This window comes from Eisenbergiella tayi (assembly GCF_001881565.1).
Lineage (GTDB): Bacteria > Bacillota > Clostridia > Lachnospirales > Lachnospiraceae > Eisenbergiella > Eisenbergiella tayi.
Genome location: NZ_MPDJ01000001.1, coordinates 471,994 through 529,664, shown reverse-complemented (window position 1 = coordinate 529,664; position 57,671 = coordinate 471,994). Strand labels below are relative to the sequence as shown.

The 57,671-nt window shown below is 46.9% G+C and carries 45 protein-coding genes (2 of these 45 only partly in view); 33 read left to right on the top strand and 12 right to left on the bottom strand.

The window, feature by feature from the left end; all coding sequences use genetic code 11:
• Positions 1–804: the 5' portion of an AraC family transcriptional regulator gene (locus BLA28_RS02195; protein WP_069155844.1), read on the bottom strand. 225 nt of this gene lie to the left of the window's left edge; the window shows 804 of its 1,029 coding nt (coding positions 1–804); the start codon lies at positions 802–804; its stop codon lies beyond the left edge, outside the window.
• 312 nt (positions 805–1,116) lie between these two features.
• Here BLA28_RS02195 and BLA28_RS02190 point away from each other — a divergent pair, with 312 nt between their 5' ends.
• The 8 genes from BLA28_RS02190 to BLA28_RS02155 all read left to right on the top strand — a co-directional run bounded on the left by BLA28_RS02190 (position 1,117) and on the right by BLA28_RS02155 (position 13,033).
• Positions 1,117–3,210 carry an alpha-L-rhamnosidase-related protein gene (locus BLA28_RS02190; protein ID WP_242880551.1) on the top strand — a complete coding sequence of 698 codons (2,094 nt, stop codon included), beginning with the start codon at positions 1,117–1,119 and terminating at the stop codon, positions 3,208–3,210.
• 7 nt (positions 3,211–3,217) lie between these two features.
• On the top strand, positions 3,218–5,593 hold the full coding sequence (locus tag BLA28_RS02185) for a glycoside hydrolase family 2 protein (RefSeq protein WP_069155843.1): 2,376 nt from the start codon (positions 3,218–3,220) through the stop codon (positions 5,591–5,593).
• A gap of 168 nt (positions 5,594–5,761) precedes the next feature.
• Entirely contained in the window at positions 5,762–7,429 is a 1,668-nt protein-coding gene (locus BLA28_RS02180) for a sensor histidine kinase (protein ID WP_069155842.1), read from the top strand.
• Complete coding sequence (locus tag BLA28_RS02175; RefSeq protein WP_069155841.1) at positions 7,407–8,192, top strand: response regulator transcription factor; 786 nt, start codon at positions 7,407–7,409, stop codon at positions 8,190–8,192. The genes BLA28_RS02180 and BLA28_RS02175 overlap by 23 nt, the downstream gene beginning before the upstream one ends.
• A gap of 209 nt (positions 8,193–8,401) precedes the next feature.
• On the top strand, positions 8,402–10,015 hold the full coding sequence (locus tag BLA28_RS02170; protein WP_069155840.1) for an ABC transporter substrate-binding protein: 1,614 nt from the start codon (positions 8,402–8,404) through the stop codon (positions 10,013–10,015).
• A gap of 86 nt (positions 10,016–10,101) precedes the next feature.
• Positions 10,102–11,058, top strand: a complete 957-nt coding sequence (locus tag BLA28_RS02165) for an ABC transporter permease (protein ID WP_069153376.1) — start codon at positions 10,102–10,104, stop codon at positions 11,056–11,058.
• A gap of 12 nt (positions 11,059–11,070) precedes the next feature.
• A complete protein-coding gene (locus BLA28_RS02160) occupies positions 11,071–11,964 on the top strand; it encodes a carbohydrate ABC transporter permease (protein ID WP_069151988.1) in 894 nt (297 codons plus the stop codon).
• Between the two features lie 10 nt (positions 11,965–11,974).
• Positions 11,975–13,033, top strand: coding sequence for a family 43 glycosylhydrolase (locus BLA28_RS02155; RefSeq protein ID WP_069155839.1), 1,059 nt, complete (start codon positions 11,975–11,977; stop codon positions 13,031–13,033).
• 64 nt (positions 13,034–13,097) lie between these two features.
• Here BLA28_RS02155 and BLA28_RS02150 read toward each other — a convergent pair whose 3' ends face one another.
• Positions 13,098–13,844: an ATP-binding protein gene (locus tag BLA28_RS02150; protein WP_242880550.1), complete on the bottom strand. Its 747-nt coding sequence runs from the start codon at positions 13,842–13,844 to the stop codon at positions 13,098–13,100.
• A 481-nt stretch (positions 13,845–14,325) separates the two neighbouring features.
• Between BLA28_RS02150 and BLA28_RS02145 the strand changes: the two genes are divergently transcribed.
• From BLA28_RS02145 to BLA28_RS02090, 12 genes are all read left to right on the top strand, one after another.
• Entirely contained in the window at positions 14,326–15,825 is a 1,500-nt protein-coding gene (locus BLA28_RS02145) for an ABC transporter substrate-binding protein (protein ID WP_141702855.1), read from the top strand.
• 113 nt (positions 15,826–15,938) lie between these two features.
• Positions 15,939–16,889, top strand: coding sequence for an ABC transporter permease (locus tag BLA28_RS02140; RefSeq protein ID WP_009251082.1), 951 nt, complete (start codon positions 15,939–15,941; stop codon positions 16,887–16,889).
• 16 nt (positions 16,890–16,905) lie between these two features.
• The gene (locus BLA28_RS02135; protein ID WP_069155837.1) at positions 16,906–17,793 is read left to right on the top strand and encodes a carbohydrate ABC transporter permease; all 888 of its coding nucleotides are present in this window, start codon (positions 16,906–16,908) and stop codon (positions 17,791–17,793) included.
• A gap of 155 nt (positions 17,794–17,948) precedes the next feature.
• Positions 17,949–21,446, top strand: coding sequence for an alpha-L-rhamnosidase (locus BLA28_RS02130; protein ID WP_169897194.1), 3,498 nt, complete (start codon positions 17,949–17,951; stop codon positions 21,444–21,446).
• A 176-nt stretch (positions 21,447–21,622) separates the two neighbouring features.
• Positions 21,623–22,930 (top strand): alpha-L-fucosidase, encoded by a 1,308-nt coding sequence (locus tag BLA28_RS02125; protein ID WP_044964261.1) that lies wholly within the window; start codon positions 21,623–21,625, stop codon positions 22,928–22,930.
• Between the two features lie 286 nt (positions 22,931–23,216).
• Entirely contained in the window at positions 23,217–25,475 is a 2,259-nt protein-coding gene (locus tag BLA28_RS02120) for an AraC family transcriptional regulator (RefSeq protein ID WP_069155835.1), read from the top strand.
• A 283-nt stretch (positions 25,476–25,758) separates the two neighbouring features.
• The gene (locus BLA28_RS02115) at positions 25,759–27,429 is read left to right on the top strand and encodes an extracellular solute-binding protein (protein WP_069155834.1); all 1,671 of its coding nucleotides are present in this window, start codon (positions 25,759–25,761) and stop codon (positions 27,427–27,429) included.
• Positions 27,430–27,500: 71 nt separating this feature from the next.
• A complete protein-coding gene (locus tag BLA28_RS02110) occupies positions 27,501–28,433 on the top strand; it encodes an ABC transporter permease (RefSeq protein ID WP_009251075.1) in 933 nt (310 codons plus the stop codon).
• Between the two features lie 12 nt (positions 28,434–28,445).
• Positions 28,446–29,348 carry a carbohydrate ABC transporter permease gene (locus BLA28_RS02105; protein WP_120092164.1) on the top strand — a complete coding sequence of 301 codons (903 nt, stop codon included), beginning with the start codon at positions 28,446–28,448 and terminating at the stop codon, positions 29,346–29,348.
• Between the two features lie 96 nt (positions 29,349–29,444).
• Positions 29,445–32,030 carry a transglutaminase domain-containing protein gene (locus BLA28_RS02100; RefSeq protein WP_069155833.1) on the top strand — a complete coding sequence of 862 codons (2,586 nt, stop codon included), beginning with the start codon at positions 29,445–29,447 and terminating at the stop codon, positions 32,028–32,030.
• A 40-nt stretch (positions 32,031–32,070) separates the two neighbouring features.
• Complete coding sequence (locus tag BLA28_RS02095) at positions 32,071–32,922, top strand: YitT family protein (protein ID WP_069155832.1); 852 nt, start codon at positions 32,071–32,073, stop codon at positions 32,920–32,922.
• Between the two features lie 17 nt (positions 32,923–32,939).
• Positions 32,940–34,364: a leucyl aminopeptidase family protein gene (locus BLA28_RS02090; RefSeq protein ID WP_069155831.1), complete on the top strand. Its 1,425-nt coding sequence runs from the start codon at positions 32,940–32,942 to the stop codon at positions 34,362–34,364.
• Positions 34,365–34,438: 74 nt separating this feature from the next.
• Here BLA28_RS02090 and BLA28_RS02085 read toward each other — a convergent pair whose 3' ends face one another.
• The 7 genes from BLA28_RS02085 to BLA28_RS02055 all read right to left on the bottom strand — a co-directional run bounded on the left by BLA28_RS02085 (position 34,439) and on the right by BLA28_RS02055 (position 39,342).
• A complete protein-coding gene (locus BLA28_RS02085; protein WP_069155830.1) occupies positions 34,439–35,008 on the bottom strand; it encodes a hypothetical protein in 570 nt (189 codons plus the stop codon).
• Between the two features lie 191 nt (positions 35,009–35,199).
• The gene (locus BLA28_RS02080) at positions 35,200–36,339 is read right to left on the bottom strand and encodes a hypothetical protein (protein ID WP_069155829.1); all 1,140 of its coding nucleotides are present in this window, start codon (positions 36,337–36,339) and stop codon (positions 35,200–35,202) included.
• 156 nt (positions 36,340–36,495) lie between these two features.
• A complete protein-coding gene (minE, locus tag BLA28_RS02075) occupies positions 36,496–36,771 on the bottom strand; it encodes a cell division topological specificity factor MinE (protein WP_009251068.1) in 276 nt (91 codons plus the stop codon).
• Positions 36,772–36,785: 14 nt separating this feature from the next.
• Entirely contained in the window at positions 36,786–37,574 is a 789-nt protein-coding gene (gene minD, locus BLA28_RS02070; RefSeq protein WP_009251067.1) for a septum site-determining protein MinD, read from the bottom strand.
• Between the two features lie 38 nt (positions 37,575–37,612).
• Entirely contained in the window at positions 37,613–38,335 is a 723-nt protein-coding gene (gene minC / locus BLA28_RS02065) for a septum site-determining protein MinC (RefSeq protein WP_069151999.1), read from the bottom strand.
• A gap of 279 nt (positions 38,336–38,614) precedes the next feature.
• A complete protein-coding gene (locus BLA28_RS02060) occupies positions 38,615–39,019 on the bottom strand; it encodes a HEPN domain-containing protein (protein ID WP_069155828.1) in 405 nt (134 codons plus the stop codon).
• Positions 39,016–39,342: a nucleotidyltransferase family protein gene (locus BLA28_RS02055; RefSeq protein WP_081329802.1), complete on the bottom strand. Its 327-nt coding sequence runs from the start codon at positions 39,340–39,342 to the stop codon at positions 39,016–39,018. The genes BLA28_RS02060 and BLA28_RS02055 overlap by 4 nt, the downstream gene beginning before the upstream one ends.
• A 280-nt stretch (positions 39,343–39,622) precedes the next feature.
• Between BLA28_RS02055 and BLA28_RS02050 the strand changes: the two genes are divergently transcribed.
• Together BLA28_RS02050 and BLA28_RS02045 are read left to right on the top strand one after the other, a co-directional pair.
• The gene (locus tag BLA28_RS02050; RefSeq protein ID WP_069155827.1) at positions 39,623–40,786 is read left to right on the top strand and encodes a hypothetical protein; all 1,164 of its coding nucleotides are present in this window, start codon (positions 39,623–39,625) and stop codon (positions 40,784–40,786) included.
• 230 nt (positions 40,787–41,016) lie between these two features.
• Positions 41,017–42,858: a family 43 glycosylhydrolase gene (locus BLA28_RS02045; RefSeq protein WP_069155826.1), complete on the top strand. Its 1,842-nt coding sequence runs from the start codon at positions 41,017–41,019 to the stop codon at positions 42,856–42,858.
• A gap of 7 nt (positions 42,859–42,865) precedes the next feature.
• Here the strand turns inward: BLA28_RS02045 and BLA28_RS02040 are convergent, their stop codons facing one another.
• Positions 42,866–43,651 (bottom strand): helix-turn-helix domain-containing protein, encoded by a 786-nt coding sequence (locus tag BLA28_RS02040; protein WP_069152002.1) that lies wholly within the window; start codon positions 43,649–43,651, stop codon positions 42,866–42,868.
• 76 nt (positions 43,652–43,727) lie between these two features.
• Between BLA28_RS02040 and BLA28_RS02035 the strand changes: the two genes are divergently transcribed.
• Positions 43,728–44,255: an AAA family ATPase gene (locus BLA28_RS02035; RefSeq protein ID WP_141702854.1), complete on the top strand. Its 528-nt coding sequence runs from the start codon at positions 43,728–43,730 to the stop codon at positions 44,253–44,255.
• 71 nt (positions 44,256–44,326) lie between these two features.
• Here BLA28_RS02035 and BLA28_RS02030 read toward each other — a convergent pair whose 3' ends face one another.
• Both BLA28_RS02030 and BLA28_RS02025 read right to left on the bottom strand, forming a co-directional pair.
• On the bottom strand, positions 44,327–45,187 hold the full coding sequence (locus tag BLA28_RS02030) for an alpha/beta hydrolase (protein ID WP_069155824.1): 861 nt from the start codon (positions 45,185–45,187) through the stop codon (positions 44,327–44,329).
• Between the two features lie 169 nt (positions 45,188–45,356).
• Positions 45,357–46,985: an InlB B-repeat-containing protein gene (locus tag BLA28_RS02025; protein WP_069155823.1), complete on the bottom strand. Its 1,629-nt coding sequence runs from the start codon at positions 46,983–46,985 to the stop codon at positions 45,357–45,359.
• Between the two features lie 169 nt (positions 46,986–47,154).
• On the opposite strand from BLA28_RS02025, the gene BLA28_RS02020 reads away from it, so the two are divergent.
• From BLA28_RS02020 to BLA28_RS01975, 10 genes are all read left to right on the top strand, one after another.
• The gene (locus BLA28_RS02020; protein WP_071698870.1) at positions 47,155–47,955 is read left to right on the top strand and encodes a response regulator; all 801 of its coding nucleotides are present in this window, start codon (positions 47,155–47,157) and stop codon (positions 47,953–47,955) included.
• A 16-nt stretch (positions 47,956–47,971) separates the two neighbouring features.
• A complete protein-coding gene (locus tag BLA28_RS02015) occupies positions 47,972–48,775 on the top strand; it encodes an AraC family transcriptional regulator (RefSeq protein ID WP_069155821.1) in 804 nt (267 codons plus the stop codon).
• Positions 48,768–50,585, top strand: a complete 1,818-nt coding sequence (locus BLA28_RS02010) for a sensor histidine kinase (RefSeq protein ID WP_069155820.1) — start codon at positions 48,768–48,770, stop codon at positions 50,583–50,585. Before BLA28_RS02015 ends, BLA28_RS02010 begins: the two co-directional genes overlap by 8 nt.
• A 138-nt stretch (positions 50,586–50,723) precedes the next feature.
• Positions 50,724–52,151, top strand: a complete 1,428-nt coding sequence (locus BLA28_RS02005) for an ABC transporter substrate-binding protein (protein ID WP_071698869.1) — start codon at positions 50,724–50,726, stop codon at positions 52,149–52,151.
• A 57-nt stretch (positions 52,152–52,208) separates the two neighbouring features.
• Positions 52,209–53,111: a carbohydrate ABC transporter permease gene (locus BLA28_RS02000; RefSeq protein ID WP_044970698.1), complete on the top strand. Its 903-nt coding sequence runs from the start codon at positions 52,209–52,211 to the stop codon at positions 53,109–53,111.
• Entirely contained in the window at positions 53,108–53,941 is an 834-nt protein-coding gene (locus BLA28_RS01995) for a carbohydrate ABC transporter permease (RefSeq protein WP_044970697.1), read from the top strand. Before BLA28_RS02000 ends, BLA28_RS01995 begins: the two co-directional genes overlap by 4 nt.
• A 30-nt stretch (positions 53,942–53,971) precedes the next feature.
• A complete protein-coding gene (locus BLA28_RS01990) occupies positions 53,972–56,047 on the top strand; it encodes a glycoside hydrolase family 127 protein (protein WP_069155817.1) in 2,076 nt (691 codons plus the stop codon).
• A gap of 263 nt (positions 56,048–56,310) precedes the next feature.
• Positions 56,311–56,775, top strand: coding sequence for a DUF3990 domain-containing protein (locus BLA28_RS01985; RefSeq protein WP_069155816.1), 465 nt, complete (start codon positions 56,311–56,313; stop codon positions 56,773–56,775).
• Complete coding sequence (locus BLA28_RS01980) at positions 56,772–57,227, top strand: hypothetical protein (protein ID WP_044970695.1); 456 nt, start codon at positions 56,772–56,774, stop codon at positions 57,225–57,227. The genes BLA28_RS01985 and BLA28_RS01980 overlap by 4 nt, the downstream gene beginning before the upstream one ends.
• A 136-nt stretch (positions 57,228–57,363) precedes the next feature.
• Positions 57,364–57,671: the start of an AAA family ATPase gene (locus BLA28_RS01975; protein ID WP_071698868.1), read on the top strand. Its footprint extends 1,381 nt past the window's final position; only the first 308 of its 1,689 coding nucleotides appear in the window; it begins with the start codon at positions 57,364–57,366; its stop codon lies beyond the right edge, outside the window.

The window sequence follows — 57,671 nt, the reverse complement described above, 5'->3', positions numbered from 1 at the left end:
ATTATAATGCAAAGCATGGGAAAGCTGGGAACGGGATATCCGTCCGTGGGTTTCTTCCATATAATTGGAAATACGGGCAAAGAGAAAATCTTCATTACTGGAATCCAGCTGCATGAAATTGCAGTGGAATTTATTTTTATCTTCCAGCGTATATATCAGGCGAAGCAGCAGTCCCCGCAGCAAGTAAGAATAGCCTGGCCTGTTGTCAATCAGGCTCTGCTGCATCCGGTCAATAAGGACTTCCGCCGGATTTTCCGAAGGGCTGGAAAGGGTGTGAAGGGTAGAGGAAAATTCCAGATAATTGCGGGCAAAGCGTTCTTCTCCCTGGAGATTGGAAAGCAGGAAATCATGGATAATGCCGTCGGGGGAAGTGAGGCGGGGACTTAAATCAAAGAGGACATCCCTGTCCATCAAATCCAGGATATATTCCGCATGGAAATTAATGAATACCACACTGCAGCGGGGGCCTGGGATATCCATGTGCCTGGTATTTCGGTTCAGCAGGCAGGCATCCCCTTTCTTATAGGTATAGGAAATCCGTTCTATTTTATTGGTCAGCTCCCCTTCCAGGACATACATCAGTTCAAAATGATCATGCTGATGGGAAACCGCATTATTCGGCATATAGGCAGAACTCATGGAGCCGGGGTAAAAAGCCGCATGGAGCAGCTTACCGTTCTTCTCATCCCTTATTTTATAAAACATGGTAAGAGGCGTGATAATGGTCATGCGTTCGGAAGAATCTGTCCAATTATTCCTGACAAGCATCTGTTCCGGCGGTGAAGGCTTCTTTTGATTTTTCATGGGATCTCCTAAAATAAGCAACTGGGTTTTGGGCGTACCAATTTGCGGAAAACAAGATATCGGACGTTTAGATACAGCCTCCCATTATTATATAATACCTATATAAATAAAACAATTGCAGGAAGTATACCCAGGCATGAACAAGGATTATCGGTTGTTACTGTTCACTCAATACTGTGCATTTACTGCACAGTACGTGAGAAAGTGATTCAAGAGTGCATAAATCCTATCGCCGCAGGCGATTTTAAATGGATTTATGCAGGTTACTGGTCACGGAGTGAACAGTAACTATCGGTTATCAGGAAGGAATGGATGAAAATGGCAAATTGGATATGGTATCCGGGGGATTTTGAGATTTATCACGGCATGCGCCAGAATTTTGACAGAGAGGAACGGGGCTTTTTCTGGCCGGCTTACTGGCATATTGCGGACTGCCACCGTCATGTGGTTTTTCATGGAGCCTTTGCGCCTGACAGGGAAACAAGGTTCCGGGTTACGGCGAGAGGCATAGGGCATGTATTGGTGAAATGGCAGGCGGAGGCGCCGGAATGGTTTCCCAAAGGACAGGTCTTTTACCAGGAGAGAAAATATCGGATCGGGGAATGGATTACCTGTCCGGCAAAAGAGATAGCTGTTGACGTGGTGTTGGGGAACCGCACAGGGCTTCCCTGTATTTATGCGGAAGGGGAAATCATTTGTTCCGGAAAAGACTGGACTGTTTCGGACTTCATAAAGCCTGCGGTCCCTGTTGGGTATAACGATATGTATGTGAGGAGCGGGCAGGATCCCCAGGAGTTTGAGTATACCTGCGAAAGCTGCAGCCCGGTTTCGCAAGAAGAAAGAGATGGGGGAATCCTTTATGATTTCGGCAGGGAAATTACGGCGGATACGCTGATTTATATCGATGGGGCGATAAGGCCGGAGAAGGTGACTCTCTGCTATGGGGAATCCCGCGCGGAAGCGCTGGATACGGAGCTCTGTTATCTGAAGCAGGTTCTGGATATCCCGGGGGAAGCAGAGGCGGCGGCCTTAACGTACCGGACAGATTCCCCCTTTGGGAAATGGGATACCGGAAGGTGCTATCATACCAGGCTGCGTGCATTCCGTTACCTGTTCATTCCGGAAAAAGAGGCGGCATCCCTTATCAGGCCGGAAGCACTGTATAAGTATGTGGATTTTCCCAAAAGAAGCGGTTTTTCCGGCAGTGATGAACTGGTGAACCGTATCTGGAATGTGGCGGATACCACCTTCCGCCTGGCAAGCGGCATTTTCTTTCTTGACGGGATCAAGAGAGACCGGTGGATCTGGTCGGGGGATGCGTATCAGAGCTATTTCATCAACCAATACCTTTTCTTCGACAAGGATATCTGTAAGCGGACCATTCTGGCCCTTCGGGGAAATGATCCCGTGACGGAGCATATCAATACCATATTGGATTACTCTCTGTATTGGATTATCAGCCTGGAGAACTATTATAATATGTCAGGGGATTTGGAATTTATCCGCATGATCTATCCGAAAATGGAATCCCTGATGCGTTACTGTATGGAGCAGACGGACGAACAGGGCTTCCTTTACGGAAGGGAAGGGGACTGGGTATACATAGATTGGGCGGAAATGGATAAGGAGGGGACTCTTTGTGCGGAACAGATGCTGCTGGCGAGAAGCTATGAAGCCATGGCGGCGGTACGCAGGCTCCTGGGGCTTGGAGAGGAAGAATTTGTACAGAAAAAAGAGATGCTTCTGTCCCGGATCCGCCGTTTCTTCTGGGACGAGGAAAAGGGAGCCTTTATAGACAGCTACCAGTCGGGAAGAAGAAAGGTAACCCGCCATGCCAATATATTTGCCATAATTTTCGGGTTTGCGGACAGTGCGGAAACGGGGAGTATCCTGGAAAATGTACTGCTGAATGAAGAGATTCCTGCTATTACCACGCCCTATTTCAAGTTCTATGAACTGGAAGCACTGGCGATGCTGGGACGTTTTGATGTGGTGATGGAAAGCATCAGAAGCTATTGGGGAGGAATGCTTGAGCAGGGGGCTTCCACTTTCTGGGAAGAATATAAGCCGGGACAGCCGGAGGAGGAGCAGTATGGCATGTACGGAGACAAGTACGGCAAGAGCCTCTGTCATGCCTGGGGCGCGAGCCCGATATATCTGATCGGCAGATACTGTATGGGAGTCAGACCTACATCAGCAGCCTACGATACCTTTGAGGCGGCTCCGCAGCTGGATCTGTTCGGCCATTTTTCCTGTTTTTTCCCTGTGGGGCAGGGGACGGTATGGATGGACTGGAAGGATGGCGTGCTGGATGTGTATACGGATAAAGAGGGCGGAGTGCTGAAGGCGGACGGAAGGGAATATCCGTTAGTGCCTATGCAGCATGTGATTATAAACAGAAAGTGAGGATCGGATGAAGCAAATATCTTTAAATACGGATTGGGAATTTTATGAAAGCGATGAAAGCATGAGTTTTGTGTTTCAGAGGCCGGAGGCTGTAACAGTCAATCTGCCCCATGATTTTATCATCACCAAGCCCCGATCCCCCCAGGCTGCGGGCGGCCCGGGAAACGGCTACTTCGGACAGGGTGAGGGCGTATACCGGAAGGAGCTGGAAGCAGCGAAGAGCTGGGAAGGGAAAACGGTTCTCCTGGATATAGACGGCGCCTATATGAACAGTGAAATCAGTGTGAATGAGGAACTGCTCGCCCTGCATCCCTATGGTTACACGCCTTTTCAGGTGGATATCAGCAGTGCGCTCCGGTTTGATGGAAGGAAGAATATCCTGAAAATCATTACCCAGAGCAGACAGCCTTCCAGCCGATGGTACAGCGGCGGCGGTCTTTACAGGAGTGTGAGCCTGTGGCTGGGAGAGAGGATCTGTATCAGACCCTGGGATGTTTTTGTAACAACCCCGGAGGTGGCTGAAGACAGCGCCGTTGCGGAGTTTGCTGTTTCCCTCACAAGTTGTGAGGAAGAAGAGAGGGAACTTACCCTTGTGTGTGAGGTACTGGATCCGGAAGGGAAGGCGGCGGGAACAGCCAGCCGTCAGGTGAAAACCAGCCGGTCAGGTGAGGAAGCGCCCTGCCGTATTCCTGTAACAGTGGAGAAGCCCCGCAGATGGGAGCCTGATACGCCGGTGCTGTATACCTACAGGGTACTTGTCAAAGAAGGGGAGAAGATTTGGGACACTGCGGAGGATACCTTTGGAATCCGTACGATTTCGGTGGATCCTGAGAATGGATTCCGCCTGAATGGAAGGACTGTGAAGCTGAAAGGCGGATGTCTGCATCATGATAACGGCCTGCTGGGGGCCTGCGCCTACGCAAAAGCGGAGGAACGTAAAATCCGCCTCCTGCAGTCCGCAGGCTACAATGCCGTACGTATCAGCCATTATCCCCCGTCCCTCGCTATGCTGAAAATATGTGACAGGCTGGGCATGCTGCTGCTGGATGAGTGTTTTGATGTATGGCGCCTGGGCAAGGTCCCTATGGATTATCATCTGTACTTTGAGGACTGGTGGGAACGGGATATGGAATGGATGGTAAAAAGGGACAGAAACCATCCTTGTGTCATTTCCTATTCCATCGGAAATGAGATCGGAGAGAGGGACGGCAGGAATGACGGTGCCGCCTGGTCGGCAAGGCTGAGTGAGAAAATCCGTTCCCTGGATCCTACCCGGTTTGTTCTGTCCGCGATCTGCGGTATTTTTGGTGAGGATACGGAAGTGGGCACAAACTTTGAAGCGAATATCCTGGAAGACAAGGAAGACAGCTGGAAGGAAAAAACCAAAGATTATGCGGCACTGCTTGATATTGTGGGCTATAACTATCTGAACGTTCGTTATGAAAAAGACCATGAGGCTTTCCCGGACAGAGTCATCTGTGCGACGGAAACCCATGCCTGCAGCACCTATGATTATTGGGAGGGTGTAAAAAAATATCCATGGGTCATAGGTGATTTTATTTGGGCAGCCGTGGATTATCTGGGAGAAGTGGGAGTCGGGCAGGTATACTGGAAAAAAGAAAATAAGCCTTTTCAATTCATGGCTGCCTATCCATGGAGAACCTCCTGGCAGTCGGATTTCCTGATGACCGGAGAGAGGAGGCCCCAGTCCTTTTATAGGGAACTCATGTGGGGGCATACGGATAAAACCTGGCTTTTTACCACCCATCCCAGCCATTACGGAGATGAATTCTATGGAAGCGGATGGCACTGGCCGGATGTAAATGACGACTGGTCCTTCGGAAGCGAATGGGAAGGAAGAATGGTTTCTGCGGTAAGCTATGGGCCGGGAGAAGAAGCGGAATTTATCCTGAACGGGACATCTCTCGGACGTGTTCCTTATGAACGGCTGACAGCCAAAATGGATATTTCTTATACACCGGGAATTCTGGAAGCAGTCAGCTATCGGGAAGGAAAGGAAATCAGCAGAGGCAGCCTTGTTACAGCCGGGGAAGCCGTCCGGATTCTGGCAGAGCCTGAACAGGATACTTTGAAGGGAGATGGTCAGGATATCTGCTATATCCGGATTATGATTGCAGATGAAAACGGTGTCCGCCTGCCGGCAGAGGAACGGGAAATACAGGCGGAGCTTACCGGCCCGGCAGTGCCTGCGGCACTGGGAAGCGGGAATCCCTGTACGGAGGATCAGATAGGTCAGATGTCCTGCCATACCTTCCATGGTACGGCCCAGCTGATTATAAAGGTATCGGAGGCCGGGAAAATCGGGATTGCCGTGAGGAGCGGCGGGCTGCAGACCGGATATGCGGCGGTTCATGCTGTATAGGGAAAACAGTCCATTATTATGAACCCGGAATTCTATTATCAGAATTCCGAAAGAAAAATTATACGGCCGCTGCCTGTATTGCAGGCAGCGGCTGCAGCTGTATTCCCATATATTGCATTTCCTTAAGAATCCGATTACACTGAAAAAAGGGAGAAAGGGGGGCGGAAAGTGAAACAAAAAATAAAGAAAGCCGGACATATAGCATTCCATCTGATGCAGTCTATTTCCACCAAAGTAGTCCTGATCATTCTGATTCTGGTGCTTCCGCTGAATATCCTGGCTATTGTCCTCAGCCACGCGGCTATAGAAGCCATGACCGAACAGGCGGCCTTATCGGTAACCAGCGTTATGGAAAATTATAATACCGAGCTGCTGCACCGGATGGAGGATACGGGCTATCTTTTGTGGAATATGAAAAACGAGGATACGGACGGAACCATACTGGCAGGTCAGAAAGGTGATGAGCAGTATCTGGGAGCCAGAATACGGTTTTATCATAAGTTCCTGAATAACATGCGTATGGTGGACGGTGCGGACGGTTATTTTTTTCATATGCCTGAGGTGGAAGACACACTGGTATGGGATATTACCGGAGCAGGCAAAATTAATGGTGAGGATTTTGTACTTTCTGAGATGGAAAAAGGTATCAACTCGGGCTGGAATGTGTATCTGGTGGACGGGAGGCCGCTTTTATGCATGTTCGTGAAACTCAGGGAGATTATCTACGGCGGCTGGATATATCTGGATGATGTCGCTGAACAGCTGTCGGAAGATGTGCAGTACAAGCAGGCCAGCTTTTCTTTTGCTGCCGATGCCGCGGTACCGCCGGACAAAGACGTGATTGCCATATCTCTGCCTTTGAAAAAAGGGAAGGCGTTCCTGAACGGAAGCCTGAGCAGAAGTGAAATCCTGGGTGGGATCTCTGTTTTTTACATGGTATTGCGTGCGGGAACCTTTATTGCGCTTCTGTTGATTCCTGTTTTATATCTGGTAATATCCAATCTCCTTTTGAATCCGCTCCGTCTGGTAAATCAGGCACATAAGCGGCTGCAGGAGGGCGATTTGGATTATCGGATTCAGGAAAAAGCCAATTCTATTGAATACAGTTACTCTTTTTTATCCTTTAACCAGATGGCGGATCAGATTAAGACGCTGAAAATAGAAAATTATGAGAAAGAGCTGGATCGCCAGAAAATGGAATTGAAAAATCTGCAGCTTCAGATCCATCCCCATTTTCTGCTGAATACTTTTAACCTGGTTTATACGCTGGCCCAGCGTAAGGAAACAGGCGCTATTCAGGATATTGTTATTTATCTGTCCGAGTACTTCCGCTATATTTTCCGCAGCGGCAAAAGCCTGGAACTGTTTCCGAAAGAACAGAAGCTGATAGAAGGCTATATCCGTATGGCGGAGGTACGCTATCCGGACAGCATAGAAGTGAGGTATGAGTATGACCCTGAGATTTCCTTCGTGCGCGTACCGCCTCTTCTGCTCCATAATTTTGTGGAGAACATAGTGAAATATGCAGTGAAGCAGGGACAGATAACCCATATATCCCTGCTGGGACAGTATATTGACGGAATTGTTACATTCATGATTATGGATGACGGAGCAGGAATGTCAGAGGAAGAAGTGAAAAACCTGGACAAACGGATGCGCAACGGAAATATAGACGGCGAACATATCGGATTTGTGAATTCCTTAAAAAGGCTCAGGTATTTTTATGGGGAAACGGCGGATATTTTAATCAGTGCGGATGTTGGGATGGGAACCTGTGTGACGATACAGTTTCCTTATGATTTGGAGGTGCAGGATGCGGCTTTTGATGGTGAATGATGAAGTGCTGACAGCAGAAACCATGAAGGAGGAGATTCCCTGGGAAAAGTACGGAATTGAACAGGTATATACAGCTTATGATGTGGAAGCCGGGAAAGAATGTATCAGAAACAATCCGGTGGATATCATGCTCTGCGATATTGAAATGCCGGGTGAAAACGGCCTGGCACTGCTGCGCTGGGTGAGGGAAAACAAGAAGGATATCGAATGTGTTTTCCTCACCTGCCATGCCAGCTTTGCATATGCAAGGGAGGCTATCTGCCTGGGCTGCCAGGATTATATCCTGATTCCTGCCAAATATGAAGAAATCGGTGAAGTGATTCAGCGTGTGGTACAGCGTCTCACCAAAACGCGGGAAGCGGCGAGATATCAGGAATATGGAAAATATATGCTGCAGGAACAGGTACTGCAGGAAAATGAAAAACAGGGAAAGAAAAAATGTCCGAAGGAAATGGTGGAGGAAATCAGTGCGTATATCATTAAAAACCTTGGGGATTGCGAGCTGGGAGTGAACGGGTTAGCAGAACGGTTTTATTTTCATCCGGTCTATCTCAACCGTCTGTTCAAAAAAGAAAAGGGTGTTTCCGTCAGCCAGTTTATCATTAATGAACGGATGAAGATGGCGGCGTCACTTTTGGAACTGGGGGATTATAATGCCAATGAGGTGGCTGAAAAAGTTGGGTATTCCCATTATACTAATTTTCATAATATGTTTAAAAAGTATTATGGATGCCCGCCTACCAGGTATCAGGAGAAGGAGTAGGGCGGAACCCTGCATCAATCACAGGCTCCATCCATTCTCTGTATAATAAAAAGTTTCCATGCGATGTCAATGCAAAGTATGGAAACTTTTATTTTTGCCTAAAAGGTTTGAAAAAGTAATACCCAGGTTTGATGTGATTATGGTAAAAACATACATATAAAAGTACAATGAGACCATCAAAACAGACAAAATATATAAGGAGGTAAAGTATGAAAAAGAAAGCGTTGGCGGTTATGTTAAGTATGGCGGTAGTCCTTACCGGCCTTACCGGCTGTCAGGGAAATTCTGCGGCTCAGGGAAGCTCTTCTGCTCAGGGGAATGCGGAACCAGCAGGAGATGAGGCTGCTGCGGGAACGGAGCAGGCAGGCGGGGAAAGTTCGGAGGCGGTCAAGGAAGCCTATGATGGTGAACTGACGGAAATTATCTGGCAGTGGCCTTCTATGGGAAGTACAAATTCCGGTTTCCAGGCAGTGGAAGATGCATTGAATGCCATGATGGAACCGGATATCGGTGTTCATGTAACACTGGAGCCCGTATCCTTCAGCAATATGGCAAATGAAACCGTTCTGACGGTTTCTTCCGGAGAACAGTTGGATCTCTGCCTTTCAGTAGGAACTGGCGTGGGCAACCTGGTGAGTAACGGACTGATTGAAACACTGGATGATGTGATTGACGAGCATGGCGCGGCTATTTTGAAAAAGTGCGGTTCCGCAATGTCCGGGGGCTATTATAACGGTGAGCTTTATGGAATGCCGAATGCTTATATTCAGGGTGAATCCTATGGTTATGTGGCACGCCAGGATCTTCTGGATAAGTATGGAGTCACAGTGGATGAAAATAAATTCTATACACTGGATGAAATAGAAAAGATTTTCTCTGATGTGAAAGCAGGAGAAGGCGATAACTTCTTCTGTCTGATTCCGGAAGCTACTTCAGAAGAACCTCTTTCCAGAAATGCATTTGAATATGATAAGCTGGGAGCTACCTCGGCATCGGGATTCCTTATGCTTAATAAGGATTTCAAGAATATGACCATATCTAATGTATATGAAACACAGGATTACGAAGATTATGCGAACCGGATGTATGACTGGGCACAGAAGGGATATATATCCAAGGATGCGGCTACGAATACGGAGGACAGGGATATCCTTGTTGCAGGCGGCAATTATCTGGGATATTTTGCATGGAGTACACCAGGCGGTATCTGGGATACGGAAGCTAAGGTTGGGATGGATTTAACGACGTTGAAGATTATTGACGGTTATACTGCAGGTGATCGTTTCCAGAATATTCTCTGGAGTGTTCCTATTACGACTGTGGATAAAGTAAAGGCTGTGGAGGCTTTGAATTACATTTATGAACATGATGAAGCAGCATGGCTTCTGCAGTATGGAATCGAAGGGCAGGATTATGAGGTGCTGGAAGAAAATGAGGAAGGCACACTGATTAAATACCTCGCGGATGATCCGACCACGCTTCCTTATTATCAGCCTTATGGAGTATACGGGGACAGGCTGGCATGGCCGCTGATGAGCCCTTCTCCTATAAACAAAAATGCCATTATCCGTGAATTCAGCGACAGTATTCCGGATTCCAGAAAATCTCCTGCATTGGGCTACTGCTTTAATATTGAAGAGGTATCCACTGAATATTCTGCAGTAACGGCAGTGATTCAGCAGTATATTCCCAGTGTGAACTGCGGTACTTTGAATCCGGAAACCAATCTCGCAGAGTTCCGGGAAGCATTAAAGGCTGCAGGGATTGATACGGTAATTGAAGAAAACCAGAAACAGCTGGATGAATGGGCTGCAAATAAATAGGAAGCCTGTTGGATTCAGAGGGAGCCGGGAGGATATCCTGCCGGCTCCGAAAATGGAAGGAAAGGGAAAGGAGTGGAGAGAAGAGAATGAGTCAAAGGAAAGCATCGGCAACAGGTGCTGCAAAACCACCCCGGAAAAAAATCCGCTGGAAAAGAATACTGCCATTTTATCTGATGGCACTGCCAGGCTTCATCTATATGATTATAAACAATTACCTCCCAATGTTCGGGATTGTAATTGCGTTTAAGAAATTGAATTTTAAGAAAGGAATATGGGGGAGCCCATGGTGTGGCTTTGACAATTTCAAGTTTCTTTTTGCATCCGCAGATGCATGGATTATTACCAGAAATACCATATTCTATAATATAGCTTTTTTCCTGGTAGGAAACGTGACAGCCATCGCTGTGGCAATCCTGATTAATGAAATCCGTAAAAAAACAGCAAAAAAACTTTATCAGAGTCTGATTCTGCTTCCTTATCTGATGAGCTGGGTTATAGTCAGTTATCTCGCCTTTACCTTTTTGTCGGCAGAAACGGGCATGTTCAATAAAGGTATTCTGGAACCTCTGGGGCATGCGGGAATCAACTGGTATCAGGAGAAAAAATACTGGCCCTTTATTCTGGTATTCGTCAATGTCTGGAAGGGTATTGGCTACAGTATGATCATATATCTGTCCAGCATAGTGGGGATCAGTGTAGATTATTTTGAGGCGGCCAGGATTGACGGGGCCACAAAATGGCAGCAAATCAAATGCATTACTCTTCCTCTTCTCAAACCTACGGTTATCACTCTGTTTATACTCAGCGTGGGGCAGATCTTCCGTTCGGATTTCGGATTGTTTTACCAGATGCCGAGAAACAGCGGATCCCTGTATTCCGTAACCAGAACCCTGGATGTGTATATTTATCAGGCGCTGATGAAGAATAACGACTACAGTATGTCCAGTGCAGCCAGTGTTTATCAGTCCATCGTAGGCTTCGTACTGATTATCGGCGCTAATAAGCTGGTAAAGAAATACGAATCCGGCAGCGCGTTGTTTTAGGAGGTGTCCTTTGTGAAATCAAAAGAAAATCTAGTGACCCAGCTGATAGCCCATCTGGTATGCGGCCTGTTCGCGCTGATGGCCCTTTTACCTTTTGTTCTGCTGATTGTTGCATCTTTTACGGATAATACCTGGGCAACGGCCAACGGCTTTTCCTTTTTCCCGAAGAAATGGAGTCTGGATGCCTATCATTACATAGCGGTGCAGTGGAATACTATCGGACGCGCCTATGTTATGACGATTATGGTAACGGCTGTGGGAACGGCTGCAAGTATTCTGGTGACGACACTGTTTGCTTATGCGATATGCCAGACAGAAGTTCCGGGTATGAAAATCCTCAGTTTTATGCTTATTTTTACCATGCTTTTTAATGGTGGGCTTGTGGCTACTTACTATACCTATGTGAATTATTTTCATATAAGGAATACCGTCTGGGCCTTAATTCTGCCCGGATTGATGATGAATGCCTTCAATGTTATCCTGGTAAGGAATTATTTTCTGAACAGCATCCCCATAAGCCTGATAGAAGCAGCCAGGCTGGACGGGGCTGGCGAGTTCGGTATTTTCTGTAAAATCGTGATGCCTCTCAGCCTGCCGATTGTGGCAACCATCGGATTGATGACCGGCCTGATGTACTGGAATGACTGGCAGAATGGTATGTATTATCTGACGGAAAGAGGCGGCGGTCATCTGTACACTATTCAGATCATCCTGAATAATATTAATGAAAATATACAGGCGCTGCTTCAGAATTCCTCAGCGGTAGGAGGCATGAATATCAAGATGCCCAGCACAACGGTACGGATGGCCATCGCCACGGTGGGGATCCTGCCCATCTTGATTATTTATCCCTTCTTCCAGAAATATTTCGTCAAAGGTATTACGCTGGGAGGCGTAAAAGAATAAGGAGAAGACTATGAAATATAACAGTATTCGTCCCGGCCAGGTATGGCTGGACACAAACGGAAACCGGATCCAGGCTCATGGGGGTTCCATCATGTATCTTGACGGCACCTATTACTGGTATGGGGAAAATAAGGAAAAAACAACAGGAGAGAATGACATATGGCATTGGGGAGTCAGATGCTATACTTCTCAGGATTTGTATAACTGGGAGGACTGCGGGGTGATAATTCCGCCGGAACCGGATGACCCGGAATCCTCTCTGCATCCCTCTTCCCAGATGGACAGGCCGCATATCATTTATAATAAAGAAACTAAAAAATATGTAGCATGGCTGAAAATCATGCATCGTGACGGAACGCAGACAGAAACCGTTATGACAGCGGATGATATCCTGGGGCCGTATACCAAAGTACGGGAAGGACTGAAGCCCCTGAATATGAGCGCAGGAGATTTTGATCTGGCGGTTGCGCCGGACGGGAAGGCTTATTATTATTTTGAACGGGTACACAGCGAGACAATTTGTGCGGATCTGACTGCGGATTATACGGATGTAACAGGCTATTACAGCACACATTTTCCGCATACCCAGCCGCCTTTTGTAAGGGAAGCGACAGCTCATTGCCTGCGGAAAGGGAAGCATTATCTTATTACCTCCGGGACTACGGGGTACCTGCCTAATCCTTCCGAGGTGGCTGTTGCAGATACCTGGCACGGACCCTATACAGTGCTGGGTAATCCGCATCCGGATGATGAAAGCAGCACATCTTTTCATTCCCAGATTTCTTCTATATTTAAGGTCCCGGGAAAAAAGGATCTCTATATCGCCTGTGCGGATCGCTGGCTTCCCGAACATATGGATAGAAAATATGAAGAGTATGCAGCAGTATTTGAAAAAATCTTCGGTGGGGATGTGAAGCCGGAAGAAATGGACAACAGGGATGACAGTCTGGATGATGCGGATATGAGGAATACCTCTATTGCCGATTATGTATGGCTGCCGCTGAGGTTTGAGGGAGATATGGTTTATATTGACTGGAAGGATGAGTGGCGGATTGAGGATTATGAGTAAATGAGATATGTTTTGTTCTGCGATAGCAGGTATGCTATCGCAGGACAAAATATGAAAAATAACTTTAAATACAAAAAGCAGCATAGAGCAGAACGGTCTTTTTACCATCCTCAAAACCGAAGTTTTTTGAAGAAAGCTTGATTGCATAGGCCGGTTTATAGGTATCCATATAGACTCTTAAGCTTTTGGCTCTGGTATTGTCGGCCGACTTGACTTCAATGGGAATAAGATGACCGTCGCGCTGAATGATAAAATCGATCTCAGCTCCGCGCTCTGATTCCCAATAGTAAGTTTTATAGCCGTTAATATTAAGCTGGACATTGACATAATTTTCGGTCATTCCGCCTTTGAAATCATTTAACTCATCAGTCATGTAAAGGATGTCATTTGCGGCCAGATCCTTCTTCGCACAGAGCAAACCCAAATCGGATACATAAATTTTAAATGCATCAATATCACGATAGTTTTCAAGAGGTTTTTTGATTTGTTTTACCTTATATACTTGTGATACAATACCCGACAGGCAAAGCCATTCGATTGCATTTTCAAACTCGGAGGCTCTGCCTCCTTTTTTAATTAGCTTGTATTGGAAGCGGGTATTTTTTCTGGAAAGCTGAACGGTGATGTTATCATAGGCAAGCCGTGTTTTCTTAATTTCATTAATATTATTATATTTACTCATATCATTGAGATAGCTGGCCAAAATAGTGCCCTGTGTGTGCCGCACAAGAATATAATCTTTTGTTTCCGCAAACTGCATCACACATTCTGGCATACCCCCGACAATCAAATACTGACGGTAAAGCTGCATGGCTGCATCGTGCAGGGCAGAGGGCATGTGTGTACAAATATAAAAACCCTGGCGTTAACCGAAGCTTAGAAGAATCATTATCTCTGGGTGTTTGAATATCACTGGGCCTTCTTACCTAAAGGTCTGATACCAAGTCCTTTATTAAGAGGAGACTCCTCCCATTTCATTTACAAGTGTCTGATCGTCAAATGGCCTGTTATAACAATAATTATCCAAATAAATCTTTATCAAGGCCTTCACCGCCTTTTTATGTAGTATATAATAAATGTCATAAAAGCACAAACCGGTGTCACAAAAGCAACAATAATTATATAAAAGTATAAAACCCATTACAATATGTGTCACAAAAGTGCCAGGGGATATCATAAAAATTATAGAGAGTCTCCCGTAAAATGACTACAATATAATTATCAAAAGAAAATTCATGTTGCGGACAGCATGCGGTTCGGACGGAAAACGGATTATGAAAAGCGGAGGAATTATGATGAAAAGATTTTTAAAAAAAGCGGCAGCAGTCATGACGGCAGCAGTAATGGGGGTATCTCTGGCAGCCTGCGGGTCCGGCACGGCAAGTGCGGGCGGAGAAGGTTCTGCGGCAGCAGGCGGTGAAAGCGCAGCAGCGGGCGGAACCGTTACAGAAGTAAATGTATGTATCCCTACCGCATATGATATGCCCGATGCGGGGGAAGTGGAAACAGCCATCAATGAAATCGCGGAATCCAAATACGGAGTACATCTGAATCTCACCTTTGTATCCATGGGAAACTGGCTGCAGCAGTCCAACCTTCTGCTCACAGGCGATGAAGTGGACGTTATCGCGGCATTTATGACGCCCCTTACCACCTATGTAAAAAATGGACAGCTGGCTCCGCTGGATGATTATTATGCATCGGCAGCGGATGATTTCAAAGCCATATGGTCTGAAGAAGAAATAAAAGGAACTACAGTGGACGGACAGATTTATGCCATTCCCAATCTGAGAAACTTCGGCAACCGTTTCGGCCTCAATATTGATAAGGCGATTGCAGAGGAATTCGGAATCGAACCCTATCATAAGTGGTCATTGGAAGAAATCGATGCCTTTCTCCATGAAGTTCACGAAAAATACCCGGACAGATATGCACTGGTACCGCAGTCCGGCGACACCATGGTGAATGGCTGGACCTGGGACGGTCTGGGAGACGGAAAATTTATCGGTGTGATTCCTGACTGCGGACAGGGAACCGAAGTTCAGAATCTGTTTGATACGGATGATTTCCAGGAGTTCATAGGCTGGACAAGAAAATGGTATCAGGACGGCCTGATCATGGCGGATGCCCTGAGCAATACAGAGGCAGGTTCCCAGCTCATTGCCAATCAGAAAGCAGTTTCCTGCTTTGATAACTATGCAAATAATGAACTGGCAGGCGCAGTACGTACCGTTGTAATTGAACCCTGGTCGGTAGCCAATTCATATTCGGAACTGTGCTACGGCATTAACGCCAATTCTAAAAATAAAGATGCCGCCTGGACGGCCCTGCAGATGCTTTATACGGATAAGGATGTCTGTGTCCTGCTTAACAACGGCATTGAAGGCAAGCACTATACCAAAAATGATGACGGAACTATTTCCTTCCCCGAAGGAAAGACCGCTGCGGACTGCGGTTACGGCATGGCAGACCTTTATTGGATAGCTCCCTACTCAGGATGGTCTAACCCCATTGACTACAACGGCCCCACCTTCTTTGAAGACTTAATCCAGTTTAATAAGGATACCATGAAGAGCAAAGCGTATGGCTTCTTCTTTGACACCAGCAGCGTTGTGGACCAGTATTCCGCATGCAGCAATGTTATGGATAAGTATTACAAAGCCCTGCTGGCAGGAACGGTAGATCCGGAATCCACCATCGCACAGGCAAATGGGGAACTGGAAGCAGCAGGCCTTCAGGATATTTTGACAGAAAAACAGAAACAGCTGGATGATTTCTTTGCACAGAAATAAGCAGAAAACCTGTTCTTAGAAATACGGAAAAAGATATAAGAGCCATTTTCAAAGGATCCCCCTTCCTGAAAATGGCTCTTCCAGGGAAAATGCGTTAAGAAAGGAAGAGTAAAATGGCTGGAACGGCTACGTTGGCAAAGAAACAGACGAAGAGTAAAAAAAAGGGCCGGAACAAAATGACGCTGGCGCTGCTTTCCATGATGCTGCCGGGTTTTATTTATCTGCTGATCAATAATTATATTCCTATGGCGGGTCTGGTAATTGCATTTAAGCGTTTTAATTACAGTAAAGGAATCTGGGGCAGCGATTGGTGCGGCTTCAGTAACTTCACCTATCTGTTCCGGACAAATGATGCCCTGAATATTGTCCGGAATACCCTTGGCTATAATCTGACCTTCATTCTTCTTGGAAATCTGCTGGCGGTAACGGTTGCGGTCATGCTGAATTTCCTAAGAGGAAATATGAATAAAAAGGTATATCAGACATTGATCCTGATCCCCTATCTGATTTCCATGGTGGTGGTATCCTATATCGTATATGGCTTTTTGAGCCAGGACAACGGATTCCTGAACAGCCTGTTTGTGAAAATGGGAGGGGAAAAGATAAGCTGGTATACGGAAACAAAATACTGGCCTTTCATTCTGGTTATTGTAAACCTCTGGAAGGGCTTTGGGTACAGCAGCATTCTTTATTACGCTACAGTCATCGGGATTGATTCCTCTCTCTATGAGGCAGCTACGGTGGACGGAGCCAACCGGTGGAAACAGGTATGGCATGTGACGCTTCCCGGACTGAAGGGAACGATTATCACCATGGTACTTCTTGCCATCGGGCGTATGTTTTATTCGGATTTCGGCCTGTTCTATCAGGTACCGATGCGTTCCGGCCTTCTTTCATCGGTAACGGATACCATCGATGTATTTGTTTATAAGGGACTGACACAGCTTAATGATGTGGGACGTGCGTCGGCGGCAGGCTTCCTGCAGTCTGTACTGGGCTTCGTCCTGGTGCTGACAGCCAACTTCATCGTCCGCAAGGTAGATGAAGACAGCGCTTTATTCTAAGAAAGGAGAAAAGATTATGGTTGGTAAAAACAAAACGGGCCAGATCGTTTTAAATATTATTTTTATCCTGCTCTGTACAGCGGCGGTTGCACCTTTTCTCCTTCTGCTGTCCTCCTCTTTGACGGACGAAGCGACACTGATGAGGGAAGGGTACAATTTTATCCCGAAGGTTTTCAGTATGAATGCCTATGTTTATCTGTTCAGCAGCAGTATGAAGATTATAAAGGGCTATGGAATTACCATTTTGGTAACCGTGTTGGGAACAACATTGAGTGTGCTTATGACGACACTGTTTGCTTATCCTCTGTCCAGAAAAGAGCTTCCGTGGCGCGGTTTCTTTGCTTTCTTCGTATTTTTTACCATGCTGTTTAACGGCGGCCTGGTACCTACCTATATGATGTGGACGCAGTCCTTTCATATTAAAAATACCCTGTGGGCGCTGATTATTCCCGGGCTTCTCATGAACGGCTTCTATATTATCATGATGCGTTCCTTCTTCCAGGCCAATATTCCGGATGCCCTGATAGAAGCGGCACGCATCGACGGCGGCGGTGAATACCGGATTCTTTTCCAGGTGGTGACGCCCCTGTCAAAGCCGATTATGGCGACCATGGCTCTAATGATAGGGCTTGGTTACTGGAACGACTGGATGAACAGCCTGTATTACATAACTGATGATAAGCTGTTCAGCATCCAGGCCATATTGAACACGATTATTACAAACATTCAGTTCCTGACCAGCGGGCAGTCTTCCGCGGCATCCAGCGTGAATGTGGCTAATCTGCCGAGTATCGGCATTAGAATGGCGATTGCGGTAATCGGTATCCTGCCTGTACTGTGCATTTATCCTTTCTTCCAGAAATATTTTGTGAAAGGTATTGTTGTTGGAGGAGTAAAAGGATAGGTCAGCCGAATGATTAGTGGAGAAAGCATGATGTGCTTTCTCCATCAGTCGTTACCGGAAAAACTGGCAGTCTTTTTTTTTATAATTATAATAGAAGCATAAGGAAAATTTTCCCGTTAACAGGCAACATGGAAACGAACAGGAGAGATATTATTATGAGTTTTGCAATCAAAGAAATTTATGTGGAATACCAGAAGGCCCCCATTGGCCTGGATGAGAAACGTCCTCGTTTTTCATGGTTCTTTTCTTCCGAAGAAAAGAACATGAGGCAGAGCGCCTGCAGGATTCTTGTAAAAAAGGTGACACCTGCAGCGCAGGAAAAGATAGTCTGGGATTCCGGGAAATTGGAAACAGGAGAATCCAGAGGGGTGGAGTATGACGGAGAAGAACTGGAAGCCTGTACGGTATATTCTGTGTCGGTGCAGGCGTGGGATGCCGGAGGAAACAGCGCCTGTGAGGATACCTGCTTTGAGACAGGCATGCTTAACTTTTCGGCAGAAGAGGAGGATATAAACCATGCCTGGGAAGGCGCACAGTGGATTGCCGCACCTCGTTTTCATGTATGCGCACAGGCCAGAGGGGTATTTATCCTAGAGACGGAGCTGCGTCTGGAACCGGGCTCGCGGAGAGCAGGTGTGGTGTTCGGCGCCAATGATTTCCGGCTGCTAGATAAAAACCAGAACGAATATGGACTGGAAGGAGAGAACTATATCCGCTATGAAATCAACCTGCAGGCACTGGCGGGGAAACCGGCGCAGGGGCAAGCGGCAGGAAATGCAATGCCCACTTTGGACATCTACAGGGCAGGCTATGCACCCGGAGACAGGGAAGACATTCCCTTTGCCAGCGTTCCGCTCGTTCCTTTTGAAAGGGAGGATTCATCTCAGGAGAGCACAGCGGCACAGGGAACTGGAGAAGCAGAGGCAGGCGATTCTTCTCTTATCACCGAAGAAAATGCCTATGATTTCCATTGCCTTCGGATAGAAGTGGACGGCAATAATGCCTTTACCTATCTGGACGGAGTGCTTGTGGATGCAGTGGCAAAGCAGGAGTTCTTCGGCAGGACGGTAAAGGGAAGAACGCTGAATCCCAGAGGAAATAATGACGTGCTGACCTATCCCAGGCTGAACGAGATCGGCTTTTTTGCAGGGGAGGGGGACAGCGCCTGTTTCAAATATCTGTCAGTCCGGAATATGCGCGCGCCTTCCGCGGAATTCATACGGGAAACGCCGGAGGGCGGCCTGTACGGCAGGGAAGGAATCTTTTGTAAAAAAGAAGGGATCCGTCTTACCCAAACGGAATCGGGAGAAAGCTGTTTTTCTCTCAGCTCAGCCCAGGTTACGGCAGATCCTTCCCATTCATCCATCCCCATGTTTCGTACGCTCATCCGTACACGGGAGGACAGAAAACCAGTACAGGCCAGGCTGTATATCACTTCCCGGGGAATTTATGAATGCCGCGTGAACGGACAGGATATAACAGACCGTCTGCTTGCGCCGGGAAATACCCAGTATGACAGGCGGCTGAACTACCAGACCTATGACATCAGTGACAAAATAGGGGAAGGGGACAATTGTGTGGGAGTGACCCTGGCGTCCGGCTGGTGGTCGGATGCCCAGACCTTTACCGTGAAGAATTATAATTTCTGGGGAGATAAGGAAGCCTTTTTTGCCAAAATCGTAATTACCTATGATGACGGCAGCAGACAGGTGCGGGTTTCCAATACGCGGGACTGGAGCTATTACGGGGAAGGGCCTTACCGGTATTCCGGATTTTTCCTGGGGGAACAGACAGACGGAAGAAGGCTGGGGCTGTATGAAGACTATTCCAAAGCGGATTTTGCGGAAACGGGCTGGGAACAGCCGATGACTTATGAACCGGTTCCCATCGATGAATACCGGGCCATGCCTCCGGGATTCGGCCGGGCCTGGCCGGGGGTTAATGAGACAAAGCCCCTGCTTCTGGGCGGTTATGATGCCCCGGTATATGTGGTGGACAGCCGGAAAGCCTGCAGCCGTACCTTTATGGATGCGCATACTGTTATCTATGATCTGGGCCAGGAAATGGCCGGTGTGCCGCGTATCCGTTTTCAGGAAAAGGAAGGAACCCGCCTTGTTATCCGGTATGGAGAAATGCTCTACCCGGATCTGCCGGAATATGCGGCAGGGGAAGGCGGCGTAAATCTGGTGGGAAGGCTTATGGTGGAAAACTACAGGGATGCCACCAGCACCGATGTGTATATTTGTGCCGGGAGAAAAGGCGGTGAGATCTGGCAGCCACGGTTTACCTTCCATGGCTATCGTTATATAGAAATAAGCGGCGCCGATAATCCGCCGGAGGCGGAAGAAGTGGAAAGTCTCCAGTATTCCTCTGTAACGGATTTTGAGGGAAGCTTCCATTCCTCCCATGAATTGCTGGATCGTTTTGTGGAAAATGTGAAATGGTCACAGCGCTGTAATTTTATCAATATTCCTACCGACTGTCCTCAGAGAAATGAGAGGATGGGCTGGGCGGGAGATACCCATGTGTTCTGCCATACGGCTCTGCACAATGGTTTCCTGAAGCAGTTTTATGAGCGCAATTTACAGGCGATGGCGGATTTGCAGGAGCCTGACGGACAATTTCCGGAAATTGCGCCCGTGGGCGGAGGCTTCGGGGGGATAACCTATGAGTGCGCTTCCATTTTCATGACAGCGGAGCTGTACAGACAATACGGGGATAAACGTACCATTACCGCTTTTTACCCGGGTCTGAAAAAATATATGGATTACATGAAGGATAAAGGACTTCCCGGAAGAGGGGATATATCTGTGGTCGGCCCGCTGGGCGACTGGCTTGCCCCTCAGGAAACGGATCTGCAGCTGATGTGGAATGCTTTTTATTACAGGGAAGCCGCTCTGATGGCGGAACTGGCGGCAATTATCGGTGAGACGGAGGATGCGGCGGACTTTGGAAAGCTGGCGGAGGAAGTAAAGGATTACTGGAACCGTACATTTATCAGCCCGGGGGATCAGAGAACAAGGAACATGGACGGGGAACTCTGCGACACCCAGTGCTCTTATGTGCTTGCCCTGGAATATGGCGTGGCCGATAACCGGGAGGCGGCCGCTTCCCATCTCATGCGGAAAACAAGGGAGCTGGGACATAAGGTGGGAACCGGATTCTTTGGAACCGGCCTGCTGAATATGGCCCTGAGCAAGGCAGGCTATCCGGAGGACGCCTATAAGCTGATGCTTCAGACAGCCTTCCCATCCTGGCTGTATCCTGTGACACAGGGAGCCACCAGCATATGGGAACACTGGGATTCCTACACGGTGGAAAAGGGTTTCGGCGGCTACAATGCCATGAACTCTTTTAACCATTATTCCCTGGGAAGCGTACTCTCCTGGATGTATGAATGGATTCTGGGCATACGCAGGGAGGAAGAAAATCCCGGCTACAGTCATTTCCGCCTGGAGCCCTGCATCGGAGAGCTTACATATGCCGGAGGAAGTGTATCCAGCCCGTACGGAACAATCCGCAGCAGCTGGGAAAAGAAAGAAGGGGTTCTGATCTATTCCTGTGAAATACCGCCCAACACAGGTGCCACCCTTATTCTTCCTGACGGACAGATAAAGGAACTGGGGAGCGGAAGCTATTGTTTTGCCTGTTAAGACAAATATGCTGAAAATGTATGGCAAAAAAATAATTGTATGTAGCAATCGTCTGCTGAATCAGATAAAATATAACCAGAAGATAAAAATATCACATAACTGCGATGTTTTCCGGTCTGTCTGCTGCATTCGGACGGACAGGCCGGGGTAAGGGGGCACGCAGGGAAGGAGAGGTTATGTATCAGTTTAACAGAGAAGAGTATGACAAACGGATGGAATGGTACCGGGATGCCAGATTCGGTATGTTTATCCATTGGGGCCTGTATTCCATTCCCGCCCGCGGCGAATGGATCCGCAGCACGGAGGAAATGACCAAAGAAGAGTATCAGAAATATTTTGAGGAGTTCGACGCCAGAGACTTCAATCCGAAAGAATGGGCGCGCATGGCAAAGGAAGCCGGAATGAAATATATGGTTCTGACAGCCAAGCACCACGACGGATTCTGTCTGTTTGACAGCAAATATACGGAGTATAAGGCAACCAACACAAAGGCCGGGCGGGATCTGGTGCGGGAATATGTGGATGCAGTCCGTGCGGAAGGGCTGAAGGTAGGCCTTTATTTCACTCTGCTTGACTGGTATCATGAAGATTATCCTCATTATCAGGACAGGAATCATCCCATGCGCAATCATCCGGAATGCGGAAATGAGAACCGGGATTTCAGCCGTTATGTGGATTACATGCATAAACAGGTGGAAGAAATCTGTACCAATTACGGACAGCTGGATCTCCTCTGGTTTGATTTTTCCTACGATGATATGAGGGGAGAAAAATGGGGAGCCACCAAGCTGATAAATATGGTGCGTTCCCTGCAGCCGCAGGTGATCATAGACAATCGTCTTGAAGTGAGCGGGGAAGGAAGAGGTTCGCTGGCAGAATGCAATCCCACTCCTTATCATGGCGACTTCGTGAGTCCCGAGCAGATTATCCCTCCGGAAGGCCTTGCGGACATAGAAGGAAATCCTCTGGCCTGGGAAGCCTGTGTGACAATGAACAATCATTGGGGCTACTGCGGAACGGATCAATACTACAAACCCGCTCCCATGCTCATCAAGAAGCTGGTGGAATGTGTTTCCAAAGGCGGCAACATGCTCCTGAATGTGGGCCCTGATGCCTATGGGAACTTCCCTCCGCAGTCGGTGGAGATTCTGGCGGAAATCGGGCGTTGGATGAAAAAGAACAAGGAGAGTATTTACGGCTGTGGGATCGCGGATGTTCCCAAGCCCGATTATGGACGGGTTACAAGAAAAGGGAATACCTACTACTTCCATATGTATGAAAATACAATCGGCCCGGTTCCTCTTATAGGCCTCGACAAAACAAAGGTAAAGGGGATCCGTGCTCTGGCGGACGGATATGAGCTTCCGGTTTCCACAAGCTGGGTACACAGTGATTATCCGGATATTGTGTTCGCAGATCTGGGCCCGAACCCTGTTCTCCCTGACAGCACCGATTATGTGCTGAAAGTGGAAATGGAAGATTAAAGAAAAAAAGGATTATATATCTACCAATTCCTGTATAGTTATTGTATAATGTACAAGGTATCAGTATTTTGCAGGGGGTTGTTTTAGGAAAAATACAGAGCAGAGCTGGAATTATATGGGATTGGAACATATGATGAGGAAATAGAGGCAGTAATGTGGCAGCCTGGATACGGAAAAAGCAAGATACTTTTATGCTTTTTCCGTGTACGGACGGCCTTTTTATTTTCAGGTTCTGCGAGTACCGGATCCGTAAAATAAAATTTACACAGGAAGAAGTGGGCGTGTCATGAAACAATATCTGAAAATACCCAAAATGCGGACAGCTTCCATGCGGCTGCTTTTTTCGTATCTGGCGATCATTCTGGCGCCGACAGTTGCTATTATTGTGATTTATATTACAATGCAGGATGCCCTGTTGAATATCCAGAAGGAAAAGGCTCAGAATCTGTCAAAAGAGGCAGCGGTGACCTTTAACAAGGAATTGGATCAGCTGACGAATATCGGAAAATATATCAGCAGTGACAGTAAGCTTAAAAAATATATGGATGACAGAAGTGAATTTCTGGGAACAGGTCATTACTATAAAGTATATGAGCTGGCGAAGTCCTATCCTGATTATGCCCTGTTGAACCGGTTTGTGAAAACGATCTGCATTTTTCCGGCAGGGGATACTTATATGATCCAGATTCCCCAGGTGATTCCCAATAATGAAAGAGGGATGTCAACGGTAGCCATAGTGAGAAACAGCGAAACCTATGAGACTCTGATGGATAAGCTGTATAAGCTGGGGCCGAATAATCTGGTATATGATAAGAGCGACGAAGGCCAGGGGAGCTTTCTCATCCTTCAGAACTTTAATTATGAGGGCTTTGGAAAAGAGGACGGTATTGTTGTCATTGAGATAGACAAGGCACAGATCAAGACATTGCTGCACAGCACCCTGGGAAATGATGAAGGGGTAGCTTTCCTGACCGACAGCGACGGTGATGTTTTGTATGCCTATGCCCAGCATGACAGGGGAGAGGAGCCGGTTCCTGAAAATGGGTATTGGAAGGATTATGTGGAGGAAATTGGCTGGAGCTCCGGCTCCGTTACTATAAATAAGGTGCCCACCGATTATAATCAGTGGTCTTTAATTACCGTGATTCCCAGAAAAGAGCTGCTTTCCAAAATCGGTCCCGGAAAATATGTGATTCTACTGCTTTGCATCCTGTCTGTTTTGATTGGGGTCGCCATATGCCTCTGGTATTGGAACAGCCGCAGGCCGGTGATAGAGCGGTATGTTAAGTTCACTGAAAAATATCCGGAAAAAGTAACATATCAGGAAAAGCCCACCGACATATGGAAGAATTTCGGCGGGGTCCTGGAGCATGTGGAGGATTTGCAGACCACTGTGGATAAGCAGTATCAGTGGGCAAGAGACGGAATTATCAGAAAAATTTTTTACGGAAGCTATGATTCTGAGGAAGAGATAAAGAATGAAATGGAAACCATGGGAATTACCTTTTCGGTAAATCTTCCGTGCTTTCTGGTTAAGCTTGTGATGAGAGATTCCGAAAAGCATGAAATGCTGAAGTCCCCGGAGATTCTTGAGGAGGCGCTGAAAGAGGAACTGACCCGGTGTCTGCCGTGCTGTTACTGGATGATCAATATGGAACCGTTTTCGTACATACTCGTGGTTCCCTGCGGGGAGGACGGGCTGGAAAACCGTGATCTCAAACGGCTGTTTGAAAAGGTGAATTACGCCTTATACAGCCAGTTTCCCATTAATATATATACGGGAATCAGCGATCCGGCGGATTCGCCCTTTGCGGTTTCCGAGGAATATGAGCATGTATGCAGGATTTGCGAATATGCCCAGTATTATAAGATGAGAATGCCTCTTATCCTGGAGGATATTCCCCGGCATCAGCATGTGGTATTTCCCGTGGAGCTGGAAATGCAGCTGGAAAATACCATAAAGGGCGGTACCGAGGAGCAGCTGTGCAAACTGATGGAGCAGGTGATGGATAATTACCTGAAGATACCCGGAAGCGGGCCTATGGGACAGAACCTGGAACTGCTGCGCTGCATTGTCCTGCGCTGTCTGGACGACAAGTGCGGCGGGGAGCAGTCTGTCAGGATCATGAATCAGGTGCAGCATGTCAAAACCGCCTCCGATATGGAACGATGTATTTTTGACACGTGGCGTTATTTTGCCGACAAAAAAGAGCAGACAGATGATCAGGATGAAGAACTGAAAAAGAAAATAGAAGAAAAAATAGAACGTGATTTTTCCCGGGACGATTTCAGCCTGGTAATCGTGGCCGATTGGCTTGGCATACCGGATAAAAAATTGTACCGTGATTTTAAAAAAATGTTCGGTGTCAGCTTTTCCTCCTATCTGGAGATACGAAGGATACGCTGTGCACAGGAATATTTAAAAGAAGGAAGGGCAGTACAGGATGTTGCGGCGGCTGTGGGATACAGCAGTGACTATTCTTTCAGGAGGGCTTTTAAGCGTGTTGTGGGCGTTGCGCCCAGCGATTATCAGAAAAGATTTTGAAGTTTTGGGCACTTTGAAAAAATGTCTGGTGAAATCAAAGATTGTATGTTGCGCATTAGTGAGCAAGTTGGATAAAATAACATATGAAAAGAAAAGAATGATGTGCTAATTGACAGGTTAATGGGGCGCTCCAAATTAATAATCCGTCATTTTGGACATCATCTTTAATTTCGGGAGATTTTCAAAGCGTTATTCAACAATTTCATGCGGCATGAACCAAAACTTAAGGAGAGGAAAGTATCTATGTATTTGTTTTCAGATACATAATACGGGGTGGTAAAATATGATAAAAAGTTTGAAAAAGATGATTGTTTTCGGAACAGCGATCGCAATGTCTGCCGGTCTGCTGGCGGGCTGCGGTTCTTCCAAAGGAGGAGACTCCGCCTCCGTTGAATTAAATGATGCGGGCACCTATCCTATTGTAAAGGACGGTACCATTGATATGACCATGTTCACCATGAGCATGCCGAACGTGGAAGATTTTGCGACCAACGATTTCACAAAGTATATGGAAGAAAAGACGGGAATCCATATGAGCTTCGTGACCGGCGGACGTGATGACTGGGAAGAAAAACTGAATATGATCCTGCAGTCCGACGACTATCCGGATATTATTTTCGGCGTAAGCCCCAATATTGCCAAGTATGGTGTTAAGGAAGGCATTTTCATTCCCCTGGATGATTATCTGACGGAAGAAAATGTTCCTAATTATCTGAAGGTTATGGGAGATTATGATCTGGGCGTGACCCGTGAAACCGACGGGAAAATTTATTCCATGGCCAATATCAATGACTGTTATCATTGTAAGTATGCAAGGAAAATGTGGGTAAATACGTACCTGCTGGATCAGATAGGATGTGAAATCCCGACTACCACTGAGGAATTCATGGATGTATGCACCAAGTTCCTGGAATATAAGCCGGACGGCATTGCAGTGGCCGGCGCGCAGGAAGGCTGGTTTTCACGTATGCAGGACTGGCTGATGGGAGCCTATACCTTTGTGCCCATCAAGTCGGAAACCTTTAATGTGAGAGATTACATAGCCCTGGATTCGGATACGAATAAAGTGGTAAGCGTTGCTACAAGCGATGCATATAAGGAAGGCCTGAAATTTATCAACGAACTTTATAAGAAGGGCGCTATCTATGACGGCGACTTCACCCAGACCGGTGAGCAGATGAAGACTCTGGTTAATCAGGCGGATGAACCGGTACTGTTCTTTACATCCGGAACGATTTCAGATGCGATTGACTCGGCATCCAATAATGAACTGTACAGACATTATTCCTGCATGGCCCCTATTGAAGGCCCGGACGGAACAAAAATTGCATGGACCATGCCGAACTATGGCGTAAGCTCCGGTGCGGTATGTATTACCGACAATTGTAAAAATGTGGAAGCCGCTCTCCGCTGGGTGGATACCTTCTACAGCGAAACAGGGGATCTTTGTTCCCAGTACGGCGCGGATGAAGGAACCGACTGGGTTCTGAATCCGGAAGGCAAGGTTGGCCTGAACGGGGAACCCGCTTTATATGAAGTGCTGAATGTTTATTCCGCAGAAGCCCAGAACCATGACTGGCAGGATGTAGGTATCCGTGTGGCTCCCGAAGCTTACCGTCTGGGACAGGCCGTTGATGCTGATGTGGATCCGTATGCACCGGAAGGACTGGAAAGACTCTTGTTCGATGCCACGGAAGAATTATATGAGCCTTATGGGGCAAGCAGCAATATCATTAACCTGAATGAATTAAAGGTAACGGATGAAGAGAGCACCGAGGTTTCTACCATAGCGGTTGAAATCGAAAAGATCATCGAAGAAAACTCCGTAGCTTTTATGACCGGGGCAAAGGATATTGACGCTGAGTGGGACAGCTATTTGAATACAATGGATAAGGCAGGTTTGTCCACCCTTCTGGATGTTTACCAGACTGCTTATGACAGGGCAAATAAGTAAATTAAACAGGAGAAGGCAGATTACGGCTGTCCGCTGATTGGCGGGCAGCCGTATCAAAAGGAGGGACTTGTATGTCAAGGAAAACAGGGGCCGTGCCCGCCAGGAAAAAAAGTAAAATGAGAACATCCAACTGGCAGTTCTGGGCAATTATAGCGCTGCCGGTAATTTATGCGATTGTTTTTGCCTATATTCCCATGGGGGGAATCGTAATCGCTTTTAAGGATTACAGTATCCGTAAAGGAATTTTCGGAAGCGATTGGGTCGGATTAAAATATTTTAAACAGTTTCTCACATCGACCAGCAGTGTCACGGTTATAAAGAATACGGTAATTCTGGGAATTTATACATTAGTGGTCAATTTCCCTATCCCCATCCTGCTGGCTATCGGTATCAACGAAATCAGAAATAAGACCTATAAAAAAACAATTCAGATGATTACCTATGCCCCTTATTTCATTTCTGTGGTAGTATTAGTAGGTATGATGATGCAGATGATGGATCTGCGGAGCGGCGTTATCAATATGATTCTACAGAAGCTGGGGATGAACCCCATCAACTTCTTCGGAGATGCGGGGCTATTCCGTTCGCTCTATGTATGGAGCGGCGTATGGCAGACGGCAGGCTATTCTTCCATTATTTACATAGCAGCCCTTTCCGGCGTGAGCCCGGAACTGCAGGAGGCGGCCATTGTGGACGGAGCCACCAGAATCCAGAGAATTATCCATGTGGATATTCCCTGTATCCTTCCCACCATTGTTATCATGCTGATATTCAGCTGTTCCAATATTGTAAATATCGGTATGGATAAAATATATCTGATGCAGAATTCACTGAACACCTCCGTGTCAGAGGTTATTTCCACCTTCGTGTATAAGGTGGGTGTAGTGAATTCCAACTTTGGTTTTTCCACGGCCGCAGGTCTGTTCCAGTCTGTGGTATCCTTCGTCCTTTTGGTAGCCGTCAATCAAATCTGTAAAAAGCTTACAGAAACCGGTTTGTGGTAAAGGGGGAAGAGAATGATGAAGAAATCAAAGTTCCGTCAGATGAGTACAGGGGACAGGGTTTTTACCATTGTCAATTATTCCCTGCTGATGCTTGTTTTGATCATAGAATTGTATCCGCTTGTCTATGTTGTTGCCGCATCTTTTTCCGATCCACAGGCCGTTGTCAGCGGAAAAGTTTTTCTGTTCCCTGTCAATCCTACATTAAAGGGTTATGCGGCGGTATTTAAAAACAAGAAGATCCTTACCGGTTTTTCAAACTCCATATTTTACCTGATTGTAGGTACGGTGCTGAATCTGGTCATGACCATGCTGTGCGCTTATCCGCTTTCCAGAAAGGAATTCCGCGCCAGAGGCTTTTTGTCCATGTTTTTTGTTTTTACCATGTATTTCAGCGGCGGTATGGTGCCCGCTTATATCCTGGTGAATAAACTCGGCATGATAAATACCAGATGGTCCATGATCATTCCTATGGCGATGTCTACCTACAACATGATTATCTGCAGGACCTATATTGTGAATTCCATACCGGATGAGCTGTATGAAGCGTCCCAGATGGACGGGTGCACGCCGTTCCGCTATATGCTGAGCGTCGTGGTGCCCTTAAGCAAGCCCATTCTTGCGGTGCTCACGCTGTACTATGGCGTCGTCAGATGGAATGACTATTTCAATGCCATGCTGTATCTGTATAAGGATAATCTGCAGCCCCTTACCATAGTGATGAAGGAAATCCTCATTATGAGCCAGGTGGACATGACCCAGGTGACGGACGCTTCCGCGGTTTCCAAGCTGCAGGGAATGTCGGAGCTGCTGAAATACTCCACCATTGTCGTGGCGTCGCTTCCCGTAATGCTTTTGTATCCGTTAATCCAGAAGCATCTTGTAAAGGGCGTTATGATCGGGGCGGTCAAGGGATGATCGCAGGCATAAGAGCAAAGGACAGATATATGGCAGCAGTTCAGGAAGTCCCGGACTGCTGCCATACATGGCGGTAAAAAGGAAGGGAAAGGAAAGATGCTGTCAAATCACTTAAAGGATTATGCGGAAAAAAAGTACGGGGAAAGGCTGCCGTATCTGAAAGCGGCGGGCTGCATTCCGGAGGAAGAATTATGGAGCTGTACGCCGGATGAAGCCGTGCTGATGAAATTCTTTTACGGCACCATGCCTCTGCGGGATGCGGGGGAATATGAGTTCGGAACCTTTTTAAGCTTTGTGAAGCATGCCCTTTGGCTCAGGGAGAACAAGGACTGGTGTGCGGCCCTGCCGGAGGATATTTTTGTAAACCATGTTCTTTATTATCGGATCAATTCCGAGGATATCAGTGAAAACAGAAGCTTTTTTTATGAACAGATTAAGAACCTGCTTCCGGAAACGGGATGCGGCGGCGATCGCCTCAGGGAGACTGTGCTCGCCATAAATTACTGGTGTGCGGAAAATGCCGCTTATCAGGCGTCGGATATGAGAACCGCTTCTCCCATGACCGTTTACCGGAGCGGAAAGGGACGGTGCGGGGAGGAGTCCACCTTTGCGGTAACCGCGTTCCGCAGTGCCGGCATACCTGCCAGACAGGTTTATACCCCCAGATGGGCCCACTGTGATGATAATCATGCATGGGTGGAGGTATGGCTGAACGGAAAATGGTATTTCCTGGGAGCGTGCGAGCCGGAGGAAATCCTGAATAAGGGATGGTTTTCCCATGCATCCAGCAGGGCCTTGCTTGTGCACAGCCGTAACTTCTCCGACTTTACAGGGGAAATGGCTGAGGAATGCATCGGGAAAGAAGGCGTGACTTATTTCTACAATAATACATCCACTTATGCCAGAACGTTAAAGCTGACGGTGACGGTCAGGGATCGGGAAGGAAAGCCCGCCAAAGGCGCGGAGGTTTCCTTTGAGATTCTGAATATGGCTGAATACTGCAGTGTAGCGACTCTGCGGACGGATGAAAAAGGGGAAGTAAGCCTCACCATGGGACTCGGAGACATCCATATCAGGGCCATGCTTGACGGCTGGTTTGGAGAAGCCCTCGTTTCTGCGGCGAATCAGGATCGGGCTGAAATCCTGCTGGATACGGATATCGCGGGGACGGACTGGCTGACGGATATCTGGACGCCGGAAGAGGTAAAAGCGCCGGAGGATTATCCGGTCAATCCCGGAACTGTGACATCGGAACAGAAACAGAAAAAAAGAGAAAAGCTGGCGGCTGCAAACCGTCTCAGAGAAGAGCGGATTCAGGCCTTTTATAACGAAGAGAAGGCAGAAAAATATCCGGAAGAAAAGGAACTGCTGCAGCTTGCCGCAGGGAACTTTGAAGAGCTTTACCGCTTTCTGGAAAAGGATGCCAATCCGGACAGAAAAGCGCTGCTGCACAGCCTGAACCAGAAGGATTATAAGGACGCAAAAGCCGAAGTGCTTGAAGATGCCCTGATTTATGCAGGCGAAGTGAGAGGAACCTGGGAGGAAGAAACCTATCGGAAATACCTTCTTTGTCCGAGAATATATTATGAAGAGCTGACACCTTACCGAGCCTTTATCCGCGGATATTTTACAGATGGGCAGAAAGAAGGATTTATAAAAGATCCGGAAAGTGTATGGAGATACATAGAGCAGAATATCGGCTATGAACCGGAATTTGACTATGAGACTATATGTGCGTCTCCTGTGGGCTGCCTGAAGCTGAGGCAGGGGAATCCTTTAAGCAGGAAAATCCTGTTTGCGGCGATCTGCCGGACTTTGGGTATCCCGGCCCGGCTGAACCGGGTGACACAGGAAGCGGAATACTTGGGAAGTGACGGATTCCGCGTACCCGGAAAGCAGCAGGAGGCAGAGAGCGAAAAGGCAGCAGGCCGGAAGGCAGGGCTGACTCTTCAGGCGGAGGACGGCGGAAAATGGATCTATTTCCAGACATGGACCATCGGAAAGCTGGAGGGAATGCGTTTTGCCACGCTGGATTATGAGGGACTCCGCTTTGACGGAAAGGAATGCAGGCTGGAGCTTGAGGCCGGTATTTACCGCCTGATTACCACCGCCCGCATGCCTAATGGCAATCAGCATGCATCCCAGCGGATTTTTGCTGTGAAGGAAGGGGAAGAAAAGGAGATTTTTGTGAGCCTGCGGGAAGGCAGCATAGAGGATATGCTGGTCAGAAATGAAATCCCGGAATTTGAGGTGACAAACGGCGCAGGGGAGCGGCAGAAAACCGGCGATATCCTGAAGGGGGCCGACGGTGTGATCTGTTTCCTGGAGGAAGGCGCAGAGCCTACCGAGCATGTGCTGAATGAGCTGATGGAACGGGCCGGAGACTGGAATGCCATGACGGACAGCGGGGTAAGGCTTGTGTTTATTGTAAGGGATAAAGAAGCGCTTTCCAATAAAACCGTAAGCAGGACTCTGGAGAAAATACCGGCAGTCACCGTTGTGTATGATCCGGAGGGAGAATCGGCGGAGCCTGTGGCCAGGAGAATGTATGTGGATCCGGAAAAGCTTCCGCTGCTGGCGGTCACAAGGGCTGGTATGACGGGAATTTATGCAAGCAGCGGCTATAATGTGGGCAGTGTGGACTTGATGCTTAAAATTCTGTCCCTTCAGGAAAACAGATGATCCACAGGGGCATCGTTTAAGCGGAGGTTCATAAAAAGAAGTGAGAGAAAAAGATGTCAGGGCAGTGATACTGCTGAATATAACCGGAATATTTTTATATACCGTAGGAATGCGCAGCTTCGCGGCGCCGGCACAGATAGCTCCCGGCGGCGCGAGCGGTATTGCCATCCTGGTAAATTATATGACAGGGTTCCCTATGGGTGTATTTTGCTCCCTGTTTAATTTCCCCATACTTGCCATTGTTTTATGGAAACGTATTTTTCCGGGAAATTTTGTTGCCAAGGCGGCGGCAAGCATAATACTGCTGTCGCTGATGACGGATCTTCTGGCTCCCGTGCTGCCTCATTATCAGGGGAACGCCCTGCTGGCGGCTCTTTTTGCGGGAGCTTTTATGGGAAGCGGGCTTGCCATGGTGTATCTGGGAACCTCGGATACCGGCGGGATTACCATGATCGGCCTTATTCTGCAGAAAATTTTCCCGCATCTGAAGGTGGGGACGCTGGTATCGGCCATCAATATGGTGATCGTCCTGGCCTCCGGGCTGGTATACCGGAATATAGACAGTATCCTTTACGCGGTCATTACCGTATATGTTTCCGGGCTTTTTATGGACAAGCTGGTGAACCAGGCCAATTCCAGGGATCTGATCATTGTGATGAGTGAATGTACGGATAAGGTGCGCTGTGTTTTCCTTGATGAAAAGAAGGGCATTACGATTCTGAAGGGAGAAGGCGGTTATACCAGTGAAACGCAGAGAGTGATTCTGGGAGCGGCAGGAAAGGCCGACTGCATGAAAATCCGGGATAAAATCCGTCAGGTGGATCCGTCGGCCCTGATTATTGTTGCGGAGGCAAGTGACGTGATAGGCAAGAGCTTTGGGCGAATGCTGTAAATGGGGAGGAAAAAGACTTGGTTAGTATAACAGAAGGAAAGCATGAACATTTTTTTATTGATTTTGCATGGGAAAAGGATGCCCATATCAGGAGCTACCGGCTGGGGCTGGAAGAGGTATTCGAAGGAAAATATCTGGATACATTATTTGTGCCCCTTCAGGGACAGGCCTTTCTTCTGGTGGGCTGCGGTAAGGAAAAGGAGCTGGGGCTTCTGGAGGTCAGGGAAATCCTGGCTGCCGCGGCTTCGAAGTGCAGGGAAATGAAAATAAGGGAATGTTCCGTGGATATATCCCGGTTTGCGGAAGTGTTGGGTAAGGACGCGGTGATCCAGAGCGTCATGGGATTGGAGCTGGGCAGCTATACCTATTCCTTTACAGGAAAAGAAGAGGATGACGCCTGCAGCTTTCAGCTGGAACGAATCAGCGATATGGAAGATATGGAGGAGCTGATTGCGGAAGCGGAGGAGCTGGTGAAGGGGATCCGGTTTGCCAGAGATACGGTGAATACGCCCGGAAACCATCTGCGTCCCATGGACTTTGACCGCTGTATTACCGGCTTTGTGAAGGATGTGGAAATAGAGGCCCAGACGTTTGTTTATGGTCAGCTGAGGGCAATGGGGATGGAAGCCCTGTATGGAATAGGCGGCAGCAGTGAATATCCGCCCTGCCTGCTTATCCTGCGCTACCGGGGAAATCCGGAAAGTGATGAAATTTACGGACTCATCGGGAAAGGGGTTACCTGCGATACGGGCGGATACTGCTTAAAGGGCAGCAAGTCCATGGCCGGCATCAAAGGGGATATGGCCGGGGCGGCGGCAGTGGCCGGAGCCATGCATGCCATCGCGGCCGGTAAGCTGAAGGTGAATGTTACCGCCTGCCTGCCTCTCTGTGAGAACCGGATTTCCCAGTCCGCGTTTCTGCCCGGCGATGTAATTACCGGCTATGGCGGAAAGACCATAGAAATCCTGAACACGGATGCGGAAGGGAGGCTGGTGCTGTCCGATGCCGTGAGCTACGGGATAAAGGATGAGAAAATAACAAAAATCCTGGATATCGCTACCTTAACCGGTGCGGTATGGAGCGCTCTGGGCTATACGATTGCCGGCTCTATGTCCGATGACGACCATTTTTATGGACTGTTCGAAAAAGGGCTTGTCCATTCCGCTGAAAAATATCTTCGTTTCCCATTTGGACGGGAACACCGGAAGATGATAAAAAGTGATGTGGCAGATGTGAAAAATGTGGGCGCCGACTGCTGCGGTTCCATTACGGCGGGACTGTTTATCCGGGAATTCTGCGAAGGAAAACCATGGATACACCTGGATATCGCAGGCACGGCCTGGTGTGATACGCCGTCCTTTGCCTTTGAGTCCAAAGGCGCTACCGGCGCAGGGGTAACCTCTCTGTATTATATGATGAAGGAAGCTCAGAATGAAGGATAAAGATAAGATTTCATAGAAAAGCCCCCTGCAGTCCGCTGCCGGGGGTTTTGTACATAAAAGAATATGCGGAATCATTATTTCCATACAACGGCAATCACTTTTTCCGCCTGCCATACACCGTTCTGCTGACTGCCGAATATAAGCAGATTATCGTCCTTTGACAGGTCGGATTGGGAAATGTTTTTCAGGGAATTCCGGGTTTCCGTAGAATGATCCATTTCCAGGCGCTGATATAAGGTGTTCTGCTGACAGACAACAGAGGCCTCCTCCTCTCCGGAGGAAACTTCGATCAGTCCGCTGTCCTGGTCGTAGGTTTTGGTAACGACAGACACACGGAAACCATCATCAGTAAATTCTGTAATAAATCCTTCCAGATCGGCATCGGAAAATAGGGAATCCGTATCCTTGGTATCCTGGGAAGCAGTTTCCGGCTGTGAATCGTCTGCCTCTGCTTCCGGAGATTTTTCGGAAGATATGGTTTCATCGCCGGTGGCGGAAGCAGAAACCGGGGCTTCCGGTGTTTCCACCGTTATGGATTCGGCTGTCTCCGGCGATGAAGCAGCCGCAGGGGCATTCCGGCTTCCGCAGCCGGACGCAAAGGCGAACAATAGAAGCATACAAAGTAACAATAGTTCTCTTTTCATTTTTCTCTCCTTTTAGTAAAATCAATCCTGTATTCTTACTTTGACTATTGTACCTTTTTATTCTCTAAAGTTTTTCTAATACAGCCGGATAAAATGTGTATAAGAATACTGATTTTCATTTTTTATGTGCATAAAGACAGAGAAAAACATTCCTGATTTTATTTCTGCGGGCAATGAGACGAGCGGGCGCGTCAGCACGGGGAATTTGACTGGGCGGCACCACAGAGATATAAAAACTGTACTGCCCAAAAGGTTAAATCGCATGCAAGGGCATATTTACGTTTATAGTCCGGTTCCAGCCTGACATCGACATAAGGCGTGGGATATTCTATTCTCTTCGGTGAATAACGCTTATTGTGCGGCCGGTCAAAGTTCATTTTCAATATACCGTCGCTGCCTATGGCATTTTCCACATTTACGATGGATGTTTTTATGACTTCAACCCTTTCACCAGTTCCAAGCATGGCTATTTCCGTCAGAAGACGGCGGTAAGTTATGCTGTCGATTACGTCAGGATGGAACGGCCTGATCGGGCTGTTCTGTATATTCAGCGGAAACGGAACATAATATTTCGTGCCGATTTTGACATGGATAGGATTGGGGCCGCTCAGAATTGCATTATAATGATTGAGCGCGTCGGCCATCAACTGTATATTTTCCGGCGTACGCCACGTCTGTGTATAGGCCAGCGCCGTCAGATGATATTGACAGGGAAAGCTTGTATTTTCTTCTATATAGGGATAGGCGTACCTTGTCCCATTACGGCGTTCCTTAGTAATTTCACTGAGCGAAGAGAGCGGCAGTATGCTCTTAAACGCCTCCAGTGAAATGTCCAGAAAAGGCTTTACATAATCGTCATCGCCATAACCGAGCATGGCCTGCATGGTATATATTAAAATCATCAGGCAGAAACCGCTTCGGATTCCGTGGAAACGATTTTCATAGCGCACTGCCTCCGGCGGGATGTAGGAAAATTCTTTTCGCAGTGTATCCTCATCACGCATGGCCGCTACAAAACCGGCGGCAAGTGGGTGTGTTTTCGGAATGGCATAATAAGAAAGCAGCCTTGCGGCAGTCTCCCCGTCCTGCAGAGGCGTCTCATGGAGTACCGTGCCCCGCCAGTTATCCCAGCTGTGCGCTCCGTTTCCGATATATCCGTCCGCTTTGACATAGGTCTGCAGCAGCTTAAAATGCGGAGTCTGATAAATCTGCTCCAGCAGGTTTTCTTCTTCTGTTTTATCTAAGTCATGAAGGATTTCTTTGCGCAGCCTGTATTTGATCACCGGGCCTGCGTTTTCCAGGAGGAAGTCGATTGATTTTGTCAAATTCATAAATTTTTTACCGCCGTTCATAGTAGCCAGAGATTACATTAATCCATGAAAGGGAACCGGATTAATTATACCATAGGAGCATAAGCTTTTGCGATGAAAAAAACACGGATACAGCCTGTAATCACTGCATCCGTGTCATATTCCATACATATTTCCTTATTTGGTGCGGTGCCTCAGATCCTTGATAGGAATATTGGCAAACAGCGCCGGAACCACCCCGTTGCCGGATTCGGATTCCGTCTCGGTAATCTGGATATCCAGGCCCTGGGGATCAATATCCATGTATTTGGATATAACTTCGATAATATCATTCTTTATTTGTTCCATGATTTCGGGGGAGCAGCTGGCTCTGTCAGATACCAGCAGCAGTTTTAAACGATCTTTCGCTATATCCCCGGAAGACTTCTTACGGAAAAGATCCATTAATCCCATAATAAAATTTCCCCCTAATTTTTCTTAAACATATTTTTAAATTTAGATAACATCCCTTTTTTGTCTAAATCCAGAAACGGCACATCTTCACCTAAAATACGTTTGCATATATTCAGATATGCCTGTCCTGCAGGGCTTGCGCCTCCAACCAGAGGCTCACCCTGATTCGTGGATACCACGATCTGTTCGTCATCGGGAACCACGCCGATAAGAGGAAGAGAAAGGATATCATTCACATCCTCCACCTTTAACATATCTCCGCGTTTTACCATATCCATACGGATACGGTTGATAATCAGATCGATACGGCTCATTTCATTGGCCTCCAGAAGTCCTACAATCCTGTCGGCATCACGGATAGCGGATACCTCAGGAGTGGTGACTACAAAAGCCCTGTCCGCACCTGCGATGGCATTCTTAAAGCCCTGCTCAATACCTGCGGGACAATCAAGGAGTATGTATTCAAACTGTTCCCTCATCTGATTGATCAGTTCCTTCATCTGTTCAGGGGAAACGGAATCTTTATCTCTCGTCTGCGCGGAAGGAAGAAGGCACAGATTGGAATATTTTTTATGCTTAATCAAAGCCTGATTCAGGCGGCAGTTACCTTCTACCACATCAACCAGATTGTATACGATACGGTTCTCAAGTCCCATGACTACATCCAGATTCCGAAGACCTATATCGGTGTCAATCATGATTACTTTTTTGTCCAGCATGGCAAGGCCGGTTCCTACATTTGCAGTTGTGGTGGTCTTGCCTACACCGCCCTTTCCTGATGTGATAACAATAACTTCGCTCATTTCCTGTTTCCTCCTAAAATATAAATTCATCCTGTGGTTTAAAACAAATTGTTCAAACGGCCCCTGGTAACGGGCTCGATGCAGATTGTCTCTTCTTTGGCGGTGGCAATTTGGGGAGAATAGGCATTGGCAGCGGTACTTTCCCGTTTACGCAGACCTCTTCCTCCCTTTTCCTTATCCGGGCTTTTGGCTATATATTCTCCGATCTGCAGTTGGATAGGCTTCATTTCCAACGCAAAAATAAAACAGCCGCTGTCTCCCGTGGCGCCTGCATGTGCATTACCCTTCAGGGAACCAAGGATAACGATGTTTCCCTGAGAAATGATTTTGGCTCCCGGATTAACGTCTCCGATCAGAGTGATGCTGGAATAGCTTTCCAGAACCTGTCCGGAACGAAGATTTCCTTTATAAAAATCCGCTCCCGCATTTTCCGCCTCCATATAAGGATAGCTGTTGGCGGCCTCCGCTTCCCGGGCCTCGATACGCGCTTTCATCTTTTCTTCCAAAGCGGTGCCGTTTTCCATGACACAGACGATCTGAATGGAAGAATTTGCTGTAATAACATCTAAAATACGCTGTTCTTCCTCGGGAGTCAGTTCTCTTCCTTCGAAAGATACTGCCATTTTTGCATCCTTAAAAAAAGTGCCGGTTTCTTTGAATTTTTCGGTAATTGCCTCAAGAAGTTTTGGGAAAGGGGTATCCTTGTCCAAAATGAGGTTGATTCCGTATTTGTTGCGTTTTAATACCAATTCTTTTGTCATATCAACTCCAACTTATCCAAAAGGACTCTTTCTCTTGCAATTATACCGGTTATTGAGGAATATGCAAACTGTTTTCGCAATTTTTCTTGTAAAATGTCGAAAAATGTGGGGAGAGGGTGCAGATAAAAATCCTGTGAAAAGGAAACATAACTTGATTTGCTTTTAGGAAATGATATGGTTTGAATTACAGTAGTAAAAAATGGACTGGTGAAGACGGTATAATCTCAGGTTATTGATCGTATGTCCAGGGATTTGAATGCCGCGTGTAGTATGCGTGGTTCAATCAATAACACCCTTTCCACTTAAATACATTTCTACCTGACTAAGTACGTATTCTGCAGTGTTTATTTGCTCATGGGCTTCATCTAATGTAGCCACATAGAAATCGTCGTAATCGCTGACTTCTCTTTTTCTTTTTAATCTGCCAACTTTCTTTCCCAGTTCTTTTGGGAAGATTTCAGTGGCAACATAATGTTGGTTAAAATAGCCTACTGCAACTTTATGTCTTTTAAAATCTACGGAATCCAATGCCAGTATTGATTTAATCGCATAGAATACCACATAATATGAGCGGTTAATGGAATCCTTATATAACTTATTGTCAAAACATAACCTGGAACTTACTAATGTTTCTTTAGCCTCCATGAACCGGTAAACAGCAAGGCTTTTCTCTTTTTCCGTCATGCAACAACTACCCCCTCCTTCTGGATATTACGATAAAAGGGTAGTGTATCAACCCAATACTCATAATGCCTTTCGTTTTTAATAATTGGAGAAATATCCACTCCATATTTCATCTCTAGTTCAAAAGCACAATCAAAAACTTGATTTTCAACTTTTTTAATTTCTTCATCTGAAAGTGTTACTAGTACCATAAGGTCAACATCCGAGGATGCGTCATAATCCATTCTGGCATATGAGCCATACAGAATAATCTTTGATAGGTTTTGCCCTAAAATCGTCTTCAAATCCGTGGCAAATTCTAAAACAATATCTGAAATAGTCATTGTGGCAATCCTCCTTTGACTTATTAGATAACTAATTATATTATAACCTAATCAAGAAATTTTGTACACTTTTACAAATCGAAAAAACTGTCCGAAACTGTCCGAATAACAAAAGATTGATGGTTGAATGGAAAGCCAGTGCTTTTGGAGCGGATTTTTTGGGAAAGGAGGGAGAAGATTGGTGAATATAGGAAAGAAAAGTAATACTAATAAAGGTATTAAAAGGTCTATAAACGTGTCCTACTATAATAAATTATAACAGAAAGGGTGATGAAAGTGGATGAAAGATATGCAGAAGTGTTTAAAACCCGGAACTTATCCTGATTTGACATATGTTACCAGGCAGTCAGGAGAGACAAAATATACATATGAAGAAAGATTACAGCAAAGTCTTAGAATAGACGGATATTTAACTTATATTGCGGGGCCTTCAAAAACCGAAAAAATTGTATTGTGTGAGAATGTAATAGGGCAGGAAAATATTGTTTCCATGTCTGGTAATGATTTTGCCAGAGCAGCTGATTTCTGGGGGGCAATCGGGAAAAAAACCGGACTTTCCATGAATGCTCAAATAAGCGAAGAAAATATGGATTTATCAGAAAATGAACAAAGGGCAACAATTGTTAAAAAGAACTTTTTCGGTAATAAAGATAAAGTAATAAAATATTTTAAAGAAAATCACAAAGTATTTGTATTGGATGATTTTCATTATGCATCTCCGGAAATACAGTATGATATAGCTTGTCAGTTAAAAGAAGTTATACGAATGGGATTTAAAGCGGTGATTATTTCTCTGCCCTATCGTTCCGATGATGCAATTCGTCTGAATCCCGATTTGACAGGGAGAATATCTGTAATTGAAATCGAACCATGGAAGTCACAGGAATTACAGGAAATAGCAAGAAAAGGGTTTCAGGCATTAAAAATTTCCGTAGATGAGGAATTGATTGAAAAGATGGCGCTGGAAAGTAATCATTCACCACAGCTTATGCAGTCGATCTGTTTAAATATTGGTTTGCTGCCGGGAGATAATCCTGAAATCTCTGTGGATGTAATTGAAGACAGCTGCAGGTTCACTTGTACAAATCTGCCTTATGGAGATGTTGTAAGAGTTTTAAAAGCCGGACCGCCGACAAGAGGGCAAAAGCGTCTGCGCTATAATCTGACTGATAAATCACAAAGGGATGTATATAGCCTGATATTAAAGGTTTTGGCGGATAATCCTCCGCTCGTTGAAATTGACATGGAAGAATTGCTGCAAAGAATACTGAAGAATCTGGACAGCATTAAAATCGCGATGCAGAAAGTCAAGGACGCGTTAAAAAACTGGCAGAAAATGTTGGCCGACTACGGACCTATGTATCAGGTTTTTGAATGGAAAGATGATGTTATTCATATCCAGGATAATTTATTTCTTTTTTATCTCCGGTGGTCTTCGATTTAAATGAGGGAAATTTTGGTATCAGAAAAATTTCCGGAAGCAAGAACGGGAGGCAGTGCCTGAGAAAAAATCAGAAAGAGAAGAGTATTCACAAATATAAGAATAAATCAATTTTTACTGAGGATAAATCATTGTTTTACACCCTGCCATGTGGAAAAATAAGTTCATGGACACCCTGAGATTTAATCTGTTTTAAAATAAAATATAGATATTTGCAGAAGGAGAAGGTACACATGAAAACAACACAGGAAAATGCAGGGAAGAAATACGAATTGTTATGCTACACCAGAAAACCTGAAGAGGACAGCATTTATTCCGAAAAGCTGGCCTGCAGCATGCATCTTGCACTGCGTGAGGACGGAGGAAGCTTTGTCCCGCTGAATCATAATTCAGGCATTCTTTATGCGAAGGCGGTCCAGCGGGAAGATGGTACCCTTCATGCAAAGAGCCTGAAAAATCCCTGCCTTTTTGAAATGGCGGATGGTACGTTCGGTGTGATCGCTGAAAGGATCGAAACCGACGGCAGTGACGATGAATCGGCAAAGGGAAAACTGCTGCTTTTTACCTCTGCGGATTTGGTGAGATACCAGGAGAAGGGGCTTCTGGATTTGGGAATGGGGAAAACCATTGAAGATGCGGTATGCTCCTATGATAAAGTTAACTGCGTTTATCTGCTGAAGTGGAAGGATAAAGAGGGCGGCTGTTTTTCATGCAGGGTTTCCGGTCTGACCGATGAGGAACTGAGAAAAGCAGAGAGCTGCTGTCTGCCGGCAGGTGAAACAGATATCCGTGACAGCTTTTTTTCCGATAGGGAGGACTGTCCGGAAGGAGGTCTGCCGGGGAATCTTCTTTCTGTGGAGGAAGCTGTGGCGGAAAGGCTGAAATGCCGGTTCCTGGTTCCCGAGAATATTGCCAATGAGGTGCCGGAAAGAGTGAGTGCATCGTCTCCGGAAGATTTGAAAGAGATAAAAGCCACTGCAAAATATAGTGACGGAACCAGTGTGGAGAAGAGAGTGGACTGGTATACGAAAGAGGTGGATTTTAACCGTCCCGGGACATACCGGATAACGGGCCGTGTGCATCAGGATCATTATGAATTCCCTGTGGCATGGCACCGTGCCGATCCCTGTATCGGAAAATGGGAAGGAAAGTATTATTTTATTGCAACCAATGATTTTGACAACAATCATTCCCTTTACATCCGTGAGGCGGATACCATTCCCGGTCTGATTACGGCCCAGGAAATCAAAATACTGGATACCTCCATGTACCCCCATCTGGGCAATCTTCTCTGGGCGCCGGAATTCCATATCATCCGTGACCGGCTGTATATCTTCCATGCGGGAACGCCCGGGGAATTTGAAAAGGAGCAGTGTCATGTCATGGCTCTTAAGAAAAATGGAAATCCCATGAAGGCAGGCGATTGGGAAATGCCTTTAAGGGTGGTGAAAAAGGACGGAAGTTATCTGTACGGGGAAGAAGGGATTACCCTGGATATGACGGAATTCGAGGTGGCAGGACGGTACTATGCGGTATGGTCCCAGCGTCAGTTCAAGCCGGTGGATCAGGGGGCATGGCTGTATATGGCGGAGCTGAATCCGGAGGAGCCATGGAAGCTGATAAGCGATCCCATTCTGCTTTCCATGCCGGAGTATGGCTGGGCGAATAATCATACCTTTGTGGACGAAGGCCCTTTTGCCCTGATAACGGAGAAAAAGATATTCCTGACCTTCTCCAGCGCGGCGGTGGACAGTACCTATGTGGTAGGGCTTCTGAGCGCGGATCCGGAAGCGGATTTGTTGGATCCAAAAAGCTGGATAAAAGAAAATTATCCGCTGATGTCCTCCAGGAGCAAGGAGGGTGAGTATGGGACAGGGCATAACTCCTACATAATGGATGAGGACGGACTGGTATGGAACGCTTATCACGGAAAGCCGGGAGTGGACGGGCCAAGAAGCTCAGGCCTACGCAGGGTACATTTCGGAGCGGACGGTTATCCGGTTTTGGATCTGACGGAAGAGAAGGATCTGGCTCCCGGACTGACAGAGGTTTCCATGGATGTCGTGGTAAAGTAAGCAGAAGTCATGAAGGCCTGGATTTCCCTTTCTCACGGAATGCGCGGGGGCTTTTTCCGGTACTGCGTTTAAACTGCCGGCAGAAATGCTCCACGTTATGGTAGCCGCAGAATTCCGAAATGGAGGCTATGGTTTTGGTCGTATACTGCAGCTGATCCTCGGCCAGCCTTATGCGGGCCTTGATGCAGTCTTCCATACAGGAAATGCCGAAAGTGTTTTTATAAATCACCTGAAGATAGCCTTCACTCAGATGAAGCTGCTGCGCCATTCCGGATACATTCCAGGGCAGCTGGGGACTGTTGTAAACAGCCTTGCGCAGGTTCATCAGATCATGATAATGCGGTGATTGGGAAAAGGAGTCGGCGCTGCTTTGGGAAGCTTCCTGCAGTTCGGAAAAAAGAAGCTGGAGAAGCTGTTCCACAACCCGTTCATTATTTCTGCCGGGAAAGGAATTTTTCCAGGTGAGCAATTGAATGAGATTATGGCAGTATTCTGCGTCCGGCAGAGGAAAAGGAACTCCCTGTACCGGCAGGGAGGACACGAAATCCTCGTCCGAATCAAAACGCATCCAGTCGTTTTCATACCGGCTCCCGCTGGCACAGTAATAAATAGGGGAGCGGGGAGTAAAGAGTACGGCGGATTTGGCCGGGTATTCCCGAAGAGATCCGTCTACACGGAAAAATGCAGGAGTATGTGTGATGAGCAGCAGCCAGCAGTCATGCCCGTCCGGGACATCAAATACGAAGCTGCCGTCATGCCGGGCATTATATTCTACATAGCGGATATGATTCATAAGAGCCTCCCTGAAAGAAGTAGTGTACTATGTGGCAGGCAGCATCGATTCCCATATAGGGGAAGAAAGGATAGAAATGGAACCAAATAAAAAACTGCCTTTGTTTATCGTTTCCGGCGCCAGCGGAGTGGGGAAAACCACCATGTGTGAAATCCTTTTCCGCAGGGAAACGAAGTATATCGTTATGGAAAGTGATATTCTCTGGAAGGAGGAATTTAATACCCCGGAGGATAATTACCGAAGGTTCAGAGAATTATGGATGACTATGTGCGCCAATATATCCCAATCAGGACTTCCTGTGGTATTGTGCGGCTGCGGCATTCCGGAGCAGTTTGAAGTTTGTGAAGCCAGGAAGTATTTTACCGATCTGCATTATCTGGCGCTGGTCTGTGATACAGAAGCCCTGGAAACGCGGATGCGGAAGGGAAGGGGAATAGCGGATGAGGGCTGGATCCAAAGTTCTGTCAGCTTTAATGAATGGCTGCAGAAAAACGCGCAGAATACCAGTCCTGCCATAACCCTGATAAATACCACAAATCTTACCCCGGAGGAAACAGCCGGGAAAGCGGAGGAGTGGATCACAGGTATTTTGACAAATGAATAAACCATAGGAAAGGCAGAGCGACAGTAAGGCGCCCTGCCTTTTCCTGCGTTTATATGGTTAACCTGGGCGGGTTATTTCAGTCCGGCCTGCTTATCCAGAAATCCTTTAAAGATGGCAAGAAGCTCCTGACTCCAGAAATTTCCTTCATGTACTGCGCCTTCCACACAGATAAAGCTTACATCGGCGCCGCATTCCTCCAGGCGCTTTACCAATTCTGCGCTCTGGGAAAAATCGACGGCGGTATCGGCGTCGCCATGGGCTATAAGGAAAGGAACAAAGGATTTTCCTTCCTGCACATAATAGATCGGGCTCATTTTCCGCAGAAGCTCTTTATCAAGAGTTCCGCCGCAGAAGAGGGTGAACAGTGCTTCTGTTTCCGCCCATGCTTCCGAAGTTTCGGGAGGATCCGGAAAGGCACATAAATCTGCAGGGCCGAAGCAGTCAATAACCGCATTTACGCTGTCGGAAACATCCGGATATTCTCCGGTCCTGAATTCCGGCATGTCTCCCGTAAGGCCGAGCAGAAGAGAGGTATTTCCGCCTGAAGATGTGCCGAACGCATATACTCTGTCAGGATCAATGTGATATTGAGCGGCGTTTGTGCGCAGGAAGCGGATGGCTGTTTTCACATCCTGAAGGAAAGCAGGAGCTGGACATCCTTCCTCAATGTTGCGGTGGGTAACGCTTGCAACTACATAGCCGGCCCCGGCAAAAGCAGCCAGCTGAGGAATTTCATAATTGGTATCGGGAAAGTGCCAGGCGCTTCCCTGAATAAAAACAATGAGCGGAAACGCCCGGGCAGGGCCTTCCTCCGGTATCTGGGGCATGAGCAAATCCAGGGTGATGTCCTTACCGGTCTGTGTGGAATAAACGATCCCCGGGCAGAAGACAGACAGGCCCTTGAGGCTGGGGTTACAGGCAATTCGCAGCATTTTTAATATCCTCCTTTACTGAATTAAAATCTGATTCTGATGGGGTTATTATAACATAGGGGCGGGAGGATAATCAAAATAACCGTAGAAAATTATTTATTATGTTATTGACTGTATACAAAAAATACCGGACACCCATAAGGGCGCCCGGTATTTTCCGATCATGGAATCAATATATAATTGCCATCTTAACTTTTGCAATCACTGCAAAGCTTGCAGTACCGTCTGCGGATACGGTAACAGGAAGATAAAGAGTCTGCTGTCCCGCTGCATTTACCAGATAGACATAAGCCTGCTGTCCGGGAACTGCTCCGGGAAGCTTCACATGCATGGAAATATTGGTGTTTATGGGGCCTTTTTCAACAAAATCAAGGATCTGCTGACGGACACCATTAACATTTCCTGTCTTGGCCGTATAAGAAAGATTGCTTCCGGCAAAAGCGGAGTTATCAAGATCACTGTAAAAGCTGTAGGAAACGTCGCTTCCGGTATTGATACGAAGTTCCACACCCTTCCTCGCATTCAGATGCGCAACCACATTCTGTGGGATATAGCAGGAAGCCGCAGGAGAGGTCACATTTAGGATGGCGGATGACGTTTTATTCAGGTTCTTGACCGTCAGAGTATCCAGTTTTGCCGCAATGGCATCCCAGCTTGTGAGCTGTGTCCCTTTCAGGTTGGTGGTCGTTACCTGCATGACGGGAGTTATGCTTCCGGAAGGTGCCCAGCTGGCGGTAATATTCAGCGCATAGGCAGGCATGGTGAGGGTAGTCACTGCGTTGGCAAAGCTTCTTCCGTCGGAGGTGATCCAACCGGTAAAGATATAACCGGGAACTGTCCCTGCATTTATGGTTACATTGGTTCCCGCGGCATAATTTCCGGTTCCGGCAGCGGGAGCGAAGCTGCCTGCCACGGTCAGCGGATAGGTTTTGGCAGCAGAAACCTTAAAATATGCGGTAATGGAGTGACCTGCCGTCACATTCCGGAAGGTATAGGAATTGATGGCTCCCTGGTTCGCGCCGTCAACTACAACCCTGTCTATCTGATAGCCGGAAGCGGGGGTGATGGTAAAGACTTTATCGGAGCCTTTTGCTATGTTCTGGCTGCCTGCGGGGGAAATACTGCCGCCGGTGCCTGCGCCTGCCTGAATAGTATAGGTATTAGTTGTCCTGGATTTTACAGATATTCCCTGTGTGGCTGTTTTGGTAATGCCGCCTTCCGAGTAGCTTATCGTTACGTAGGAATTGCCTGTGCCAAGAGCGCCGGAAGGATTGACGGAATAATTGCTTATGCCGGAGGAGGAATTGTCGCTGTAGACGGCAGCCACATTCATTCCCTGACGGTTAAAGGATTCCCCTTCCGTATAAGAGGTCTTATAGGGCGGGCTGGATATGGAGATACCGGTAAGGGTTTTCTGTACCACAGGTGCAATACCGGTCAGTTCAACACTGAAGGTGTCCCAGTCATAATTACAGCTCGTAACACGGTATTTACTGTAAGTTATTCCGGTAGACGGATCCGAATAGCCTGTTACTTCTAACCCGTTTTCATCCGATGCCGAGCCGAGATAAGATCCGTTGGAAGAATTGTAAGTAACGTATACCATATTGGTATCATCATCATCTTCATCGAAGGGGGGATACATGATAAGGTCTCCCGGGCTCATCTGGGTGGAGACATGGGTATTCTCCGGAGTCCATGTCACTCCTGCTTTTACTTTTATAGAAGCCATGGGAATAAGAGAAATAATCATGGCCAGGGAAAGTATCAATGCCTGACTTTTTTTTAATCTTTTCATAGCAGTACTCCTTTCTTTTCTGGAATAGGTTTTAATTTGTTATATTGGTATTATATTTGTGCGAGTACACCAAATTAGCAACAAGAACCGGCATTGGAGGCATATTATGGCATTCCTGTAATAACTGTGCTACACTGAAAAAAATGTATGAAAAAGCAGAGGGCGGATTATGTGGAGAGTTATGGTTATTGATGATGAGGTGCGTCAGTGTAAGGGGCTGAAGAATATTCTGCTGAGGGAATTTCAGGGGGATATGGAGGTGTGGGATTTTACCATGGCGGCAGAAGCGCTTGCGTTCCTTCATAGTAATGAGGTGGATATCATTATCACGGATATCTGTATGCCTGAAATGGACGGGCTGCAGTTTATGGAAGAGGCAGCAAAGGAAAATCCGGGAATTAAGGTAATATTGCTGACCGGTTACGCTGAATTTGAATATGCAAGGAAGGCGCTGACTCTGGGAGCGCTGGATTATCTGCTGAAGCCGCTGAATCCGGATCGGATGCGCGCGGTATTGGAAAAGGCTTTTCAGGAAATCAGTGAAGAGAGGCTTCTTGCCAGCCAGAAGGAGGAGATGCGCAAGCAGCTTGATATAACGCTTCCCATATATATGGAGCAGCAGTTGAACCAGTGGGTTTACGGAAGGTTATCTGCGGCGGACAGGAAGGAAATCGAGAAAATCATACCCTGCGGCAAACCGGGAAATGTGGTTATTACCCGGCTGAAGGGCTTTCAGGAATGGAGCAATACAGTGGAAAAGGAAGAAATGGAGGAAACAAAGTACCGGATAAAATGGTGGGTTAAGGAACTGCTGCAGTTAAATTATCATTCCTTATCCTTTTTCAGCCATGTGCTGCCGGATACTATGGTTACGGTAGTCACGTTAAAAAGGGCGGGAAGTGACGCGGCGGCTTTGCTGGAGAGGGGAAATCCTGCGGATTCCTTCCCTGTTTTTTCGGGGGGGGTATAAACAGAAGCAGATTTTAATGTGTCTGGGCAAGACGGCAGACAACCTCTTCCTGCAGATCGAGGAATGTTACCGAAGCGCTGTAAATGTGATGGATTACCATTTTTACTTTCCTGAGGCAGCAGTGCTCTCGGCAAAAACTATTTTGTCCAACTCTCCGGCAGAGTTTGGTATCGGGCTGGCGGAGGAGGAAGCATTAAAGGATGCGGTAAAGAATACGGACTATGGGGAAGCGTGCTGTCTGACAGACAGAATCATCCAAAGATGTCTTGACGGCGGATACCCGGAACCGGATAAATTCAGAAGCGGGCTGCAGAGTCTTTTCAGGCATATTTCCCTGTTTTTCCAAATGGAAGATGCTTTTGAGCAATTTTGGCAGCAGGAGGACGGAGAAGAAAATATAGGCGCTTTCAAAAATAAGCTTTATGCCCTGCTGGAGCTTCTGGTTAAGAAAACAGAAGAAAAAAAACAGGACAGAAACAGCGGCTTTGCAGAGCGTTTCAGGAGTTATTTAGAGCAGCATTACAGCGAGGATATCCCGCTGGAAGATATTGCGGCGGCGTTTGCGCTGACGCCTACTTATTTCAGCAATCTGGTGAAGGAAATTACGGGAGACAGTTTTTCCAGGAACCTGATTGAGGTGCGGATGAAAAAGGCCAGGGCCATGCTTCAGGAAACGGACTTCAGAATATACGAAATCGCCCGCAAAACAGGTTATGAGGATGTGAAATATTTTAACAGAGTATTCAAGAAGGAAAACGGGATTACCCCTATGCAGTTCCGGGAAGAGATCATAAAAATCAGGAGGGGAACCCATGAATAAGCTGAAAGAGTATTTTAACAGCCTGAATCTGCAGAACAAGCTGAGGCTGTGTTTTATTTTTCTGATCCTGCTCCCTTCCCTGACAATTGGCATCGCTTATTACGGGGTATCCTACCACAGCATTATAGATATTGCCAAGAAAAACATTCTGGATGTGGTGGTGAAGAATACGCAGCTGATTGACAGACAGATGAGCTATATACAGGAAAGCGCCGTGAATTTTAATGTGGATGCGGACATGTACAGCCTGCTGAGTGATGTGGATACGGTACCGGATTCCGAACTGCTTATCAAGGATAAAAAAATCCAGGCGGTGCTGCAGAAATATTTTGTGGACGATGATATTGTCACGACCACTGTCATGACGGAAAAATTCATATTCGGGGACAATTCCCAACTGAAGGTGCCGGTTAATAATTTCTTTTCTTCCGCGCTGTGGGAAGGTCTCAGAGAGCACCGGGGTGAGGCGCAGTGGGTACCAACCTATGTGGTAAAGGATACCTTCGGGCTGGACTATGCTGTGGAAAATCCTACGGTTTATTCCATGATACAGCCGTTGAATCCCACTTATATCGATCCGGAAAAGCCTTCGGATACCAAAGCTCTTTCGGAGGATTTTAATGCGGTGCTGGTTATAAGCTTCAGGGATAACCTGATAAGGGAAATGTTTGAATCCAGCAACTCGGTTGAAAATTCCCAGTTCTGTATTTCATCTATGGGAGGGGAAATTGTATCTCATTCGGATTCCTCCAAAGCAGGAACCACTCAGGAGCTGCCCTGGCTGGAACACATTACGGACAAAACCGGAAATATGGTGCTGCGCTATCAGGGAGAGAAGATGCTGGTCTGCTATGAGGTATCCCAGGTGACAGGCTGGGTTTTTGCGTCGATAACGCCTGTAAGGGGGCTGGTGCATAATGTGATCAGCCTGCAGATGCTCACTGTCTTTTTAGGTATTCTTATTTTTATTCTGGCGATGCTTGTCTCCAAAATCTTTGCCCGCAAAATAACGCTTCCCATCGAAAAGCTGGTAGGAGCCATGAAGCAGGTGGGAAAAGGGGATTTCAGTGTCAGGCTTGCCACCAACGGGAGGGATGAGCTTCAGTATCTGACGGAAAAATATAATGATATGAGTGAGCGGATACAGATTCTGATCGAAGAAAATTATGAGAGTGAGATCCGGAACAGGGAATCGGAGATCATGGCTTTAAATCTGCAGATGAACCCTCATTTTCTTTATAATACGCTGAATATTATCAATATGATGGCCCTGGAGGAAGGAAATGAGGAAATAAGCAGAATGCTTCTCTGTCTTTCAGACATGCTGCAGTATACCTTCCGAAACAAACAGGAGCTGGCAGCATTCAGTGAAGAATATTTGTGGCTGCAGAATTATCTGCATATCATGGAGATGCGTTTTGAGGGGAAATTCAAGGTCGTTTATGAGGTGGAAAGGGAGCTGGGCCAGTATAAGGTACCGAAGCTTCTGCTGCAGCCGCTCGTTGAGAATGCCGTAGTCCATGGCTTCAGGGATATGAAAAGCGGCGGATGTCTGTATATACGCGGTGCGGCGGAAACGGATGCTGTTATTCTGGAGGTGGAGGATAATGGCTGCGGAATGAGCGGGGAAGAGATAGAGAAGGCGATGCACGGGGATTACCATCGCATAGGACTTGAAAATACACAGCGGCGTATCCAGCTTTTGTATGGTGAGAGAGGAAGCATGCAAATTATGTCCGAACCCGGAAAAGGTACCCGTATACGAATCCGGATTCCGCTGCAGGAAAAAGAGAAAAGGGAAGGATCCTAAAATTGTCCACCAGCCTAAGATATTAGAATATCCGTACTCCTGTGATAACGTTATAATAAGTCCATAACAAGGATTAAAAGCGGCCGCTTGAATCCGGGGTTACTTTTTACAGGTTATGAGAAAATCGGGAGGTATGTAATGAAGAAACGAATAATATCCTGTCTGTTGGTATCCGTGCTGGTACTCAGTATGCTGGGATGCGGGGGAAGTAAAGCCACATCGGGAAATACGGATACGAAGGCGCCGGAAGCATCGGTAAATGAAGCGCAGGGAGAAGAGAAACAGGAAGCCGCTGATAACGGGGAAAAAATTGTCCTTCGCTATACCGGATGGGGCGGACCGCAGGAGAAAAAGACAACGCAGAATGTTATAGATGAGTTTGAAAAGACACATCCGAATGTGGAAGTGGAATATATTCATATTCCTACAGATTATAATACCAAGCTTACCACTATGATCGCTGCCAATCAGGGGCCGGACGTGGCATTGCTGAATGGAGATACGGCGCTGCAGTGGGCTTCTGAAGGGAAGCTGAAAAACATGATGGATTTTGCGGCAGATGATCCGGAAGTCAACATTGACGATATTTTATCTCAGGTAGTTTATTGGTGGGATGACGGGAAGGCATGCGGCGTCAATGGTTCCCTGGAAATATTCGGACTTTTTTATAACAGGGATGTGTTTGAAGAAGCAGGGATTACGGTACCCACAACAGAGGAAGAAGCCTGGACCTGGGAAGAATTTCTGGATGTCTGCCAGACGCTTACCATTGACAATCAGGGAAGAAATGCGAAGGATCCTGACTTCGATCCAAAGAATATCAAACAGTTCGGGCTTTTTGCTCCCAGCGGCGCCAATATGGTGAGCTATGCCATGACATACTGCGGGCAGGATTTCCTGAATGAGGATGGGACGGCAGTCAATCTTCTGGGCACCAAAGGTGCGGAGGCCATGCAGAATTTTGCAGACCTGATTACCAAATATCATGTGGCGCCTTCACCGGTTCAGTCCAAGAATCTGCCGGGAGGAGCTACAGCTCTGGCATCCAAAAAGGTGGCGATGGTATGGGACGGACAATGGGCGCTTCAGGAAATATCAGCGAATAAAGTGAACTTCGGTGTGGGAATACCGCCTAAAATGTATGATAAGCCCATGACAATCGCAATGGGTGAACCCGTGGTGGTTTTTGAAACAACACAGCATCCTGAGGAAGCATGGGAGCTGCAGAAGGCCTTCATGAATACCGAATATACCATGGAACTTATTGAGACAGGACTGTGGATGCCCGTACTCAGGGAATGGTATGAGGACGAAGCGCTGATTGACAGATGGGCAAGAAATAATCCGGCGCATCCGGACGGTTACGTGGATGCTATCATGAATAACGGTTTCAAGAACGGTGAACCCGCGCTTACCTATTCCATAAAGAATTTCCCTAAAATTATGGACGTCCTGAATCCCAAGCTGGATAAGGTTTGGCTGGGTGAAATGACGGTGGAAGAAGCCATCACTTCTGTGGAGGATCAGATGAACGCGCAGGTACAGGGAAAATACCCCAGACCTTAAGAGGGAATAAAACAGCCGGGTTTTCCCGGCTGTTTTTACAAGAAAGGAGTCGGTCTTATGACAAAGAGAAGAAAAAAGGAAGCTTTCTTCGGCATTCTGTTCGCGCTTCCGGTTATGCTCGGATTTCTCATCTTTGTGCTTTCCCCCCTGGTGATAAGTCTGGTACTGAGCGTGACGGACTATAATGTGATCGGGGCGCAGATGCACTTTGTGGGAATTGAGAATTTTAAGCATCTGTTTGACGGTACGGATATTTACTTTTATAAATCTCTGGGAGTTACGGCCTATTATGTGCTTTTAAGCGTTCCTCTTCAAATCATCTTTGCATTCTGTATTGCGCTGGTGCTGAATGCGAATATTAAAGGGCGTTCCATATTCCGTACTATTTTTTACCTGCCCACAATTGTGCCGGCGGTGGCATCCTCCATTGTCTGGATGATGATGTTCGATCCGGATACGGGAATATTGAATGCCATATTACATGCGGTTCATCTTCCTGCCAGCAGATGGATTTATGATGAAAAGACAGTAATCCCCTCCCTTGCGCTGATGAGTCTGTGGACTGTGGGAGGTACTGTGGTTATATTTCTGGCGGGACTGCAGAATGTGCCGAAGGAATTGTACGAATCCGTGGAGGTGGACGGCGGGAACTGGTTCCATAAGCTCAAAAGTGTAACGCTGCCAATGGTTTCGCCCACTATTTTTTTCAACCTGATTATGAGTTTTATCGGCAGCTTCCAGGTATTCAGCCAGGCTTATATCATGACCAGCGGCGGGCCGAATAATTCCACGCTGTTTTATGTGTACTATATGTATAAGGAGGCCTTCCAGTACGGAAATCTGGGAAATGCATCCGCCCTGGGGTGGATTCTGTTCCTCATTATCCTCATCATGACGATGCTGGTATTCAAATCCTCGGCGATGTGGGTGTTTTATGAAGGGGAGGTGAAGAATAAATGAAAAAGAAAATAGCGCTGGAAAAGGTGATATTGTATCTGTTTTTGATTGCAGGATCGCTGATTTGCCTGTTTCCTTTTTACTGGATGCTTCGGAGCTCCTTTATGGATATGGCACAGATTTTTGTCATGCCGCCCATTATGATACCGGATCCGGTTGTATTTACCAATTATCAGGATGCGCTGGAGGTCATGCCGTATTTCCGGTATTTACTGAATACACTGATTGTGGTAATTTCAAATGTAGCAGGATCCATTCTGGCCGCATCACTCTGTGCCTTCAGCTTTTCCAGGCTTCGCTGGCCGGGAAGGGATAAGGTGTTCATGATTATTTTGACCAGCCTTATGATGCCCTCCATTGTGACAATGATACCTACTTTTGTCATGTGGTCAAGGCTGGGCTTCACCAATTCGCTGGTGCCTTTGGCCGTTCCCATCTGGTTCGGAGGAAGTGTTTATAATATTTTCCTGTTCCGCCAGTTTTTTCTAAGTATTCCCAGGGAACTGGATGAGGCCGCTTATGTGGACGGGGCTTCGTACTTTAAGGTATATTGGAAAATAATTCTGCCGCTGTCCAAATCAGCGATGGTAGTGGTAGGTATTTTTTCCTTCCTGAGCAGCTGGAATGATTTTATGGGGCCGCTTATTTATCTGAATGAAGAGAAGAAATATACGCTGTCTCTGGGGTTACAGCTTTTTCAGGGGAGTTACGGCGCGCAGTGGCACCTTCTCATGGCGGCTTCCGTGCTGGTGCTGACGCCTGCCGTAATCGTCTTCTTTTTCGGACAGAAGCATATTTTGGAAGGAATTGCAACAACGGGTATTAAGGGTTAGCCGGGAAAAAACGGACAGGAGGATTGAGAAATGAGCGCAGCAGTGGAACGCCCTGCCCACAGGCAGGTAAAGATGACGGATGGTTTCTGGGCCGGTCAGCTTGATAAAATACATCGAGTGACGGTCTGGGATGTTCTGAACAAATTTGAAAATGACCACGAAGAAGGCATTATGAAAAATTATGAGTGGGTCATTGAAGGAAAGAGCGGCAGCCATGTGGGACCGCCCTGGTATGACGGACTGATTTGCGAAGTGATTCGCGGCATCAGCGATATCATAGCAGTTAATTATGACGAGAAACTGGATAAGAAAATAGAGGCTTATACAGAAATTATTTCAGCGGCCCAGGAGAAGGATCCGGATGGTTACATCAATACCTATACCACCTTGATCTGCCCGGATAAGAGATGGGGAGGCAACGGGGGAAGCCTGATATGGCAGCATGAGACCTATAATATCGGCTGTCTCACGGAAGCAGGGATTCATTATTACAAAGCGACCGGAAAGAAAGGGCTGCTGCGATGTGCGGTGAAAGCGGTGAACTGCATGTGCGGGGTTATGATCCCGGATCCCGGTACGGCTGGATACCCGGGCAAAAATATTGTTCCGGCCCATTCCCTGGCGGAGGAAGCGGTGATTAAGCTGTACCGGCTTTTTCAGGAGGAACCGGGGCTGGCCGGGGAAATGAAAGAGGAATATGGAGTCTGTGCGGAACCGGAACGGTATTTCCGGCTGGCGAAATTCTGGATGGATCACAGGGGCGTGCATCAGGATCGATATTCCATGCCGCATTATATGGGGGAGTATTCCCAGGATCACTGTCGGATTACGGAGCAGTCCGAGGTGGTGGGGCATGCGGTCAGAGCGGCGCTGATGTATACCGGGCTTACGGCGTTAGGCATGGAAGCATGCGCATCCATGGAAGCTGGCGCATCCACGGAAACTGGTGCATCCATGGAGGCTGGCGTGGAAGGCACTAATGAATATCTGAAGGCAGCGAAGCGGCTGTGGGATAACATGGAGCAGACCAAGCTGCATATCAGTGGGGGAATCGGGGCGGTACATAATGAGGAACGTTTCGGTTACCAATATGATCTGCCTAATGATGCTTATCTGGAAACCTGTGCTGGTGCGGCGCTGGCCTTCTGGGCAGGTGAGATGCACCGTGCCTTCGGGGACAGTAAATATATGGATGTACTGGAATGTGCGGTAATGAATAATGTACTGCCCTGTCTGTCGGAGGACGGCACTTATTATTTTTATGAAAACCCACTTGTCAGCGATGGTGACCGCTCGCGCTGGTCCTGGCATGGCTGTCCCTGCTGTCCGCCCATGTTCCTGAAAATAATGGCCTGCCTGCAGGATTATATTTACGGTCTGGCTCCGGGGAGGCTGTATGTAAATCTGCATATGGGAAGCCGCTATGAGGGGATGCTTACATGCAGTGACGGCGGAAGCGTGGGAATTGCCGTGGAACAGAAAGAGTGTGGGCTGCCTTGGGGCGGTACGAACAGCATTGTCCTTCATCCAGAGAAAAAAACGGAATTTATTCTGGCAGTGCGCAAGCCTGCCTGGGCAGGCGAAATGACAGTTTTGGTGAATGGTGAGAAAGCGGACTGCCCTGTGGAAAAAGGATATTTTCTTATGGAGAGAGAATGGCAGGATGGAGATGTGGTCCGGATTGCCATGGAACTGCCTGCTGTCAAAGTGGAAGCACATCCTTTTGTAACGGCGGACAGCGGAAGGGTTGCCCTGTTGAGAGGACCGCTTCTGTACTGTATTGAGGAAGCGGATAATCCGGAAGGAACGGATGTGGAGCTGGGAGATGAAAAGCTTGTAACAGAGGAATCTTCCCTGTTCGGTGGCATACGTGTAATCGAAGGTGTGACCGCAGAAGGAAAGCCATTCAGGGCAATTCCCTATTATCTGTGGAATAACCGGGGAGAAGGCAAAATGAATGTATGGCTCCGCCAGAGAAAAGACGGGAAAAGGCAGGAAGAAAGAGTAGAGGATGCAGCAGGCTTTGCCGCCCATGGAGCAGGTACCGGTAACGGCGAGGTGGATCTTATCGGTTGGGAAGGACGTTTATACAGGAGATATCAATAAGAAGTATGATGACTTTTAATTAGGTAAGAAGGCCAATTTAATGCGGACAGTTTTTGCGCAGAACAGGTTTTTCCCTGAAACAAAATGGGAAAAACCTGTTTTGCTTTACGAAAAAGATGACTTGATGTATTTTGTATGTGTAAAATAATCTGAGTATGATAAGCATAAGTTTATATCCTTATAACATAGAAGTGCAGGCATGCTGGTAACCAATAAAAAATTTAATCAGTGAAAATTACGGAATATGAATGGAGGTCGATTGGATGGGAAAAATGACAGTTTATCATGGCAGCTATACTACCAAAGTGGTGCCTGAGATTATCAAGGGTAAAAACACAAAGGATTTTGGTCCCGGATTTTACTGTACGGTCATCCGTGAGCAGGCAGAACGCTGGGCAAAACGGTATGATACGCCAGTTGTGAATATATATACCGTCCGTATGAATACCAGTCTTAAAATTCTGGAATTTAAAGAGATGACAGAGAAATGGCTGGACTTCATTATCGCCTGCCGTCATGGTGTACCGCATGATTATGATTTGGTTATCGGTGCAATGGCGAATGATCAGATTTATAATTATATTGCAGATTATATTGATGGTATAATTACGAGAGAGCAGTTCTGGTCTTTGGCAAGATTTAAGTATCCAACCCATCAGATTAATTTCTGCTCTTCAGAAAGCTTGAAATGTCTTACATTCGTATCAGGAGAGGAGGTTGTGAAATGACGGGAAGAGAAGATGGAAAAGAAAATGACTTGTTTTTCACATGCAGTCTGATCGAATATATAGCAAGAAAGACAAAAAATAAAAGATCTGACACAGTGGATTGCCTGGGCAGAACTGCAATTGAAAAAATATATGACTTAGCTGATGTTTACCACAGTGATAATATCGAAACGGTCAGCGATGAATTTATAGAAAAATACGGATTGAAAGAAGGAACTTTCGATAATGTTTCCGCCGCCAAATATGCCGTTCCGAGTTATTGGGATATTGGCAAAATTTATAAACGGCTGATTCTGGGTATTTCGAGAGAAAAGAGAATATCTGTGATAGATGCACTTTTTGAAGCTTATCATTCTTTTGTCACTGATAAAATTGAGGATTACAACAGCAGCTTCTATTATGATGCTCCTCAGAATATCCTAAACGCTTTTCTGGATGGAAAAATTGAATGAAGAAACTACGTGTGCGGCAGAAAATCACCAGTGCTCAGGGTTACCGTTCAGCTGTATCCTGTGTAGTCCGGAAGGGAGCCATTGCGGATAAAGAACAAACAGGATATAATCTAAACATAGAAAGAGAGGAAATCCAATGTATAAGCCGCTGCCCATAGGGATTGATGATTTTAAGAAACTAAGGGAAAACGATTTTTATTATATAGACAAAACGCTTTTTATTAAAGAGATACTGGATAACAGAAGCGAAGTAAAACTTTTCACCCGTCCGAGGAGGTTTGGTAAAACCCTGGAGCTTAGTATGCTCAAATATTTTTTTGAGGCAGGACATGATCCGGGCGGATTTGAAACCGATAACAGTGGGCTGTTCCAAGGGTTGAAAATCATGGATGCCGGTGAACGCTATGCAAAGGATTTGGGACGGTACCCTGTTATCAGTCTTTC

Excerpts from the sequence above, each read along its gene's own strand:
- BLA28_RS02190 (WP_242880551.1), top strand. The coding sequence starts at position 1,117 with ATGAAAATGGCAAATTGGATATGGTATCCGGGGGATTTTGAGATTTAT.
- BLA28_RS02185 (WP_069155843.1), top strand. The coding sequence starts at position 3,218 with ATGAAGCAAATATCTTTAAATACGGATTGGGAATTTTATGAAAGCGAT.
- BLA28_RS02175 (WP_069155841.1), top strand. The coding sequence starts at position 7,407 with ATGCGGCTTTTGATGGTGAATGATGAAGTGCTGACAGCAGAAACCATG.
- BLA28_RS02170 (WP_069155840.1), top strand. The coding sequence starts at position 8,402 with ATGAAAAAGAAAGCGTTGGCGGTTATGTTAAGTATGGCGGTAGTCCTT.
- BLA28_RS02165 (WP_069153376.1), top strand. The coding sequence starts at position 10,102 with ATGAGTCAAAGGAAAGCATCGGCAACAGGTGCTGCAAAACCACCCCGG.
- BLA28_RS02155 (WP_069155839.1), top strand. The coding sequence starts at position 11,975 with ATGAAATATAACAGTATTCGTCCCGGCCAGGTATGGCTGGACACAAAC.
- BLA28_RS02150 (WP_242880550.1), bottom strand. The coding sequence starts at position 13,844 with ATGCAGCTTTACCGTCAGTATTTGATTGTCGGGGGTATGCCAGAATGT.
- BLA28_RS02145 (WP_141702855.1), top strand. The coding sequence starts at position 14,326 with ATGATGAAAAGATTTTTAAAAAAAGCGGCAGCAGTCATGACGGCAGCA.
- BLA28_RS02140 (WP_009251082.1), top strand. The coding sequence starts at position 15,939 with ATGGCTGGAACGGCTACGTTGGCAAAGAAACAGACGAAGAGTAAAAAA.
- BLA28_RS02135 (WP_069155837.1), top strand. The coding sequence starts at position 16,906 with ATGGTTGGTAAAAACAAAACGGGCCAGATCGTTTTAAATATTATTTTT.
- BLA28_RS02130 (WP_169897194.1), top strand. The coding sequence starts at position 17,949 with ATGAGTTTTGCAATCAAAGAAATTTATGTGGAATACCAGAAGGCCCCC.
- BLA28_RS02125 (WP_044964261.1), top strand. The coding sequence starts at position 21,623 with ATGTATCAGTTTAACAGAGAAGAGTATGACAAACGGATGGAATGGTAC.
- BLA28_RS02120 (WP_069155835.1), top strand. The coding sequence starts at position 23,217 with ATGAAACAATATCTGAAAATACCCAAAATGCGGACAGCTTCCATGCGG.
- BLA28_RS02115 (WP_069155834.1), top strand. The coding sequence starts at position 25,759 with ATGATAAAAAGTTTGAAAAAGATGATTGTTTTCGGAACAGCGATCGCA.
- BLA28_RS02110 (WP_009251075.1), top strand. The coding sequence starts at position 27,501 with ATGTCAAGGAAAACAGGGGCCGTGCCCGCCAGGAAAAAAAGTAAAATG.
- BLA28_RS02105 (WP_120092164.1), top strand. The coding sequence starts at position 28,446 with ATGATGAAGAAATCAAAGTTCCGTCAGATGAGTACAGGGGACAGGGTT.
- BLA28_RS02100 (WP_069155833.1), top strand. The coding sequence starts at position 29,445 with ATGCTGTCAAATCACTTAAAGGATTATGCGGAAAAAAAGTACGGGGAA.
- BLA28_RS02085 (WP_069155830.1), bottom strand. The coding sequence starts at position 35,008 with ATGAAAAGAGAACTATTGTTACTTTGTATGCTTCTATTGTTCGCCTTT.
- BLA28_RS02080 (WP_069155829.1), bottom strand. The coding sequence starts at position 36,339 with ATGAATTTGACAAAATCAATCGACTTCCTCCTGGAAAACGCAGGCCCG.
- minE (WP_009251068.1), bottom strand. The coding sequence starts at position 36,771 with ATGGGATTAATGGATCTTTTCCGTAAGAAGTCTTCCGGGGATATAGCG.
- minD (WP_009251067.1), bottom strand. The coding sequence starts at position 37,574 with ATGAGCGAAGTTATTGTTATCACATCAGGAAAGGGCGGTGTAGGCAAG.
- minC (WP_069151999.1), bottom strand. The coding sequence starts at position 38,335 with ATGACAAAAGAATTGGTATTAAAACGCAACAAATACGGAATCAACCTC.
- BLA28_RS02060 (WP_069155828.1), bottom strand. The coding sequence starts at position 39,019 with ATGACGGAAAAAGAGAAAAGCCTTGCTGTTTACCGGTTCATGGAGGCT.
- BLA28_RS02055 (WP_081329802.1), bottom strand. The coding sequence starts at position 39,342 with ATGACTATTTCAGATATTGTTTTAGAATTTGCCACGGATTTGAAGACG.
- BLA28_RS02050 (WP_069155827.1), top strand. The coding sequence starts at position 39,623 with ATGAAAGATATGCAGAAGTGTTTAAAACCCGGAACTTATCCTGATTTG.
- BLA28_RS02045 (WP_069155826.1), top strand. The coding sequence starts at position 41,017 with ATGAAAACAACACAGGAAAATGCAGGGAAGAAATACGAATTGTTATGC.
- BLA28_RS02040 (WP_069152002.1), bottom strand. The coding sequence starts at position 43,651 with ATGAATCATATCCGCTATGTAGAATATAATGCCCGGCATGACGGCAGC.
- BLA28_RS02035 (WP_141702854.1), top strand. The coding sequence starts at position 43,728 with ATGGAACCAAATAAAAAACTGCCTTTGTTTATCGTTTCCGGCGCCAGC.
- BLA28_RS02030 (WP_069155824.1), bottom strand. The coding sequence starts at position 45,187 with ATGCTGCGAATTGCCTGTAACCCCAGCCTCAAGGGCCTGTCTGTCTTC.
- BLA28_RS02025 (WP_069155823.1), bottom strand. The coding sequence starts at position 46,985 with ATGAAAAGATTAAAAAAAAGTCAGGCATTGATACTTTCCCTGGCCATG.
- BLA28_RS02020 (WP_071698870.1), top strand. The coding sequence starts at position 47,155 with ATGTGGAGAGTTATGGTTATTGATGATGAGGTGCGTCAGTGTAAGGGG.
- BLA28_RS02015 (WP_069155821.1), top strand. The coding sequence starts at position 47,972 with ATGTGTCTGGGCAAGACGGCAGACAACCTCTTCCTGCAGATCGAGGAA.
- BLA28_RS02010 (WP_069155820.1), top strand. The coding sequence starts at position 48,768 with ATGAATAAGCTGAAAGAGTATTTTAACAGCCTGAATCTGCAGAACAAG.
- BLA28_RS02005 (WP_071698869.1), top strand. The coding sequence starts at position 50,724 with ATGAAGAAACGAATAATATCCTGTCTGTTGGTATCCGTGCTGGTACTC.
- BLA28_RS02000 (WP_044970698.1), top strand. The coding sequence starts at position 52,209 with ATGACAAAGAGAAGAAAAAAGGAAGCTTTCTTCGGCATTCTGTTCGCG.
- BLA28_RS01995 (WP_044970697.1), top strand. The coding sequence starts at position 53,108 with ATGAAAAAGAAAATAGCGCTGGAAAAGGTGATATTGTATCTGTTTTTG.
- BLA28_RS01990 (WP_069155817.1), top strand. The coding sequence starts at position 53,972 with ATGAGCGCAGCAGTGGAACGCCCTGCCCACAGGCAGGTAAAGATGACG.
- BLA28_RS01985 (WP_069155816.1), top strand. The coding sequence starts at position 56,311 with ATGGGAAAAATGACAGTTTATCATGGCAGCTATACTACCAAAGTGGTG.
- BLA28_RS01980 (WP_044970695.1), top strand. The coding sequence starts at position 56,772 with ATGACGGGAAGAGAAGATGGAAAAGAAAATGACTTGTTTTTCACATGC.